The sequence below is a fragment of the Psychrobacter sp. UBA6291 genome (genome assembly GCF_002439405.1).
GTDB classification, from domain to species: Bacteria; Pseudomonadota; Gammaproteobacteria; order Pseudomonadales; family Moraxellaceae; genus Psychrobacter; species Psychrobacter faecalis.
Map to the genome: position 1 here is coordinate 57,672 of NZ_DJUD01000057.1, position 57,671 is coordinate 115,342.

The 57,671-nt window shown below is 43.3% G+C and carries 54 protein-coding genes (1 of these 54 only partly in view); 18 read left to right on the forward strand and 36 right to left on the reverse strand.

Annotated features, from left to right (window positions below):
* A protein-coding gene (ftsH, locus tag B3R91_RS09805) for an ATP-dependent zinc metalloprotease FtsH (protein ID WP_068403805.1) crosses the window boundary here: on the reverse strand, nt 1–138 show its 5' portion. Its footprint begins 1,758 nt before the window's first position; the window shows 138 of its 1,896 coding nt (coding positions 1–138); the start codon lies at nt 136–138; the stop codon falls past the left edge of the window.
* 450 nt (nt 139–588) lie between these two features.
* The gene (locus tag B3R91_RS09810) at nt 589–1,221 is read right to left on the reverse strand and encodes an RlmE family RNA methyltransferase (RefSeq protein WP_144296661.1); all 633 of its coding nucleotides are present in this window, start codon (nt 1,219–1,221) and stop codon (nt 589–591) included.
* A gap of 400 nt (nt 1,222–1,621) precedes the next feature.
* Between B3R91_RS09810 and B3R91_RS09815 the strand changes: the two genes are divergently transcribed.
* Complete coding sequence (locus tag B3R91_RS09815; RefSeq protein ID WP_144296662.1) at nt 1,622–1,933, forward strand: YhbY family RNA-binding protein; 312 nt, start codon at nt 1,622–1,624, stop codon at nt 1,931–1,933.
* A gap of 159 nt (nt 1,934–2,092) precedes the next feature.
* Nucleotides 2,093–2,890 carry a hypothetical protein gene (locus B3R91_RS09820; protein ID WP_286797444.1) on the forward strand — a complete coding sequence of 266 codons (798 nt, stop codon included), beginning with the start codon at nt 2,093–2,095 and terminating at the stop codon, nt 2,888–2,890.
* Nucleotides 2,891–3,069: 179 nt separating this feature from the next.
* On the opposite strand, the gene B3R91_RS09825 is transcribed toward B3R91_RS09820, so the two are convergent.
* Nucleotides 3,070–3,795, reverse strand: coding sequence for a CHAP domain-containing protein (locus tag B3R91_RS09825; protein WP_286797445.1), 726 nt, complete (start codon nt 3,793–3,795; stop codon nt 3,070–3,072).
* A 164-nt stretch (nt 3,796–3,959) separates the two neighbouring features.
* Between B3R91_RS09825 and B3R91_RS09830 the strand changes: the two genes are divergently transcribed.
* Nucleotides 3,960–4,475 carry a hypothetical protein gene (locus B3R91_RS09830; protein WP_286797446.1) on the forward strand — a complete coding sequence of 172 codons (516 nt, stop codon included), beginning with the start codon at nt 3,960–3,962 and terminating at the stop codon, nt 4,473–4,475.
* Between the two features lie 298 nt (nt 4,476–4,773).
* Here the strand turns inward: B3R91_RS09830 and lpxC are convergent, their stop codons facing one another.
* The 12 genes from lpxC to B3R91_RS09890 form a co-directional block, all read right to left on the reverse strand.
* Nucleotides 4,774–5,691 (reverse strand): UDP-3-O-acyl-N-acetylglucosamine deacetylase, encoded by a 918-nt coding sequence (gene lpxC / locus B3R91_RS09835; RefSeq protein WP_068403793.1) that lies wholly within the window; start codon nt 5,689–5,691, stop codon nt 4,774–4,776.
* 294 nt (nt 5,692–5,985) lie between these two features.
* Nucleotides 5,986–7,182, reverse strand: a complete 1,197-nt coding sequence (gene ftsZ, locus B3R91_RS09840) for a cell division protein FtsZ (RefSeq protein ID WP_068403791.1) — start codon at nt 7,180–7,182, stop codon at nt 5,986–5,988.
* Nucleotides 7,183–7,424: 242 nt separating this feature from the next.
* On the reverse strand, nt 7,425–8,717 hold the full coding sequence (gene ftsA, locus B3R91_RS09845) for a cell division protein FtsA (RefSeq protein ID WP_197488851.1): 1,293 nt from the start codon (nt 8,715–8,717) through the stop codon (nt 7,425–7,427).
* 195 nt (nt 8,718–8,912) lie between these two features.
* Nucleotides 8,913–9,710: a cell division protein FtsQ/DivIB gene (locus B3R91_RS09850; protein WP_068403787.1), complete on the reverse strand. Its 798-nt coding sequence runs from the start codon at nt 9,708–9,710 to the stop codon at nt 8,913–8,915.
* A 454-nt stretch (nt 9,711–10,164) separates the two neighbouring features.
* Nucleotides 10,165–11,085: a D-alanine--D-alanine ligase gene (locus B3R91_RS09855; RefSeq protein ID WP_286797495.1), complete on the reverse strand. Its 921-nt coding sequence runs from the start codon at nt 11,083–11,085 to the stop codon at nt 10,165–10,167.
* 218 nt (nt 11,086–11,303) lie between these two features.
* Complete coding sequence (gene murC, locus B3R91_RS09860) at nt 11,304–12,761, reverse strand: UDP-N-acetylmuramate--L-alanine ligase (protein ID WP_286797448.1); 1,458 nt, start codon at nt 12,759–12,761, stop codon at nt 11,304–11,306.
* Between the two features lie 77 nt (nt 12,762–12,838).
* Complete coding sequence (gene murG, locus B3R91_RS09865; protein WP_286797449.1) at nt 12,839–13,924, reverse strand: undecaprenyldiphospho-muramoylpentapeptide beta-N-acetylglucosaminyltransferase; 1,086 nt, start codon at nt 13,922–13,924, stop codon at nt 12,839–12,841.
* Nucleotides 13,925–14,324: 400 nt separating this feature from the next.
* The gene (gshB, locus tag B3R91_RS09870; protein WP_286797450.1) at nt 14,325–15,296 is read right to left on the reverse strand and encodes a glutathione synthase; all 972 of its coding nucleotides are present in this window, start codon (nt 15,294–15,296) and stop codon (nt 14,325–14,327) included.
* 134 nt (nt 15,297–15,430) lie between these two features.
* Nucleotides 15,431–16,162 carry an orotate phosphoribosyltransferase gene (pyrE, locus tag B3R91_RS09875; protein ID WP_068403780.1) on the reverse strand — a complete coding sequence of 244 codons (732 nt, stop codon included), beginning with the start codon at nt 16,160–16,162 and terminating at the stop codon, nt 15,431–15,433.
* A gap of 76 nt (nt 16,163–16,238) precedes the next feature.
* On the reverse strand, nt 16,239–17,228 hold the full coding sequence (locus B3R91_RS09880) for a hypothetical protein (protein ID WP_286797451.1): 990 nt from the start codon (nt 17,226–17,228) through the stop codon (nt 16,239–16,241).
* Between the two features lie 61 nt (nt 17,229–17,289).
* Complete coding sequence (locus tag B3R91_RS09885; RefSeq protein WP_286797452.1) at nt 17,290–18,147, reverse strand: SDR family oxidoreductase; 858 nt, start codon at nt 18,145–18,147, stop codon at nt 17,290–17,292.
* An 81-nt stretch (nt 18,148–18,228) separates the two neighbouring features.
* Complete coding sequence (locus tag B3R91_RS09890) at nt 18,229–20,499, reverse strand: DUF4105 domain-containing protein (protein ID WP_286797453.1); 2,271 nt, start codon at nt 20,497–20,499, stop codon at nt 18,229–18,231.
* Between the two features lie 337 nt (nt 20,500–20,836).
* Between B3R91_RS09890 and ampD the strand changes: the two genes are divergently transcribed.
* The 3 genes from ampD (at nt 20,837) to B3R91_RS09905 (ending at nt 23,947) form a co-directional block, all read left to right on the forward strand.
* Nucleotides 20,837–21,451, forward strand: coding sequence for a 1,6-anhydro-N-acetylmuramyl-L-alanine amidase AmpD (gene ampD, locus B3R91_RS09895; RefSeq protein ID WP_286797454.1), 615 nt, complete (start codon nt 20,837–20,839; stop codon nt 21,449–21,451).
* A gap of 154 nt (nt 21,452–21,605) precedes the next feature.
* Nucleotides 21,606–23,156, forward strand: a complete 1,551-nt coding sequence (gene murJ, locus B3R91_RS09900; RefSeq protein ID WP_068403772.1) for a murein biosynthesis integral membrane protein MurJ — start codon at nt 21,606–21,608, stop codon at nt 23,154–23,156.
* Nucleotides 23,157–23,299: 143 nt separating this feature from the next.
* Nucleotides 23,300–23,947, forward strand: coding sequence for a hypothetical protein (locus tag B3R91_RS09905; RefSeq protein ID WP_286797455.1), 648 nt, complete (start codon nt 23,300–23,302; stop codon nt 23,945–23,947).
* A gap of 81 nt (nt 23,948–24,028) precedes the next feature.
* Here B3R91_RS09905 and B3R91_RS09910 read toward each other — a convergent pair whose 3' ends face one another.
* Entirely contained in the window at nt 24,029–24,664 is a 636-nt protein-coding gene (locus tag B3R91_RS09910; RefSeq protein WP_286797456.1) for a GNAT family N-acetyltransferase, read from the reverse strand.
* A gap of 226 nt (nt 24,665–24,890) precedes the next feature.
* On the opposite strand from B3R91_RS09910, the gene ribF reads away from it, so the two are divergent.
* A complete protein-coding gene (ribF, locus tag B3R91_RS09915) occupies nt 24,891–25,931 on the forward strand; it encodes a riboflavin biosynthesis protein RibF (protein WP_414707549.1) in 1,041 nt (346 codons plus the stop codon).
* Between the two features lie 98 nt (nt 25,932–26,029).
* Here ribF and B3R91_RS09920 read toward each other — a convergent pair whose 3' ends face one another.
* The 4 genes from B3R91_RS09920 to B3R91_RS09935 all read right to left on the reverse strand — a co-directional run bounded on the left by B3R91_RS09920 (nt 26,030) and on the right by B3R91_RS09935 (nt 31,245).
* A complete protein-coding gene (locus B3R91_RS09920; RefSeq protein WP_191690988.1) occupies nt 26,030–26,269 on the reverse strand; it encodes a DUF2789 family protein in 240 nt (79 codons plus the stop codon).
* 209 nt (nt 26,270–26,478) lie between these two features.
* A complete protein-coding gene (locus tag B3R91_RS09925) occupies nt 26,479–27,462 on the reverse strand; it encodes a malate dehydrogenase (RefSeq protein WP_286797498.1) in 984 nt (327 codons plus the stop codon).
* 464 nt (nt 27,463–27,926) lie between these two features.
* Nucleotides 27,927–28,625 (reverse strand): hypothetical protein, encoded by a 699-nt coding sequence (locus B3R91_RS09930; RefSeq protein WP_286797457.1) that lies wholly within the window; start codon nt 28,623–28,625, stop codon nt 27,927–27,929.
* Nucleotides 28,626–29,013: 388 nt separating this feature from the next.
* Nucleotides 29,014–31,245, reverse strand: coding sequence for a lytic transglycosylase domain-containing protein (locus tag B3R91_RS09935; RefSeq protein ID WP_286797458.1), 2,232 nt, complete (start codon nt 31,243–31,245; stop codon nt 29,014–29,016).
* Between the two features lie 418 nt (nt 31,246–31,663).
* Between B3R91_RS09935 and miaB the strand changes: the two genes are divergently transcribed.
* Nucleotides 31,664–33,172, forward strand: a complete 1,509-nt coding sequence (gene miaB, locus B3R91_RS09940; protein ID WP_286797459.1) for a tRNA (N6-isopentenyl adenosine(37)-C2)-methylthiotransferase MiaB — start codon at nt 31,664–31,666, stop codon at nt 33,170–33,172.
* Nucleotides 33,173–33,263: 91 nt separating this feature from the next.
* On the opposite strand, the gene B3R91_RS09945 is transcribed toward miaB, so the two are convergent.
* The 6 genes from B3R91_RS09945 to B3R91_RS09970 all read right to left on the reverse strand — a co-directional run bounded on the left by B3R91_RS09945 (nt 33,264) and on the right by B3R91_RS09970 (nt 39,036).
* The gene (locus B3R91_RS09945; RefSeq protein ID WP_286797503.1) at nt 33,264–33,500 is read right to left on the reverse strand and encodes a hypothetical protein; all 237 of its coding nucleotides are present in this window, start codon (nt 33,498–33,500) and stop codon (nt 33,264–33,266) included.
* A gap of 48 nt (nt 33,501–33,548) precedes the next feature.
* On the reverse strand, nt 33,549–34,763 hold the full coding sequence (locus B3R91_RS09950; RefSeq protein ID WP_286797460.1) for an RtcB family protein: 1,215 nt from the start codon (nt 34,761–34,763) through the stop codon (nt 33,549–33,551).
* Between the two features lie 796 nt (nt 34,764–35,559).
* Entirely contained in the window at nt 35,560–36,288 is a 729-nt protein-coding gene (locus tag B3R91_RS09955; protein WP_068408308.1) for a LysE family translocator, read from the reverse strand.
* A gap of 149 nt (nt 36,289–36,437) precedes the next feature.
* Entirely contained in the window at nt 36,438–37,688 is a 1,251-nt protein-coding gene (argE, locus tag B3R91_RS09960; RefSeq protein WP_286797462.1) for an acetylornithine deacetylase, read from the reverse strand.
* Nucleotides 37,689–37,792: 104 nt separating this feature from the next.
* Nucleotides 37,793–38,278, reverse strand: coding sequence for a nucleoside deaminase (locus B3R91_RS09965; RefSeq protein WP_286797464.1), 486 nt, complete (start codon nt 38,276–38,278; stop codon nt 37,793–37,795).
* A 104-nt stretch (nt 38,279–38,382) separates the two neighbouring features.
* Complete coding sequence (locus B3R91_RS09970; RefSeq protein WP_286797465.1) at nt 38,383–39,036, reverse strand: UPF0149 family protein; 654 nt, start codon at nt 39,034–39,036, stop codon at nt 38,383–38,385.
* 207 nt (nt 39,037–39,243) lie between these two features.
* Here B3R91_RS09970 and B3R91_RS09975 point away from each other — a divergent pair, with 207 nt between their 5' ends.
* A complete protein-coding gene (locus B3R91_RS09975) occupies nt 39,244–39,684 on the forward strand; it encodes a hypothetical protein (RefSeq protein ID WP_102077499.1) in 441 nt (146 codons plus the stop codon).
* Between the two features lie 151 nt (nt 39,685–39,835).
* Nucleotides 39,836–40,405 (forward strand): cell division protein ZapA, encoded by a 570-nt coding sequence (locus B3R91_RS09980; protein ID WP_286797467.1) that lies wholly within the window; start codon nt 39,836–39,838, stop codon nt 40,403–40,405.
* Between the two features lie 122 nt (nt 40,406–40,527).
* Here the strand turns inward: B3R91_RS09980 and B3R91_RS09985 are convergent, their stop codons facing one another.
* The 4 genes from B3R91_RS09985 to B3R91_RS10000 form a co-directional block, all read right to left on the reverse strand.
* Nucleotides 40,528–40,818: a hypothetical protein gene (locus B3R91_RS09985; RefSeq protein ID WP_414707550.1), complete on the reverse strand. Its 291-nt coding sequence runs from the start codon at nt 40,816–40,818 to the stop codon at nt 40,528–40,530.
* 166 nt (nt 40,819–40,984) lie between these two features.
* Nucleotides 40,985–43,078, reverse strand: coding sequence for a glycine--tRNA ligase subunit beta (gene glyS / locus B3R91_RS09990; protein ID WP_286797469.1), 2,094 nt, complete (start codon nt 43,076–43,078; stop codon nt 40,985–40,987).
* A gap of 9 nt (nt 43,079–43,087) precedes the next feature.
* A complete protein-coding gene (gene glyQ, locus B3R91_RS09995) occupies nt 43,088–44,113 on the reverse strand; it encodes a glycine--tRNA ligase subunit alpha (protein WP_414707551.1) in 1,026 nt (341 codons plus the stop codon).
* Between the two features lie 470 nt (nt 44,114–44,583).
* Nucleotides 44,584–44,796 (reverse strand): PspC domain-containing protein, encoded by a 213-nt coding sequence (locus tag B3R91_RS10000; RefSeq protein ID WP_144296688.1) that lies wholly within the window; start codon nt 44,794–44,796, stop codon nt 44,584–44,586.
* 517 nt (nt 44,797–45,313) lie between these two features.
* On the opposite strand from B3R91_RS10000, the gene nadR reads away from it, so the two are divergent.
* From nadR to B3R91_RS10015, 3 genes are all read left to right on the forward strand, one after another.
* The gene (gene nadR, locus B3R91_RS10005) at nt 45,314–46,354 is read left to right on the forward strand and encodes a multifunctional transcriptional regulator/nicotinamide-nucleotide adenylyltransferase/ribosylnicotinamide kinase NadR (protein WP_144296689.1); all 1,041 of its coding nucleotides are present in this window, start codon (nt 45,314–45,316) and stop codon (nt 46,352–46,354) included.
* Between the two features lie 98 nt (nt 46,355–46,452).
* Nucleotides 46,453–47,211: a nicotinamide riboside transporter PnuC gene (gene pnuC, locus B3R91_RS10010; protein ID WP_144296690.1), complete on the forward strand. Its 759-nt coding sequence runs from the start codon at nt 46,453–46,455 to the stop codon at nt 47,209–47,211.
* 159 nt (nt 47,212–47,370) lie between these two features.
* Nucleotides 47,371–47,820, forward strand: a complete 450-nt coding sequence (locus tag B3R91_RS10015; RefSeq protein ID WP_286797470.1) for a DUF962 domain-containing protein — start codon at nt 47,371–47,373, stop codon at nt 47,818–47,820.
* Between the two features lie 116 nt (nt 47,821–47,936).
* Here the strand turns inward: B3R91_RS10015 and B3R91_RS10020 are convergent, their stop codons facing one another.
* From B3R91_RS10020 to B3R91_RS10030, 3 genes are all read right to left on the reverse strand, one after another.
* Complete coding sequence (locus B3R91_RS10020) at nt 47,937–48,548, reverse strand: nitroreductase family protein (RefSeq protein ID WP_068407496.1); 612 nt, start codon at nt 48,546–48,548, stop codon at nt 47,937–47,939.
* 196 nt (nt 48,549–48,744) lie between these two features.
* A complete protein-coding gene (locus B3R91_RS10025) occupies nt 48,745–49,683 on the reverse strand; it encodes a pirin family protein (protein WP_286797471.1) in 939 nt (312 codons plus the stop codon).
* Nucleotides 49,684–49,773: 90 nt separating this feature from the next.
* Complete coding sequence (locus B3R91_RS10030; protein WP_286797472.1) at nt 49,774–50,487, reverse strand: pirin family protein; 714 nt, start codon at nt 50,485–50,487, stop codon at nt 49,774–49,776.
* Nucleotides 50,488–50,811: 324 nt separating this feature from the next.
* Between B3R91_RS10030 and B3R91_RS10035 the strand changes: the two genes are divergently transcribed.
* Complete coding sequence (locus B3R91_RS10035; protein WP_286797473.1) at nt 50,812–51,162, forward strand: GNAT family N-acetyltransferase; 351 nt, start codon at nt 50,812–50,814, stop codon at nt 51,160–51,162.
* A gap of 111 nt (nt 51,163–51,273) precedes the next feature.
* Here B3R91_RS10035 and B3R91_RS10040 read toward each other — a convergent pair whose 3' ends face one another.
* Both B3R91_RS10040 and B3R91_RS10045 read right to left on the reverse strand, forming a co-directional pair.
* Complete coding sequence (locus tag B3R91_RS10040) at nt 51,274–51,993, reverse strand: YoaK family protein (protein ID WP_414707553.1); 720 nt, start codon at nt 51,991–51,993, stop codon at nt 51,274–51,276.
* A 138-nt stretch (nt 51,994–52,131) separates the two neighbouring features.
* Entirely contained in the window at nt 52,132–52,524 is a 393-nt protein-coding gene (locus B3R91_RS10045; protein WP_286797474.1) for a DoxX family protein, read from the reverse strand.
* A 393-nt stretch (nt 52,525–52,917) separates the two neighbouring features.
* Between B3R91_RS10045 and B3R91_RS10050 the strand changes: the two genes are divergently transcribed.
* The 4 genes from B3R91_RS10050 (at nt 52,918) to B3R91_RS10065 (ending at nt 56,629) form a co-directional block, all read left to right on the forward strand.
* Nucleotides 52,918–53,529, forward strand: a complete 612-nt coding sequence (locus B3R91_RS10050; protein WP_286797475.1) for a YceI family protein — start codon at nt 52,918–52,920, stop codon at nt 53,527–53,529.
* Nucleotides 53,530–53,686: 157 nt separating this feature from the next.
* Nucleotides 53,687–54,592: a LysR family transcriptional regulator gene (locus B3R91_RS10055; protein WP_144296697.1), complete on the forward strand. Its 906-nt coding sequence runs from the start codon at nt 53,687–53,689 to the stop codon at nt 54,590–54,592.
* A gap of 106 nt (nt 54,593–54,698) precedes the next feature.
* Complete coding sequence (locus B3R91_RS10060; protein ID WP_286797477.1) at nt 54,699–55,826, forward strand: hypothetical protein; 1,128 nt, start codon at nt 54,699–54,701, stop codon at nt 55,824–55,826.
* Nucleotides 55,826–56,629 carry an SDR family NAD(P)-dependent oxidoreductase gene (locus B3R91_RS10065; RefSeq protein WP_286797478.1) on the forward strand — a complete coding sequence of 268 codons (804 nt, stop codon included), beginning with the start codon at nt 55,826–55,828 and terminating at the stop codon, nt 56,627–56,629. Before B3R91_RS10060 ends, B3R91_RS10065 begins: the two co-directional genes overlap by 1 nt.
* A gap of 153 nt (nt 56,630–56,782) precedes the next feature.
* Here the strand turns inward: B3R91_RS10065 and B3R91_RS10070 are convergent, their stop codons facing one another.
* Nucleotides 56,783–57,574: a glucose 1-dehydrogenase gene (locus B3R91_RS10070; protein ID WP_286797479.1), complete on the reverse strand. Its 792-nt coding sequence runs from the start codon at nt 57,572–57,574 to the stop codon at nt 56,783–56,785.
* Nucleotides 57,575–57,671 lie beyond the last annotated feature (97 nt).

A 57,671-nucleotide genomic window follows, 5' to 3' on the forward strand; every position in this document is an offset into this window, starting at 1 on the left:
GTTTTCTGACACGGCGGTCACGAACTCCGAGTAGTTAAGATTATCCGGCTCAGATGATTTGTCAAAGCCGCTAAACACCAGCACTAAAACACCGATCACCACCAGCCACAATAAGGTATTTTTTACCATGTCGCTCACTAGTTATTCCCATCCCTTACTTATTGGTGTGTTTACTAAACACGTGACGTCTATATATAAACGTATGGCTCACTATTCAATGCCTAGCTGCAAATTATTATTTTTACTTAGGTTTAATGACTCTAAAAACCTGAGCAAAATGATAAATAGGCGAACTAAAATGAATAACTGAGCGGTTAAAGCGTTTACTCTCAGACGACTTTGCTTAAAACATAGGCTTGATACGTAGATGTAAAAATATAGATTTAAAACAAAGTTAATATATCATGATATGTGGTGCTAACCTGTATAATTCAAGCAGCAATCACATTTATTCAGTTAACGGATTGTAGCGTTTTTACGCTTATTAATCATAGCCTTTATGGTGACCTTTTATCACACTTTATAGGATGGATGATTCGCGCAACTGCTTGACGTTAAAACCTTTTTATTAAATAGTTAAACGACCTACTACTTAATGGCAATCCAAAACATCTCTTTTGAGCGTGGTCGTGAAGCACCCGGTTTGATACTACGAATTTTACTAAAATCTGCCTGCATCTGCTTGCGTAATTCTTGTGTACCCTCGCCTTGAAACACTTTCATAATAAGCGCGCCACCTTCGGGTAAGGTTGCCAGCGCGAAATCGACCGCCAGCTCGCATAAATACATCATGCGCGGCTGATCAATGGCGCTGTTACCAGCGGTATTGGGTGCCATATCTGATAGCACCACATCGACCTGCCGGTTGCCGACTTCTGCCATGATACGCTCGAACACATCTGCCTCACGAAAATCACCCTGAATAAAGGTCACGTCGGGCAAGGTATCCATCGGCAGTATATCCGAGGCAATCAGGACGCCTTTTTCACCGACCAATTTGCCAGCGACTTGCGACCAACTGCCGGGCGCACTGCCCAAGTCAACGACGGTCATGCCTTTTTTAATCAGGTTGGTTTTCTCATTTATCTCCAGCAATTTATAAGCAGCGCGGGCACGGTAGCCATCTTTTTGGGCTTTTTTCACATAAGGATCGTCAATATGCTCTTGCATCCAAGCACTGCTGCTTTTTGACAATTTTTTATTTTCAATACGCGTGACCAAAATGACTGCTCCTATTGTCTGGTAATATACCTGCTTGCAAATACATCGTTTGTAAAACACGACTGGCGGTTTATAAAGGGATTGTTTATGACATTTTTAATAAGTGTCTATTAATTATCTATAAAAGCGCTTTTATCAGCATATCATTACGCTATTGCTGAACAACGAAATCTTGTATCTGTCTCATTACTCTTTAACCGCTAAATTCTCTTGGCAAAAACACTGCTTTATAAACCTGTAGCGTTTATAATGTACTTATACTTTCAGTTTAACATTTTCATCACGTAAAATCGTGCAAAATCCTGCTGATCTCATGCAAGGTGACCATAGATTATCTATAATGGTCATTATCTGCTCGCAATAGCACCTGCTTTTATTTTTACCAACATCTAGGAATAGTATGCAACTCGATAACGCTACCGTTAAACGCCTAAAAGGCATTGGTCATGACCTAAAACCGATTGTTATGATTGGCAATAAAGGCATTACCCCAAGCATCGCTGAAGAGATTGATCGCGCTTTGACCGATCATGAACTTATCAAAGTAAAATTGCCAGCTGGCAGCAAAGAAGAGCGCGATGTCATCGGCGCTGAGCTTGCCGCAGCGGCTAATGCGTCTTTGATACACTCAATTGGCCGTATGGCGCTGTTACTGCGTCAAAACCCAAACGCCAATCCAAAGCTGTCAAACCTTGCGCGTCACGCCCAATAAATAAGCTACCTATTTAATTTTAGCTTATGTTCTATCTTATTGAATAAAAGCCGCGCTGCATTTGCTCGCGGCTTTTATGCTATTCATAGTCAGTTCTAAATAAAATACTACAAATATTATAATGCGCTACTGATATTAAACTCTGGATATTATCGACCTATGAGCCAAATTTTTAATTTATGCTTAGCAACTGATACGCTAGCCGCTGATGCCGAGCAGCTAGGTGTCACCATAGCAGACTTACAAGGCATCGAAGTAGAAGTAGTCGCAACTTTGGTCAATAGAGCTGTAATTGCCCAGCCTACAGAATGGCAATTACAGCTTGATTACTGCATAACGCTACCGCTTAAATCGTTATCAGCGCAATTATACTGGCCAAACTGGCAAGCTGAACAAGTAGGTTTTGCAGATTATTTATGGGAACAGACTTGTCTTGAGTGCTTTTTAGCGGGCGAGTTGATAAACAGCACCGTTACGATAGATAAAGATAATATTCAAACAAACCCTTATATGGAAATAAACGCTAGTCCTGACGGCCGTTATGCGCTTTATCAATTTGCCGACTATCGTAAGCCTGCGACATTACCGCCGACGCCGCTTTTACAAGGAAATGGGCAAACACGGGCTTCTATTGATTGGACAGCTACTCCCTTCTCAGTGAGTAACGCCGCTGACAACGCAGCGCTGCAAGCGGGTTCAATCCCAACCCCCTCTTTTAATGATCCATTAGCAGCTGGCGCTAAAACTTATCATTTCGAGCGTAGCTTTTATTTATCATTAAACCAATTATCCCAAGTACAGACTACCAACGATGAGATTGGCATTGAATACCTCCATCCTTGTGTAATTTTAAGCTTTGATACTAAACTTGGTAAGACGGCATTATATTTCGCGCCCAATCACGCCGCCCCGCCAGATTTTCACGACATGCAGTATTGGCCAGTATTTGATAAATAGGCCGCAATGGTGCAATCCTCTTAAAACGTTAATGCACTCTACATTTTCCTCTCACGCTTTCTAATTTTATGTTTCTGAATTTAATACATAAAAAAACCAGTAATGCCATCAAGAGCATTACTGGGTTCGGAGAAAACACTGAATTCTAAAATCTATAATCGTTAATTCACACTTGCTGATTAGTCAACCATAGCAAGATAGATACCGCGGTTCGATGCATCGTCAACGTATTTAGAATCGCGCCAAGTGGTATAACTGTATACACCGCTATATGGGCTGATGCTACTCTGGCGGAAGTCAGATATCCAATCATTGCCATCAAAGATTTGAATATGACCATGCGGATGCTTTGAGCTGCGATCATAAACCACAACATCGCCTACTTGTGGCGGCATGTTATTACTGATTTTAGCAAAGCCAGCTTGGGCTAGCGTACCACGAGAGGCATACTGATAGGCTGACGGATTTGGCGTAAACTCGTAACCTGCTGATTGTAATGCTTTACGGACGTAACGGGCACAGTAACCTGTGCTGCTTGAGCGCGCAACGCGTGAGGCATTGGCAGCGGCGATAGCAGGAGCAGAATAACGATCAGGTACTGATTTTGCTTGCTGCTGACGCTGCTCATAAGATAAGCGGCTGGTTAGCGAAGCAAGCTGGTATTCTTTCTGTTTTGCATGCGCACTAAGATTGTCAATCGCTTGACTGATTTCGTCATTGCTAGAAACATAAGCACCGCTATTGGTGCTATAGATATTGCGACTTGAACCGTAGTTCGCAGAAGTAGAGATATTTGTAATGGTATGACTCAAGGTATTATTTGGTTGAAAGGTTGTTTCGACAGCACCACTCGTCTGTGCTATACCCATTCCCAATACTGACAAAATTAATAAAGCTTGTTTCATAAATTTACTACCTATTGTAAATACAGGATTGCTCGCCGTCCGTGACAAAGCATGAATTAATTTAGGGAAGATGACCATGAAATAAACATGATAAAATCCGTAGTACAAAAGCTCGCTGTTTATGATGAATATCGCTGCTGTCACCTAGAAGATGAGTGTTTACGATGTCAAAGAAACAACCTAACCGACTTGCTAAACTGATTGATCATCAAGCTTTTGCCGGTAGCGCACTACCACAAACTCTTGCTGACAATATGCGTTTATATCTACAAGCAACGACCGAGGTAAAAGAGCTTTTGGTAGATTGTCTACCTGAGGAAATCCTCAATAACTGCTGGGTCGTGGGCTTAACCGCTGAGCAACTTATACTCAGTGTGGACTCGATGACCGCTGCCAATCATATTCGCTATTTACAGAACGCCTATTTGCAGGTATTAACAGAGCAGTCGATTACATTTAAACAACTCAAGCAAATTCGCGTCGTCGTAGCCAATATTCCCGCTCATAATAATTATTCTAAATCATCAAAAGCGTTATCAGCGACCTCATCAAAGCCTCGTAAAGCCCATGAAAATCAGGCCCTTAGCCAAAACACAAAGCGGACTATATCACAGGCTGCAGAGCATGTCACCACCGATAAAAATCTTAAAAATGCACTTTTGCGCTTAATTAATTCCTGAAAAAGTACGGTTTACTATGTAAAGTTATGTAAACTAGACCCATATTCGACCCAGATAAAGCTGCGTTTTTGTAATCTTACAAACAAAAAAAATCATCTGTCAGTGTGATTCATAATGTGAACCGTACTGACAGATGATTTTTTTATCTCCTACAGCTTTTATTCTATCGAAGTTGTAGCTCATTTTTTCAAAAATAGATGAGAAAATATCTATTTAAATGAATATTATTTAGTACTGCTTATAACCAAGTTATGTAATATTGCGTAAATGTTTCGATACTTCGTGTATATTCCTGTATTTATCCTTCGACTGTTATACGATTCAAAGGTAAATATTCGATAGGACAACTTACATTGTCATCAAAAGTTACAATTTCAAAGTTACTAGGATCGGATAATATCTCGCGTACCAACATGTTGTTTAATGCATGACCAGATTTATAAGCATTAAAACGACCTAAAATAGGATAGCCAATGAGGTATAAATCGCCTAAAGCATCGAGAATTTTATGACGCACGAATTCATCATTAAAACGCAGCCCTTCTTCATTAAGAATATTGGCATCATCAATAACAATAGCATTGTCCATACTGCCACCTAACGCCAAGTTATTTTGGCGTAGAGCCTCGATATCTCGTAAAAAACCAAAAGTACGCGCTGAGCTTAATTGTTCAATAAAATTTTGCGTCGAGAACTGCAATTGTGCATGCTGAAAATCTTTATTAATAGCAGGATGGTCAAAATCAATCTCAAAATTTAACTCAAAGCCGTCATAAGGACGCAGCTCTGCCCATTTGTCATCAACTTTGACGCGGACAGGACGCACAATTTTAATAAAACGCTTTGCCGCTTCTTGTTCACAGAAACCTGCTTGCAGCAGCAAACCTACAAATGGCGCGGCGCTACCGTCCATAATCGGTATCTCCGACGCTGATACGCGAATTAATAGATTATCAACCCCAAGCCCTGCTATCGCACTGAGCAAATGCTCAACGGTACCCACACGCGTGCCACCAAATACTAGATTCGATGACATCATGGTATCTTGTACCAAAAAGGCACTGGCAGGAATCGGTTCGCTACCTGCTATATCAGAACGCTCAAAAATAATGCCAGTATTAATAGGCTGCGGATGAAACTCTAAGTCAACAGGTTGACCACTATGAAGACCAGTACCTGTAACGGCTATTGCTGTTTTTATGGTTCGTTGGTTCATGGCTGTCTTCTCACATATTTTGTTACAATTGCCATAGTGTAGCATTACCCGACCCTATTTCGCTAGCGCTAAAAAGCGTTAATTTGCTTATCTCTTTGATTGATAACACTTATCGTCATTATTTTAACGTTTATTTTTATAACGTAACAAATGCTCAATCTTAGCTAAATTATGACTAAAGCCTATTTATTAACCATCAACCTTATATTTTTTTATTTTTTTAAAAAACAAAAAAGCCAGTATCGAAATACTGGCTTTTTTATCCAAACTATCTAACGATTGCTTTGTTAAAGACTATTTATTCTGTTGACGCTTAAGGTAGTCTTGAATGCTGTTGGTTTTAGTTTTAGGCTGTTCTTGCGTCACATTTGCGCGTACGGGGCTTTCTTGATACTGCGCTTGGGCTTGCTTTTGGCTGTTTAGCGCACTGGTATGCAAGTTCGGATCAACAGGCTGGGTACTATTAACAGAAGGTACTGGCTGCTCAACGACTTCAGGCTCTTGACCCGCATTTTCATCTAAGGTCAGACCCGTTGCGATAACCGTCACATGCAAATCATCACCCATTTTTTCATCAATAACAGAGCCGTAGAAAATATGGGCATCGTCGATATCGGTGATTTCTTCAACGATAACACTGATTTTGCTCATCTCATCGAGTGATAATGACTCAGATGAAATAACGTTAACGAGTAAGCCTTTGGCATTCTCTAAACGTAAATCATCAAGTAACGGCGATCTAATGGCTTTTTCGGTTGCTTGACGCGCACGATCATCGCCACTAGCACGTCCAATCCCCATCATAGCATGACCTTTAGCAGTCATTGCGGTGCGAATGTCATTAAAGTCAATGTTAATCATACCTTCGCTAGCGATGGTTTCTGCAATACCTTGTACCGCATGCAATAAAACGTCATCGGCCTTTTTGAAAGCATCCTGCATAGAGATGTTGCCGTAGACGCTCATAAGCTTATCATTAGGAATCGTAATGATTGAGTCAACGAAATTGGTCAACTGCTCAATACCTGCTTTGGCAGCCTTAATACGCTTACCACCTTCAAACTTAAACGGCGTCGTCACAACCGCTACAGTCAAGACTTCCATTTCTTTGGCAATACGCGCAACCACTGGCGCCGCACCCGTACCTGTACCACCGCCCATACCTGCGGTAATGAACACCATATCTGAATGCTCGAGTAACGCACGGATGGCTTCTTCATCTGCTTCTGCCGCTTCACGGCCGACTTCTGGGTTTGCCCCTGCGCCAAGACCGCGGTTGGTTTTGGCACCAAGCTGCAATTTATGCGGCGCTGTAAGACGATCGAGCGCTTGTTTATCGGTATTGGCACAGACAAATGTTACACCTCTAATCCCTTGTTGTACCATATGCTCAACCGCATTACCGCCGCCGCCGCCCACACCGAATACAGTGAAGCTTGCCTGGCCGTTACTTTGAAGCTGATTATCATCTGGCATGGTGTATTTTGACATAAAAAGATTTCTCCAGTTGCAGATAGCGTGATGGTCGATACGTAGTAACACACTCATAGGGCGCGCTATCGACTTACTATATATAAACGTATTTAATTAAAACAGGGCAATGGCTTAAATAGTCATGCGTTGCCAATGTATGCCGTTATGGTACAGGGTGCTGCTATTAATCTGTTTGCTTATTATGCTGTGACTTACTCTTCTCTGCTTAACGCTTAACAGAAGCAAATTTGCCAGCAGAATTATAATATCTTTTTGAGTACACTGGCAAAACGTTGTCCGGCACTTTGAAAAACACCCTTCACGCGACTTTTTTGAATCGCTTCTGGCTCACTTTTTTCACTACGACGAAATTGCTCGCTCTGACTATATAGTAAGGTACCAAATGCGGTTTGATAAGCGCGATCATTGACCTGCATATTCAGCTGTTTGAACGATTCATCATTGTCAAAGTGATTATAAGCGCTAATCGCAGGATGGGTATTGGTCAATACTACTGGCATTTTTAGCAATTTTTTGGCAAAAGGTATCATGCCTTTAATAGAACTGCCGCCGCCTGAGAGTACCAACCCTTTATCAATATAGCCTAACAAGTCGGCGTCGTGTAATTGGCGTACCACTTCGGTAAATATTTGCTCATAGCGCGCTTCGATAATGCGCGCTAGATTATAAGTACCGATATTAATCTCGTCACCTGAGCCTTGCGGCTTAAAAAGAAAGAACGAGCTGGGATCGACGCTATTGACATCGACCGTGCCGTGCGTTTTTTTAAGGCGCTCAGCTTCTATCATTGAGATACCAACATCGGCTGAAATGTCCATCGTCACTTCATGGCTACCCGTGGCAATACAATGGGTAAAAATCAGCTTATTTTCTTTATAGACGCAAATACTGGTGGTACTGGCACCAATATCGACCAAACAAACCCCTTGCTGGCGCTCATCGGGCATCAAGCTATATTCTGCGCTGGTCACCGCATCAAAAACAATGTGGTCGATACCGACGTCACAGCTTTGCAAAAGTTTTTGAATATTCTGACGGCTAGAGACAGGCATCATCATCATATGATACATGACGGTGATATTGTGGGCGACCATGTCAATGGCATCGTCAACCATAAACTCTTGATTGTCGATATAAATACCTTGTTGGCAACAATGCATCAAATAATAATCAGGCGACAAATCTTGTGACTTAGCATTGGATAACGCTTGCACCATATCTTGGGCACGGACAACTTCGTCTTCTACCCTAACATCTCCGGCACTGTTTTTACTTAACAGCTCAGGAGTCGCTAAGGTCAGCCAAACGCTATGCACGCGGCAATTGGCAGTGTCTTCAGCTTCTTGAATCGCTTGTCTGATAGCGCCTTGTAAGCGTTCGCGATGCTTTATCTGACCTTGATAGAAGTCGTTATTTTTAACTTGCCCCACACCCATAATACGTATGTCTTTTGCAGACACAACATTACCAATAACGACATAGACTGCCGTGGCACTTAAATGGACAACAACCAGATTTTCAGTATTTTTCATGGTACCAGACAAATTATCGCTAAACAGGAGAGCAAATGATGTCTCCATTAAATCATTGAAAAATGCGTTATGATCACGCGGTCATATTATCAGTAAACTCTCTTTATCAAGAAGCAAACGGGTATTGGAAATCGATTGCTTTCTTAATTTATGGTGCTTTATTTTTATTGCTTAGTATGATTTTACGATGCTATTTTATGGCGGTGTTTCACCATCTTTTGGGGGCGCCAAATTCCATGCGATAGTAAATCCATTTTTATAACGAAGATCGACGGACTGCATTTCATCGCGGCGATTACTTAATTGATTACCAAGCAGTTGACTTAAATTCAACAGTTTTTGCGCAGTGTTTTCATTGTCAACGATAACACGTAAGCCATTATCAAAGCGAATCAGCCACGTCATTCTTGGCGATAAAATGATATCCTCAACTTGCATATCGAGCGGTGCATACCAGTCGTTAACTTGTTGCATCTGTTGCATAATAACTGGCGCTTGCGCTATATCGCCTTGCAGCGTCGCAAATTGCTCTTGCGTCAGCTCTCTACTATCAGCCGGCACAAAAACCGCGCCTTTCGCATCAACTAAACGCTCGGTACCAAAATTTGCCACGGCCTGTTTTGGTAGCGCTTTCACGACAATACCTTGTTGCCAGTCACGGCTGATACTGACTTGGTCAACCCAAGCAAGACCGGTAGAGATATCTCTGAGCGCCTGCAAATCAGAGGTAAAAAAACTGCTCACGCTCTGTTGGTTCATCACTTGTTGTAACGCACGATATTGCGCTACGGTCAGCCCTCTATCGTCGACATGAATAGCGGCAGGCGGTGCATCACGCAATGCTTTACCGCCCATGACCAATATCAGCACCAGCAAACCTAACACCAACACTGTGAAAAAATATCTGAGCATAGAGGGTATTTGCAAATTAGATTTAGGGCGCGAGGTGTTATCACTCATCAAGTCAGCGATGTCATTGACAGTTTGAGTCATAATACACGTCGTCCCTATTTTTGCTTAAACTATTTGCATAACGCCAATAGTGCTTATTATTAATGGTAAATCTGCTAATCGGTACAGCAATCGATGAAACTGCCATATTATCAATTTATTTGTCTAAAACGAGCGATAAAGCTCAGTTAGGCGCATTAAAACGTAACATTTTTCTTATTTAATGAATAACTTAAAGAAATTGCGTAAATAACTATAAATATCACTAATATAGACCAATAATTACAATATTAACGTATTTTACGTTTAAACAATAGCTCAACCCTTACTACTAACAACGAATTTACACAAGTTTACACGAAGCTGTGTTATAGCAGGGCTAGCGATACATTTGTCTGCATTAAGTAGTGCTCTTCATGGTTAAATGCATGGTTAATTAAAGAACGTTAAACAGCCCATTTAAAGGATATTTAAGCAAATGTATATTTGGCCAAATCTATACTTCTAAAGTTTGCGCTAGAATATGCCAGCATAAAGCCTCAAAATCCATACCGCGAGCTTTGGCAGCCATTGGCACCAAGCTATGACTGGTCATACCCGGTACGGTATTAATCTCGAGTAGCCAAAAGTTGCCTGCTTCGTCTTGCATCGCATCAATACGTCCCCAGCCTTTAGCATCGACAGCACGGAATGCCGCCAAGCTCAAATCTTGCAAGTGCTTTTCATCAGCAGCGCTTAGCCCACAAGGTATGTAGTAGCTGGTATCATTACGATTGTATTTGGCTTCAAAATCATAGAAGTTGGTGATATCAGCAGGCTCAAGGCGTATCACTGGATAAGCTTCGTCATCGATAATAACAATGGTAAATTCGCGCCCAGTAATCCAGCGCTCAGCCATCACCGCGTCACCGCACTGCACCGCCGTTGCATAAGCGGCAGGCAATTCATCGAGGTTATTGACCTTGGTCATACCAATGCTTGAGCCTTCATGGACTGGTTTGATAATCAGCGGTAGTCCAAGCATATTTACTACTTGCTGCCAGTCGGTATCCGCGGTTAACAATGAAAATGGCGCGGTTGATAAGCCGCAGCCTTGCCAAAGCTGCTTGGTGCGGACTTTATCCATTCCAAGCGCCGATGCCAAAATACCAGAACCGGTTTGCGGAATATTAAACCATTGCAGCACGCCTTGTAGCAGACCGTCTTCGCCGCCGCGACCATGCAAGACATTAAAAACGCGATCAAACTTACGCAGCTCGGTAATATCTTGATCTTTTGGGTCAAAATGCGTGGCATCAACACCTTTATTTTGTAGCGCTTTTAACACGGCTGCGCCACTGTCTAATGACACGCTGCGCTCGTTGCTACTGCCGCCACAAATGACGGCAACTTTACCAAACTGACTGGCGTCTTTGATTTTGCTGTTTGCGATGCTAGGAACGGCGTTATCGTTTTGCTCATGACTTGCAGCATTATCTTGCTGTGCTTGTGCCGCCGCTGCTAACGCCAGATCTGGATTGACAATCGTAGCTTTAGCGTCTGCATTGATACTTTTATCAATGTTGCTTTCATTTTTTTGCTTATTGTTTTCTTGTTTAATATTTTCTTGGTTATTAATAGTCATGAGTCTTATTCCTAAAATTCTTTTGCGGCTTGTTTGATATATAGATTATTAGCGGCCAATTCGACTGCTATTTGTCCGACATTTCCTGCACCTTGAGTAATTAGCATGTCATTGGCTTTGAGCAAACGCTGCATGACCGGGGCAATATTAGCTTTATCGATAATCGTTGGCTCAACGGCGCCGCGCAAACGGATACTACGCGCCAAGGCTTTGGTATCAGCGCCGGCAATCGGAGTTTCACCAGCGGGATAAACGTCCAATAACAACAACTCATCGACGCTTGAAAGCACTTCAACAAAATCATCAAAGCAGTCACGCGTACGGCTATAGCGGTGCGGCTGGAACATCATGACTAAGCGGCGCTCAGGGAAGCTTTGACGCGCCGCTTTTATAGTGGCATCGACTTCTCTTGGATGGTGACCATAATCATCAATCAGCAAGACGTTACCATCGTCTATCTCTACAGACGCTTGCTGCTCAAAGCGGCGACCGACACCGGCAAATTTTTGTAGGGCGCGCGTAATCGCTTCATCGTCGACGCCTTCATCGGTTGCCATGGTAATAGCAGCCAGTGCATTATAAACGTTATGTACACCGGGAATATTTAAAGTCAGACGTAATGGCGCGCGGTCACGGCGTAGCACGGTAAAGTGAGTTTTTGTACCTTCGCTGACCAAATCAACCGCCTGTACATCGTTAAACGGCTCAAGCCCAAAGGTTAATACCGGACGCCCGATGTCATCAATCATAGCGTACAATTCAGGGTCGTCACCGCAGACCACCGCCAACCCATAAAACGGCATATTTTGTAAAAACTGGATATAAGCAGCTTTTAATTTATCAAAACTGTTGCCATAGGTTTCCATATGGTCTTGATCAATATTGGTGACAATCGCCGCCATCGGATGCAAAGTTAAAAACGACGCATCAGATTCATCGGCTTCGGCAATTAAATAACGGCTGCTACCAAGCGCGGCATTTTTACCAGAAGCATTTAATTTACCGCCAATGACATAAGTCGGATCGAGCTTACCTTCCGCCATCATGGTGGTCAGCAGACTGGTAGTGGTGGTTTTACCGTGCGCGCCCGCTACAGCGATACCATGACGATAGCGCATCAACTCGCCGAGCATATCTGCACGGCGTACCACAGGCAGACGCGCTTCAAGCGCTGCCTTTACTTCAGGGTTGCTACGGTCGATGGCAGACGAGACGACGATGACATCGGCATTGGCGATATTTTTGGAATCATGCCCAATCGCGATATCAATACCAATTTCTGCTAAGCGCTTCGTCACCAAGCTCTCAGCAATATCCGAACCACTGACTGTATAACCTTGATTGTTCATCACTTCAGCGATACCACACATCCCCGAGCCACCAATGCCAACAAAATGCAAATGCTGGATACGGCGCATTTCTGGTATTTCAATCAAACGTTTGGTTAAAGATTTAGCAGAGGTCGGCATAGGGTTTTCTCTTTATTGAAGGCGAACAAATTTGGTTAATAATAAGTAATAAAAATAATAAACAAAACAATCAGCTTTTATAACGCCTGCCAGATAATATCAGCAACTCGCTGACAAGCTTGACGATTGGCAAGCGCATGGCCTTTTTCTGCCATCTCTAAACAAGCGCGTCTATCTAGCATATTGAGCTCATTACTCAGCTTGTTAGGAGTTAGCTCGCTTTGTGGCAACAAAATCCCTGCTTGGTGCTCGGTCAAGGTGCGCGCATTGGCGGTCTGATGGTCATCAACGGCGCTTGGTAGCGGGACAAATATTGCCGCTATCCCAACATTTTGAATTTCCGTCACTGTCAAAGCCCCCGCTCGACAAACCACAATATCCGCCCAATTATACGCCGCTGCCATATCATCGATGAATGGCTGCACAGTGAACTGATGAGCGCTTAACGCTTCACTATCATACGCCGCTTGCGTAGCGGTTTCATTATCGCGTCCACATTGATGACGCACCTCAAATGGACGGTCAAGCAAAGCCAATGCTTTTGGCAGCGTCTCATTTAACACTTGCGCGCCAAGTGAGCCGCCAACCACCAATAATTTAAGCGGCGAGCTATCATTGACATCGTAACGCACACTAGGCTCAGCAACTCCGCTAATGGCATTGCGCACGGGATTCCCCACCGTTTCTATCTTGCTATCATTTTCGCTATTAGCAAAGGTATTCTCAAACGCTTGCATGACCTTGGTCGCCATCTTGGCCAAATAGCGATTGCTCATGCCAGCAATGGCATTTTGTTCATGGATAATCAGCGGCGTTTTGGTCAAACGCGCCGCAATACCGCCGGGCGCGGTGACATAACCACCAAAGCCAACAACCACATCAATCTGATTGCCACGGATGACTTTGATCGCCGCCATCGTCGCTGACAACAAATTAACCGGTAGCTTAAGCAAACGCCCTACGCCTTTACCGCGCAGCCCTTGCATATCAATCGCATGAAAAGGATAGCCAGTTGGGGCAACCAAGCGATTTTCCATGCCATTTGGCGTACCCAGCCAGTGAATAACCGCGCCGCGCTTGGTCAATTCTTCGCTAACTGCTAGCGCTGGAAATACATGCCCGCCTGTCCCCGCAGCCATCATTAATATATGCGGTGTTTTCATGAACGTCTGCCTATCTTTTCTTTATGTATATGAAAGACTTATTATCTTTTGATTGCGCTATCTATCGAACCAAAATGAGCCTATAAAAGCCCGCATAGTATAGTGTAAATCGCTGCCGGATAGACAGCATTTTGTGCCGTATGAATAATAAAAATCCAAGCCGTGATTCATCGCGGCTTGGCTTTTATAAATTCACTTAACAGGTCAAAAAATCATTTTTCATGATTTTTTATCACTTTTTAAAAGTGCTATTAAGAGATACGGTCTATCGTTATAGCTTAGCACACTGTTTTTTAAGTATTGTGCACATAGCTTAGTGATAAATTACTCTATCCTTACGGCGTTGCCTAAACTTATCGTTTAAAGGCTTTATTTAGACCAATACTTTAGAATAAATAGCTTAAACAGCCAGTTTTTTCTCGATAGCGATTATAAAGTCAGTTGCAATGTCAGTACCGCATTGGTCATCAATCTCACGCACACAGGTTGGACTGGTAACGTTAATTTCAGTGATACGGCCACCGATTAAGTCTAAACCAACGAACATTAGCCCTTTTTCTTTGACAATCGGCGCCACTACCTCTGCCACTTGGCGCTCGATATCGGTGAGCGGCATCGCAACCCCACTACCACCGGCGGCAAGATTTCCGCGCGTTTCACCTTTTACCGGGATACGCGCCAAGCTATAATCGACCACTTCGCCATCGACGATTAACACACGCTTATCGCCTTGCTTAATCTCTGGCAAATAACGCTGCGCCATAATAGGTAGCGTCTCAAGCTCGGTTAAAATCTCCAGCGTCACGCCGATATTTGGACTATCAGCGGTCAAACGAAAAATGCCCGTACCGCCCATACCATCTAAAGGCTTGACGATAACGTCTTGCTGCTCAGTAATAAATTTGCGAATATGCGCCTGTTTACTGGTCACAATCGTTGGACTCATATAATCGCTAAACCAAGTCGCAAAGAGCTTTTCATTACAATCACGAATCGCTTGTGGGTCATTAACTACTAGCGCGCCTGCTGCTTTAGCATGATCAAGCATATAAGTGGCATAAATAAAACGCATATCAAACGGCGGATCTTTACGCATCAAAATCACATCATAGTCGCTGACTGGCGCTGTCGCTTTATCCCCTAACGCATAAAAGTCATCGGGGTCACGCTTAACTGTCACCGGCTGGCTATCGACCATCAATTGCCCACGATCTAGCCATAAATCATGAATCTGACAGTAGCCAAGGCTGTGCCCGCGGTCTTGCGCTGACCACATCATCGCCAGCGTGGTGTCTTTTTTATAATTGACCAGCTCAATTGGATCCATAATGACCAGTATTTTTAACGATTTTTTTTGTTGTTCTTGGCTCATGATAAGGCTCACTTTCGTTATAGTATTAATTATTTAAGCAAACATCTCAAAGACATTGAGGACATAGCGTATGGCTCAAATGTCACTTAAACTTTATTTAAACATGACCTGAGTGCAGCCACATTTGCGATAAATCATACGCCGTACTGGGCGCGGTAATGCTGCATTTTTGCAAGCTGGGCAGCATCTTTATCGGTGCTACTTCCTGCTAAGTAGCTGATTAAATCGTCAATATCGACCAAGGCGCGTACCGGCACGTCTAGGGTTTCAGCCAACTCTTGAATAGCAGAGCGCTCCGCCAAACCTTTTTCTTTACGGTCAAGCGCAACGATAATACCAGCCACCCTGGCGCCCGCTTGCTCCAAAATCTCAACCACTTCGCGCATTGCCGTACCAGCGGTAATCACATCATCAAGCACCCAGACGGCCTTGCCACTGACATCAGCGCCGACTAAATTACCACCTTCGCCATGAGTTTTGGCTTCTTTACGGTTATAGCCCCATTTGGCATTGATGCCATGGTGTAGCCATAACGCTTGTGCGGTTGCGGCGACAAAGGGAATGCCTTTATAAGCCGCTCCAAAAATGACCAGCTCTTGCTCATTTGTACCATTATCACTAGCTGCCATTTGTTCAGCCATCTTTTCCGCTAAGGCATCGGCATAACCACGGGCTAATAACGATAACATCTCACCTGACGCCAGCAAACCTGCATTAAAAAAGTATGGACTAATACGTCCAGACTTAAGCACAAACTCGCCAAATTTTAAGACCTGATTGTCTAAAGCCAATTGGATAAATTGATGCGATGAAAATGAGGCGTTTTGTGCATGTTGAGCGTTATTAAGCGTGGCGGCATTCAGCATAGGGTCTTCCTATCAGCAAAGAAAAATGAAAATTGAACAATCAAAAAGTTGTGCAAGGCATTATAGTCGCGTCGGCTTAACTTGACCAACCGTTGATATCATAATCTTGCATATTCGCATAACGCGTCAATAATCCGCAGCGCGATGAGATAGTAAAGTAGCATTGCCCATCGTGACTGACTTGTATGTCCCAGCCTAAATGATAGGCAGCAACGATAATATGCCCCGTAAATAAGCGCACTTGACGATAAGCATCGCGCTGTGCGGGCTCAAACACTATTTGACTAAGCAAATAACTACGCAGATGCTGACAAATTTGCGCCGCGCTGTAGCTGTGATTGATGGTTTTGCGCGTACCGCATTGCTTTAAAGCATGGACGGCGACGCTACAAGCCATAATATCGGTCGCCAAACTGCCCGCGCCGCTGTCAAATTGCTGCGGCTGCAATACCACTTGCCAATCGTCAGCATAGACGCTATTAAACAGCTCATCAGGATTATAACGTCTGGTCAACGCTCGTAGGGATTCTGTCTTTAAAGGCTTATTAATATTATTATCAGTATTTATGCTATCGACTCTTGCAAACCCATAACGTGTCAGCTTTGGGTATGCCTGTAGCGCGCGCTGAATATCTGCCATATCAAGCAACGTCATATCAGTCAATGGCGATAATAACGGCTGATCGCTATGATTGTGATAAAAACTCTCGGGCAGCTCAATCAGCTTTGCCGCACTGAGCAGTGATAAATGCTCGGCCAATGCTTCTGAAGCCACTAGCGCCCATTTCGATAAGCTGTCCGTCTTGGGCTGATAAAAACGGGTCGAACGGCCATATAAGCGGCGCAGCTGACCATTTAAGCGCCGCGCAGGCTCTGGAATATCAGTCAATGGCCGAGCAGGATCAATTGGCAAACGCTTAGGATCAAAATTAGGATGGACAATCGCCGGCTGCTGACTATTTGCTAAATGAGCGGACTGCTCAGCATGACCTTCTGCAAACTGCTCCTCTGCTGCCATAAAATCAGCACTGGATAAACCATCGTCAGAAGTAGAATGCTGGGTCATAGATGTTCCCTAGGCTTACCAATTTAAAAGATGTAAAAATAAAAACAATCGAACAGTCATTTTACTTTTGATGTTGTTTTTGCTCTTGATGCTGCAAAATATCTCGATAACCTGCTTGCCAATCAGGATAGTCCAGCCAAGCTAAGGGAATGTTGCTATGCAAGCGCTTCCCCGTAACCGCTGTTTTATTGTCATCAATAGCAGGTGGCTCTGTATCTATTTGCTCACTTAACCAAGTGCTCAGCTCAAAAGTGGTGACTGGTGCATAATCAGTGGCGATATAAAGTGGTTTTGGCGTGCCTATGGTCATGACATTGGCAATAATAGTAACCAAATCACGATCCATAATGCGATTGCTCCAGTGCTCGGCGGCGACTGGCTCTTTTTGTTTTTCCTGGGCTTTACGCAGCCGCATCAGGCGCTCGCGACCATAAATACCACTTGGGCGAATGATAATCGCCCTATTACCAAAACCTTGTTGCAATACTTGTTCCGCTTGTAATATCACTTGCGAAGCTTCACGCTCTGGCGTTACAGGGGCTATGTTTTCATCAATCCATACGCCATTATCCTGCCCATAGACACCCGTTGATGAGATAAAAACAACGCGCGTAAGGTTGGTTAGTTTATCCGCCAATGTTGCCAGATCCTGAGTGATGGCCAAATAACTGTCATGATAACCGCTGGTCGAATACTCATCAGGGGTGACGATAATTGCTATCGAAGTAAAGTCTTGCAGCTGCTCAGCGCTGAGCGTTAACGCATCGGCTTGCAAAAACTTAGCGTTAGCATCTAAAGCATAATGATGACGCTCACGACGTGCCAGCCCCGTGACGTTAAAACCGTCTTGAGCGAGCTTATTGGTGACTGGTAAGCCGATATCACCTTGACCAATAATCAGTAAATTTTGCGTACTCATCATTTATCCTTTGTTCGATAACTACTTGTGACGACTGTCTATTAAAACCTTTATTAATAAAAGGGTTTTTCATAAAAGATACTAAAAATAGCGTCTATACGACAGCTGTATGTCTTCTTTGGCATCGATACGATCTTGCCATTCGTAGTTGGCATTGATACGTAACGCTTGTTTTTTATCAATATCGTACTGTAGCCCTAATGTCGATATCGGCTGCCAATAATGACCACGGGCATTAGACTCATCGCTGCTGCCATGATACCAATATGGCAGTTGCAATTCAGCCTGCGCACGTAACTGATTGTTAATCTGATAACGGCAACCAACATTGACGCCTGCGCCGACACGATAGCCTTTATTAATACCGCGGCCTGCTTGCGCCGTACCTCCTAAGAACGTATAGCATAGCTGCGGCGGCATCTCGCCTGTGCCCGCGCTAGGGGTGCCAAAGGCCCACGACCAACCCGTTTCATAGCCTAAACTGCCGACTAAATGATCATTACCATCCTGCTGTGAGCCGTCATTTACGCGTGTCGCTTCGATACTTGCGCCCCAGGTTTTACCTTTTTTGGCAGAATTGACTGGATTGAACGAGCGCCCGCGCACCAAAGTCACATTTTGCAAGACCACACTACTTGGCTGATTGGCTTTATCATTATCGCTGTCATATAGTCGCAAGGTTGCAGCCGCGCCTTCTAAATCAAAGAACTGCGGGAAACCTGACGGTCGATCGAGGGTATCGTGATAGCCCGCACGCAGACCCAAATCTATATAGTTATTCTCTCCGCGCTGCCCTAGCCCGATAAATCCCAGTTGCAAGGGATGTCTGTCTATCGGATTGTTATCAGCTACTGCAATACGGCGTGGTAATAACGTTTGTCCGTCAGCGGCTATACTAGAAATAGGATTTAACTGAGCAGATTTAATCTCATTCAGCGTCTGCTTAGCGCTATTATGATAGCCCAATTGCGCACGCTGCTCTTTAACCTTATTTAACTGCGCTTGGCGTAAGGTGCTATCGGCGGGCGTATAGTTGGTGCTGGCAAGTAGATTTTCGCTATCGAGCAATTGCACCACATCTGAGGGAATCACCGCATAAGGCAGGCGGCTTAATAAATGCTGCTGCGGGCGTACCACGTCAATCAAGCGTAAAATCTCAGACGCACAGTTATCGGTAGTAAAGTAATACGGTAACTTCAAATCCTTGGTCTCCCAAACATGTAGCATAATCTGCTGCACTTCCACTGGGGTCAAAGCCAATTGATAGGTCCACGCATCGCGCTCATCTTCTTGCAGATATTTCGCCAGCTTCTTCGGATATGGGTCAATTTCAATCAGATTATCGTAGCCACCGCTCATCGATTTGATGGCATAGACCAAAAAGTTATCGCTTGAGTCGCCACCTACCGTATAATTTAGCGCCACTGCATGATGAATCTGACTTGGATCGGCAACGCTGGCTTTAGAGTCAATACGCAATAATGTATGAGCAAAAGCTGAAATAGGATTGTCTAAATACTCTTGCGCAAACATAATAGACAGCTGCTCGGGCGCCAGCTTTTGCATCCAGTCATTCAGCTCTGGACAGTCGGTTTGCAAGCCGCTTTTGTCGATATTGAGTGTATCAGTCAGCCATTGGACGCGCGCTGGGAAACGGCACATTACTGAATTTTGTCCTAAATTTTCAGTCGCACGATTGGATGTATTATTATTAGCAGTGCCGTTATCCGAAGTCGTAGCCATTTCGTCAGCAAGCACAACCAGCAAGGCATCAAGCTCGGCCGCTGAATCATGCTGTCCATTTTTGCTTAAGTAAAATGCAGCATCATCAACGATACTGCTGTCTTTTTTCTTGCCGATTAAATTCTTTTGATCATCAAAGAAATATAACAATCGTCGCCATGTCGTATGCTGAGCGAGATTTTTTGCTTTTGCTTGCGTGCGCCATGAGGCTAGTAGCTGCTGTGTATCGGCGTCATTAATATTTTTAGTATTGGATGCAGAAGAAGCTAATTCTATATTTGGGGCGTTACTTGCCTTGATGGTATTATTTGATTCGGCATTTACTTTCACAACAACATTTGTGCCAGCAACAACAGGCTTAGCGCTGGTTGTTAATATTGGCTCAGCATTTTGTGATTTAGTGACCAAGTTGCCATCAATAGCTTCATTGGCATCCAGCGCCAACTCCCCTGTCATCACAAGTGCTGCAGGCGTTGGCAAAAACGCCTGTGCTTGCGCGGACAGTAGCAGTCCAGCTATGGTAAGCGGCAAACGTGCTCGTCTGCCAATGTTTGTTAGCGTGTTCGTTGGCGTACAATCTAGCGCCAAAAGGTTTGAATATATGGACATGAGTAACATCTCGCACTGTGGGGTCAGACGCGTAACGCGTTAGAATTCTATCGAATTATTAGAGTGATATGATGTATCACTGTCTTAAAACAATTTAAACAACTTTTTTTAAAGGTTATTTTTAGTTAAATGCGCCATTTATTGATAATAAAATATAACTAATAACGCCAATCTCAACTTATCGTAGGCTTTTGATTTTTATAGAATTTAAAATTCTAATTGTTTTAACTGAAATTTTAAAAACTAAGTAAACCAATACCTTAGAAAAACAAGTTGAGAGTGGGGTAACTAATAGTATTTACTGCGCACTTATTATCACATTATAAAAGAGAGTATTATGTCCACAGCATCGCCAATGACTATCCATGCCGGTCGGTTATCCGCTGCGACTTGGCTTGCCTCGCCCAACTTTAATAAACGTCCTGAAAATATCGCGATTGATGCTATTGTCATTCACAATATCAGCTTGCCGCCCAATGAGTTTGGCGCTTGCGATACTGACGGTCTGCATTACGTCAAAGCCTTGTTTACCAATCAATTAGACTGGGAGGCGCATCCATACTTTCAGACTATTAAAGGTGCAGAAGTCTCAGCACATTTATTTATAGAGCGTGATGGCGCGATTACCCAGTTTGTCGATTTTAACGAACGCGCGTGGCACGCTGGGCGCTCCAGCTACTTGGGTCGCCCTGAATGTAATGATTATAGCATTGGCATTGAGCTTGAAGGTTCAGATTTTGTGTCCTTTAGCGCGGCTCAATACGAAACGCTTGCCAAAGTTATCGTCGCTATCTATGACGCTTATCCAAAAACTCGTAGGCATCTTACTGGTCATAGTGATATCGCGCCCGGTCGCAAAACTGACCCCGGTGATTATTTTGAATGGACAAAGTTGCGAGAGATGGTTACCCGCCATATTGCAAGTCAGTCATCACTTTACAACCAAGATTGAGTAAACACTCTTATTAAAATTTCTGTAAATGACAGGTTTTATTCTTTATTGGATCCATTTATCAGGACAATGAAAGTGCTATAATCCGTCAGTTTTTCAACAATGCTGCATTAGCAAACAACCATCAGCAAACAAATTAGCAAAATAGGTTCTCATGGCAAAAAGTCGGTTATTTCGTTCAACCATGGTGGTCAGTAGTATGACCATGCTGTCGCGTATCTTAGGTTTGGTGCGTGATGTCGTTTTGTTAGGCGTCTTTGGCGCCGGTGGTCTAATGGACGCCTTTTTGGTCGCCTTTAAGATACCCAACTTTTTACGCCGCCTATTTGCCGAAGGCGCCTTTAGCCAAGCGTTTGTTCCTGTGCTGTCTGAATATAAAGAAAAATACAGCCTAGAGCAGGTTCAGATTTTAGTCAGTCGCACGTCAGGCGCACTGCTGCTGGTTTTATCCATGCTAACGGTCGTGGTGATTTTAATCGCCCCTTGGGTGGTGACCTTATTTGCCCCAGGCTTTGCTGATCAACCCGATAAATTTGCTATCACTGCTGAACTGCTACGCTTAACTTTCCCTTATTTATTGTTTATTTCTATGACCGCTTTTGCCAGCGGTATTTTACAAAGTTACGGACGTTTTGCCGCGCCCGCCTTTGCGCCTGTTTTGCTAAATCTATGTATGATTGGTGGTGCTCTAGTGTTTGCGCCGATGTTTGATGTGCCTATCATGGCGCTGGGTTATTCTGTCGCTATTGCAGGTTTACTGCAGTTATTAATACAGCTGCCACAGCTCTCGCAACAAAAACTACTGGTCGCCCCAAAAATAGACTTTCAACACGAAGGCGTGCGCCGTATTTTGAAATTGATGCTGCCGGCTATTTTTGGCGTTTCTGTCACCCAGATTAATTTGCTGCTCAACACCGTATTTGCCTCGTTAATGATTGGCGGTTCGGTTTCTTGGCTTTATGCTGCTGAGCGTATGAGCGAGTTGCCACTTGGCTTAATTGGGGTGGCAATCGGTACGGTTATTTTACCAAGTCTATCGAAAAGTGAAGCGCAAAAAGACGACGTCAGCTTCAAAAAGACCATCGACTGGGCAGCGCGCTTAATTATTTTGGTCGGCGTACCGGCATCGGCAGCACTGTTTATACTCTCTGACGTACTCATGCAAGCGCTGTTTTTACGTGGCGAATTTACCCTACGCGATGCACAAATGAGCTCACTGGCGCTAAAAAGCATGGCAGGCGGCATCTTAGGTTTTATGTTAATTAAAATCTTCGCGCCCGCCTTTTTTGCCCGTCAAGACACCAGAACGCCAGTCAGAATCGGTATTATCTCCGTCTTTGCCAATATGATTTTTAGTGTGATTTTTATCGGTATCTTTTATTTCTTAGATATGCCGCTACATGGTGGTTTGGCATTGGCAACGACGGGTGCGGCATTTGTGAACGCAGGCTTGTTATATTACTTCTTGCATAAGCGCGAGATTTTCCGCTTTGGCAGTCATTGGAAAAAGCTGTTTGGCCAGTTTGGGCTTTCTACCGCCTCTATGGTTGCGGTGCTTTATGTCATGCTGCCCTATTTCCCAACCAATGATGCGCAGTGGAAACGTATCGTTGCGCTGCTGATTATGTGCGTCGTTGGTGCGGTGGTTTATGGCGTCGTGCTACTAGCAACAGGTTTCCGTCCGCGCCAGCTAAAGCATGGTTAAGCACTTATTATTAAGCACTCATTGTTAAGCACTGAACAACGCTTTAACTTACCAAACCAAAACAAGCTAGGTATGAGAATTGACAGTGAATGCGGCTGATAGTTGCCATAATTACTACTAAATACATAATTTTGGGGACTAACATGACGAACAAATCATCAGCTTCACAGACAGCTTTATCAACAACCTTGTCACGTTTACCAAGCATATTGACTGTTGGCATCCTGTCTACTGGACTACTTTTAAGTGGTTGTAGCAATAATGATAAGGGTGACACTGAGACTGCTGTCAATAATAATGAAGACACTACAGCAATCGCTGAAACATCTGATGACACTGTGACTGATGAAGCAAAATCAGTGGGTACAGATAATATGAGTGAAGATGCGCAAGTAACAGATAGCACTCAAGATAAAACCATCATCACGAGTGATAATATCAATCCAGTGACTGCTGATAGTAAGCAAAAAAGCTTGGTGACCAATCCAACTCAAAATGGCACGCCAGAAGATACGGTTAAAAAAGCATTAGACAGTTTGTATTATGGCGACGCCAAACAAGCTGCAACGTATTATAAAGTCGACATGGCAAACTTTGAGGAAGAGCTTGCCAAAACGCAATCCGCGTTTCAGCAAACGGTTGATGGGGTGACTTTTACTGATACTAAATACAACGATGATAAAACCCGTGCCACCATCATAGGTGAGATTATGTTAAGAGGTCAAAGCGAGCCTGCGCCATTGACTTATGAGCTACAAAAAATCGACGGCAAATGGAAGATTTTAGGATAAGGTATCTGACTGCTATTCTCTAAATTTTCTTCATTTGGCGTTATTACTGGTCATTACTATTTTTATTAATCATCGCTATCTTCATTGATCATTACTATCGGCAATGACCGCTTTACCAAGCATCACGACATCGGCAATAAAACCCTCCATATCACAAACCTTTGGCATATAGCCCCATTGCTCAAAGCCAAGTTTACGGAACAATCCTAAGCTTGGCTGATTATGGGCAAAGATAAGCGCAACCACGTTATGGATACCTAAGCTCGGCGCTTGCATCAGCATCCAGCGTGTCAACAAGCTGCCCAATTTTTGACCATGATACTCTTGATGTAAGTAGATACTAATCTCCGTACTGATATGATAAGCGGGCCGTGTATACAAATCGCTAAAGCTACCCCAAGCGACGATTGGCAAAACCATTTTTTCGACACTCATATCTGCATCTTCAAGCACAGCTCTAACAATATAAATCGGCCGCGTGGCACTATTTAGATGTTCATCAAACCAATCTTGACGCTCTGCGCAAGTCACGGGTGTGAGATTTGCGGTTGCTTGCTTGCCGGCGATACTTTGGTTATAAATGGTTAAAATTGCGGGTAAGTCGTCTTGACTGGCGAGCTGTACTATAAAGCGCTCGTTAAGTTTATAGACGGCTGATGTAGGCTGTATAGAGTCATAGCCATTATCATAATCAGTCGTAGAGACAGCAGCAGGCATAGCGTTTCCATCATGAATATTCATAGATAATAATAAAAATAGGGATAAGTGATAAGTAGACGTTTAGCTGTTAGCATGGTTGTTTGATTAACAACAGACTATAGGATGTTAGTAGGGCTATTTTACTTTATAATGGCTGCTTTTAAACACATCTGTTTTAAAAGTTTGTTTTAATCGCGGTGTGTTTTTCATTTTTTATTGGTCTTATCTATCATAGCTGACATTTATGAACACCTATTTTCTTGAGCAACTGATGGCGTTGCCAAACGCTTTACCGGCCAATAGCAGCCCAGTAGCGTTACCGCCCTGCGTGCTGACTATCGGTAACTTTGATGGCGTACATTTAGGTCATCAAGCGATGCTGTCGCAAGTGCGTGAGCTTGCCAAAGCGCAAAATCTTGGCTCGGCTGTCATGATATTTGAGCCGCAACCGCGTGAGTTCTTTGCGCCAGCGACCGCGCCTGCTCGCCTCACCAATCTTACCGAAAAGCAAGCTTTGCTGGCAGAATACGGCGTCGAGACGCTAATTGTCGCCAGCTTCGATAGCGATTTTCGCTCGCTATCAGCGCAGGCATTCGCCGATATTTTGGCACTGCGCTTAAACGTCCAAGCTTTGGTATTGGGTGATGACTTTAAATTTGGTCATGACCGTACTGGTGACAGTCAGTTTCTACGCGATTATGGCTTAGAGGTGACCAATCTGCACACCGTTATCGACGATAAAGGTAAAGGCGCGCGCATTAGCTCGACGCGTATCCGAGACTTATTGATGGCTGGCGATATTGACGCAGCCAATGCCCTCTTGGGACGCGACTATGCAATGACAGGCGTTGTCGTTGGTGGTGATAAAATCGGTCGTACCATGGACTTCCCTACTGCAAACGTTGATTTAAAACGCATTAAACCTGCCTTACATGGTATTTTTGCTGTCGATGTTGTTAGTCTCGATGACAATGGCAATGTCATACCAGATGGTCTAACCGCACTCACTGATAATGAAAATTCAGGAGTGAAAGGTCTACGTCCGCATAGCTTATTTGGTACTGCCAATCTTGGTATCAGACCGTCGGTAGATAAAGAACATGATTGGCGCTTAGAAGTACACTTTCCTAAGCTACAAGCAGACTTATACGGTTTAACATTGCAGGTACGATTTTTGCACTATTTGCATGGTGAGCGCCATTATGAAAGTTTAGAGGCGTTAAAGGCAGGTATTCATAATGACGTGATTGACTTACTTGAATGGCGTGCTCAGCAGTCGAATTAAAATGGTAGTTATGAGCCTATAAAAGCGTAATGTATAAAAAAACCCACAGCGTGAATAACGTTTGTGGGTTTTTATTTAGTCTAATATTTTATTATCTTTTAGGCATCAGGATGCATACGCACGTTTAAATCATCGATAACTTCTACCCATGCGGCGTCTTTATTCCACTCTTCTTGCAAAAAGGCACGCTGATTGTCATTCCATACCGCCGCTTCGATTAACTTCTCTTCTTTTGCCAGTTTATTATTTTCGACAAAACTGTCAATCGCTTCATCCGAGCTATCAAGCCCTAACTGCGCAAAAAGTTCATTCATACTATATTCCGGTTCACCCAACATACCTTTTCTCCTTAAATGATACAGATTTAATTGTGTTTATTGTTTGGATTTACCACTCTATTGTAGCAAGCTTTATTTGAATAGCTGTTAATCAACGTTTAGCTAACGTTAGCAATTGTATTGATGGTTACGCAAGGCACAAAAAAGCCCTCTATCACAGAGGGCTTTTCAGATTAAATTCTATATAACAGCTTGAGTAGATTGCCTACTTATGGAAGCAAGTGTGCTACTGCATCACGCTCTTCGCTAAGCTCTTGCTCAGTTGCGGCCATTTTCTCTTTTGAGAAATCTGATGACACATCAACGCCTTCTACGATAGACCAGTCGCCATTCTTGCAAGTCACTGGGAATGAGTAGATTAAGCCTTCAGCAATACCGTATTCGCCGTTTGAGTAAACGCCCATAGAAACCCAATCGTTCTCATCGCTACCAAGAGCCCACGTACGCATATGCGCGATGGCAGCGTTGGCAGCAGAAGCGGCAGATGACGCACCGCGAGCTTTGATGATAGCAGCGCCGCGTTGTTGTACTTCTGGGATATAGGTGTTTTCGTACCAATCACGGTCAACCAAATCTAACGCTGGTTTACCGTTAACAGTCGCAGCCGTTAGGTCTGGGTACTGAGTTGATGAATGGTTGCCCCAGATAATCATTTTTTTCACGTCATTGACAGTGCTGTCTGTTTTACCAGCCAACTGGGCGATGGCACGGTTGTGGTCTAGGCGCGTCATAGCAGTGAAGTTGCGTGGATCTAGGTCTGGTGCATTGCGCTGAGCAATAAGAGCGTTGGTGTTGGCAGGGTTACCGACCACCAATACTTTTACGTCACGGCTAGCAACATCGTTCAATGCTTTACCTTGCGCTGAGAAAATCGCCGCGTTGGCTTCTAGCAAATCTTTACGTTCCATGCCTGGGCCACGAGGACGCGCGCCAACCAATAGTGCATAGTCGACGTCTTTAAAGGCAACAGTCGCATCATCAGTTTGCACGATGTCTGCCAATAATGGGAATGCACAGTCTTCTAATTCCATGACCACACCCTTTAGGGCGTCAAGAGCTGGCGTGATTTCAAGCAATTGCAAGATAACTGGCTGATCTTTACCTAGCATTTCACCAGATGCAATACGAAATAACATAGCATAGCTGATATTACCAGCGGCACCAGTGACGGCAACACGTAAAGGCTGTTTCATTGACATTGAATACTCCCTAATTATAGATTAGATAATTCACAATTCTAATGGATGGTTGTAATAGATGGTTTTGATTGATGAATATCGTTTGAGATAGCGACCTGCTCGCTGAATATAGCAGTCATAAACCGTTCACTAGTGTAGCACCTCAGCCTATTAACCGTCTAGAGAAAGCGCGAACGCGTTTGCGGACAATACAAATTATATTGTTACATTTTATACAGATAGATAATGAAATTTTTGGCACAACATTAGAGGAGTAAGGCGTTAGAGGAACTTCAAGAAAGGTGCAAAAGAAGTATTAAAAGACGGCGAAAAAGCGTTTTAGATAGAATAATGGCTAATATTTTAGGAGAGTTATAAGAAAAATTGCCTATATTTTTGCCATTTGTACTTCACTGTTTTATTCATTAAAGGTAGAAAGAGGCGTTATTAATGCACAATAACTCAATGTCAAAATAGAATTATTTGCCGCCTGAAATAATAAACTTACTACCGCAGTTGTCGACGATATTGCTACAAGTGCCGAATGAGCTGCCCTCATAACACACGTGCACATCAGTCAATACCATTTGCCGTCGCGTGCCTACCTGACAAATCAAATCAACGCTATTCGCTGACATACCATTATTCAAGCGGGTCATCTGACCGACAAAACGCGATTTTAACACCGTATAGCTGTTGCCTGTATTTAACTCATTCGGTAGTTTTAAGTCGCCGGCATAATTGGTAATTTGGCGAAAATAGCTGCTAGCGCTGAGAGGGCTACAAACGCCATAGCGTTGCCATGCTTGGGTGCGCACCGTGGTATCAGGCATGATACGGTTGACAACTTTTAATTGTAAGGGCGTCAAGCGTGGCTCACTGCCGCGGCCGCAGCGCTCGCCATAGCCCATATCGAGACCTGAAACGGTAAGCGAATAGCCTTCCAAACACTGACGCATACGCGCGCGCGTTGGCTGTAAGCTACATAACGCTGGCGTCATTTCAATCATCAACACCCGCTGACCCGGTTTGCTGGCATTCGCTGCTTGGGCTGGCAGCGTTATTGCACCCTGCAACAATAGTAAAGCGCTTATACCAAGTGCAGCATTACCTTTATTGTCATACTTTGTACGTAACCAATATTTATGAAAATGCTCTGATAGCGCTGTCTTTGACATCGAGCCCACCTTTGTCTGAAGAGTTAATTGACGCTTAGCTTGCGACGATATGGGCAACTTGAAATATTTTTTAATCATAAGAAGTTAGAGCATCTAGCAATGACGAATAGGAGCTTTTAGGATTCATTAATTTCCACAATCCAAACTAAGACACTGATCACATTAGGTCGCTCGAAAGTATTTAGCCTTCTGGGAGTGAGTCCGCAGGCTGGGAGTGAGCCAACAGAAAATTCAGACGGAAACTCAAACAATGGTAGCAAATTGCTTTTTTTAATCTATAGCAGAAACGTAAACATGGATTTGTGAAGCGATTACTGCTGTTAAACTAGCGCCATAAAAAAGCCATTAACAGCGAGCGATTAATGGCTTTTTTAGAAAACAAAGAGAATTAGAAGGCGGCGGGAATGGTTCCCATGCGCTGACTAATAGGCTGACCGCGACCCAGCAAACTGCTATAGATGGTGGCGTTTTCCATTACATGCTTGACGTAATTGCGCGTTTCAGGAAAGGCAATCGACTCGACATATTGGTCGGCCGCAAGTGAGCCATAAACTGGCTGCCAACGTTTGGCATTGTTGGGTCCAGCATTGTAACCCGCTGTGGCCAAAACTGGCTGGCTATTCAATTTACCAAAGATATCGCCCATATACCAGGTGCCATAACGAATATTGGTATCACCACTATTGGCACGGCTGGCGCTATAAGTTTCGCCCAAATTACGTGCGATATATTTAGCGGTATCAGGCATGACTTGCATCAGCCCGCTCGCGCCAACGTTTGAGCGCGCCGACGAGACAAAACGGCTCTCTTGACGCATGATGCCATACGCCCATGCCGGATCGATACCAGCCGATTGACTATGGCGCATGACCGCCGATTGGTGCGGCATCGGATGTGATAGAGCCAAGTTATTTACCGTATCAGTATTATCAATGGCATAAATTGCTCGATCGAGCCAACCGATATCATAGGCTTGACGCGCCGCCGCAATAATCAAATTATTATCGCGATTGTCACGCGCTTTTTTCACTGCCCAGTTCCACTCGCGATTGGCATAAGCGCGGCTAGCATCGGCGTTATATAGAGCAAAGGCCCGTGCAAAGTGCGGGTTTTGCATGACGCGAGCACGGTCGGCGCTACTAACGTTAGGCAAATTACTGCCACCTAAGCGGCTGGCATCAAAACGTTGACCGACTTTATCCTTGGCCATCAAACCATAGTATTCATTGCTTTTCGCAAGATTTTGATACATTTTTTTAGCAGTGTTGCGTTTGTTGGCATCACTTGATTGCTCATAAGCACGCGCCAACCAATATTGCCATTGATTGGTTTTTTGCGTTTCAGCGTCCATTTTTGAGATGGCTTCGACCACATCATCCCAACGACTAAAACGAATCGCCGCCATGGCATAATATTCGGCTTCTTCAAAGCTAAAATCATTATCTAAGCTATTACGGAACCAATCGACCGCTTCCACATTAAAACCATCGTCAGTATTGTGGTTCATACGCTGAACGCCAAGAATGCGATAAGCATAGCGACGGGTGTCATCGTTTAATAACTTCGCTGCGCGCTGATTGTCTTGTTTCACATCAAAATCTAATTGTAGCGCTGCCTCACGGTAGGACTTTTCTGCCAAGCGCCCCATGGCATACAAATACAGATATTGATTCATCTGGCTGTTTGGCTCGCGAGCAAAACGGCTAAAAAATGCTGAGGGATTGAGCTGAATTTCACTTAACGACGAGTAAGGAATCGGTGTACCCAACTTTGATGACAAAGCCATAATATCGCCAGTCTTACCTTTACGCAGCATACGTTTGAGACGCGATACCCTATCTTGATTGCTAATCAGCGCATTATTATTCATCTCTAACGCCAATTGATCACACAGCGCTGGCTGTTTTTTGGTGGTCAGCCAGACATCGGACTTGGCCGCCATCGCGCGCATGCTATCGCCGCCGTTATTAAACCCAAGGGCAACGGCGCACTTTTCACTGTCATCGGCATTGGTAATGAGATTTGCCACTTGGCGTACGGCGGCATAATCATTGGAACCCGCTTTGGTTTCTGCAAAATCGGCAACCAGCTTTTCTGCCATTACCGTCTCTGGATACTGGCGGACAAACTGTGTAACCGTCGCTGGGCTTTGTGAGTTTAGGTCCAAATTCATACGCCAATAAGGCGGATACATGGCAAACAAACCGCCATTCATCTCCTGCTCATAATTATAGAGGGCGTTGACATCACCGCGTTCTGCCGCAATCGCCGCTGCTGTAAATGAGCTTGCGCCACTATCCGCTTGGTAACCGCTGTTTGCTTGATAATTGCTGTTTGGCTGCGAGCTTGGCGCTTTATAGTTATCAGGTTGATAGCTTTGCGGTTGATAGTTGTCCGGTTGGTAGCTACCTTGTTGCGGATAACTATTGACATTACTACTGGTAGTATTACCCCAAGTAAGCTCAGCATAAGCCCCTTGCGACAATACCAGCGCGCCCATCGCCGTTGCCACACTCAGCACACTGGTTTTTAGCATCGTTGTTTTATGGTTTTTAGGCATATGATGTTGATAATGGGTATCTTTATCCTTGATACTTTGAGCAACTTGCGGCTTTGACATACGGATTCTCTTTATAATGGGTCTAAATAATTTGGCTAAATAAACAGTTTAAATCTAAACTTGAAATAGTATTTTTCACCCCACTTAAAACGCTCATTTAAACAATAGTGCGGATATGGTTGTCTGCATCATACTATACTCGTTGCACATTCAACCATCAGCTTTACTTTTCGTTAATAAATTGGATAGCCATGCGTAACACAAAGGTGTTACAGCGCTTTTACTAGGCCTAATTGTGCTAAAAGCCATTATCTGAGTGATGGTAATAGATAAGCAATTGATACTATTATAAATAATCAAATGCCGTCAACAGCGTAAGACCACGCTAACTTTTCACATTGATGCCAGATTATGATAAAATACGCCACCGGTTAATCGCCTACCTCGCTATATTTTTAGTCAATCATGGACTTCGCTTATGAGTGTTACTGTATTTAATCCCCGCATCGATGACGCTGCTGTTGAGAACAGGGTTACTGCGCCTGCCGTTATGGCACTCGAAGCGTCAAACTCTGTTCAAGCGTCTACTGCCCAAACCCCTGTCAATGAAAGTGGTACGCCGAAAAAAGTCTTTGTTACCACTCAAGGCTGTCAGATGAATGTCTATGACTCTGGCAAAATGCTTGATGTATTGGGCGATTCACACGGGATGGAAGTTACACATAATATTGACGAAGCCGATGTTCTATTAATGAATACTTGCTCAATTCGCGAAAAAGCGCAAGAAAAGGTGTTTTCAGAATTGGGTCGCTGGCGCAAATTGAAAGAAAAACGCCCCGATTTGGTCATCGGCGTTGGCGGCTGCGTGGCCTCGCAAGAAGGCGATAATATCCAAAAACGCGCACCTTATGTTGATATGGTTTTTGGGCCACAAACCTTACACCGTCTGCCAGAGCTTTATGACCAGTCGCATGAGCAGCGTTCTATCTCGCCTAAAAACCGTATCGGTACGGTAGATGTGTCATTCCCAAGTATTGAAAAGTTTGATTTTTTACCAGAACCAAGAGTAGAAGGGTTTAAAGCCTTTGTATCTATCATGGAAGGCTGCTCTAAATATTGCTCATTTTGCGTGGTGCCTTATACTCGCGGCGAAGAATTGTCGCGTCCGCTTGATGATGTTTTGGCAGAAATTGATAGCCTTGCCACTCAAGGCGTGCGCGAGATTAACCTACTTGGTCAAAACGTCAACGGCTATCGCGGCGAAAAAGACGACGGCAGTATTTGCCGTTTCGCTGAGCTCTTGCATTATGTCTCGTATGTCGATGGCATCGAGCGCATTCGCTATACCACCAGCCATCCGCTAGAGTTTACCGATGATATTATCGATGCTTATGCCAAGTTGCCAGAGCTGGTATCACACCTGCATCTACCGGTTCAAAGTGGCTCAAATGCTATTTTGGCGGCGATGAAACGTAATCATACTATTGATGTTTATATCAATCAGATTAATAAGCTTAAAGCCATACGCCCTGACATTCACCTATCGAGTGACTTTATCATTGGCTTCCCTGGCGAGACTGATGAGGACTTCCAAGATACCTTAAACTTGGCAAAAGAATTAAACTTCGATCACTCTTATAGCTTCATCTATTCTAAGCGTCCGGGTACGCCGGCGGCAGAATTGCCTGATGATGTGAGCTTCGCAACTAAAAAGGCACGCTTAGCAGAATTTCAACAGGTTATTATTGATTCAACCCTTACAAAAACGCATGAAATGGTCGGCACTACGACTCGCGTCTTGGTCGAGCAAGTGGCCAATCGTCATCCTGATTGCTTAATCGGCACAGCAGACAATACCCGTACCGTGATGTTCCCTTTTGACGTTGATAAAGTAGATGAACTACTGGGTAAAATCGTCAGTGTACGCGTGACCGATTTTGTCAGCCCGCATATGGTAAAAGGCGAGCTGGTTGAGGTATTGGCTTAACCCTTTATAAAAAACTGTATAAATGAAAAAGCCGCTCTCTATTTAAGTAGGGATCGGCTTTTTTGTGCGTGGATGTTAAAATTGATTGTCTTTACTGCGATAACCAATCGGTCTTCCGCAATTGCTGCTTGGTTTCGCGGCGACGTTTTTTGCGCACGATATCAATATCTTCTTTTTCATGAATACCGCCTTTTTTGAGCAGTGGATTTAGCGCCAGATAATTTCGCGTTTTTATAGCACCAAGTAAGTTTTGTTTGGCTGTGGCATCTTGCTGTTCCAGCTGCCGTTCAATCTGCTTGGCCTTTTTTAAAGTTTGTTTTAAGCTCATATTGTTACCTATATTTTTAATATCTCTAAATCTGTTTTGCAAAACCAACTAACCCTTAATGCACATGACCTGTTTAAGCGTATGCACCACTTCGACTAAGTCGGCTTGGTTGGCCATCACTTCTTCAATGTCTTTATAAGCACCGGGTATCTCGTCGATGACCCCTTTGTCCTTACGGCACTCAACGCCTTCGGTTTGCGCTTTGAGCTCATCAATGGTAAATGCCCGTATGGCTTTGCCTCGGCTCATTTGTCGCCCTGCGCCATGCGAGCACGAGCAAAACGATTCATCATTGCCAAGACCTCGGACGATAAAGGATTTTGCGCCCATAGAACCGGGAATAATCCCCAGCTCACCTTGGTAGGCACTGATAGCGCCTTTACGCGTGACATAGACTTGCTCACCAAAATGCATCTCTTCGTTGACGTAGTTATGATGGCAATTGATGGCTTCTTTGGTCAGCTGAAAACGTGGCAACCCCGCTTGTGGTGACTGCATGGCTTTAATGACCAAACGCATCATCTCACGGCGGTTTTCTAGCGCATAATCCTGCGCCCAGCCTACCGCCTCAACATAATCAGCAAAACTATCAGAGCCTTCAGCAAAGTAAGACAAATCCCGATCTGGCACATGACCAAAGCGCGATTGACGCTCTTTTTTGGCAAGATTAATAAAGTACTGACCAATACAATTACCAATGCCGCGACTACCAGAATGCAGCATGACCCAGACATCATTGTTTTCATCTAAGCACAGCTCAATGAAATGATTGCCACTACCCAATGTGCCAAGTTGCTTTGCCCACGTACGCTCAAAGCCTTTGAGCATCTTGAGCAAACCTGGATGCTTATCAGTAATCGGTCTTAGGCGTTTACCTAACGGATCAAGCGTTGAGTTTTTGGCTTGGATTTGTTTGTGCATATTAAAGCCAACTGGCACTTGCTGCTCCACTACTGAGCGTAATGCCCTTAAACTATCAGGCAAATCACTTGCCGTCAGAGACAAACGCACCGCGTTCATACCGCAGCCAATATCAACACCGACTGCAGCAGGAATGATGGCGGATTTGGTTGGAATCACACTTCCAACGGTAGCGCCTTTGCCAACGTGTACATCAGGCATCACCGCGATATGCGAATGTACAAACTCCAGCTGAGCCAAATTACGTAACTGCTGCATCGCCTCTTGCTCAATATCCGTGGTGTAAATCTTGACTGGTACGCCATATTTACGATTTTCATTTAATACTAATTGAATGCTCATAATATATTATTTCCATTTTATTATTTTAATCACCATACAAAATATATTTTATATTTACCTATTCTGTTGACTTTATAAGTTACTTATTGATTACCATTAAGTAAAACACTCAATAAGTTATTTTTCATAAGAAATAGACAATAAAATACCGCTTCTTTATTAATTAAAAAATCAATAAAAATGTATGATTAATTTATGATGGACGTTTTAAAAAGAATTTTTACGCTACCAAAATATTCAGCTTAAAAATGAAAGCTTAGATAGCACACACATAAATAGTTATTTACTAAATAATAGCGTGAGCTGAGCGAGAATATTAGTGATAATAGTAAGGTAGAATTTCGAATAAACAGCTAATAGCAAACGCGAAAATGCCGTGCACGATTACGAGCTATGTTGACATAGCGCACTTAGAAGAGGGATAGAGTGAGTAGATATAGAAGGCTATGCGTTGATATCAATAAACAAGATATCACTCAATAGCTTATATATAGATTCAGCCAAACCTTTTCGAAGTCGTCATTGCTGTCATGCAGTTTATACGTTCAATCTTTGAAAACGTCTTGATGTTTAAATAGGACACGATGATTCCTCCGTAGGTTGTGGCCAATGTCAGAGCGACAATAGCAGATTAATTGGGATAATGTAGCACCTATGAAAGATAAGCGCTATAAATCAATGAGATAATAATAATGATTTAAAAAATAAAGTCAATAATTAATTTAATTATATAAAAATTTTCTAGAAAACGTATCACTTTTTAAAAAATCACGTTAAACATAAACCTGATTAATTCCTAAGCCAAGAAACTATTTAACACCTCAGCCAATAACGCCGCGGCAATTAAAATAAATATCACCCCGCAACCGCGATTGAGCCATGCCAAACGCTCACCAACATCAAGCCAACCAGCCAGCTTTTTACCGCCAATGGTATAAATCAGCTGCCAAATCGTCTCGCTCAAAAACAGCCCACAAGTCAGCATAATATACTGCGGCCACAGCGGCGCGCTAAAATTGATAAATTTGGGAAAAAAGGCGGCAAAAAACAATATCGCTTTTGGATTAGACAGTGACACCCACATGCCCGTTCGAAACAATAACCAATCGCTAGGCGGCGCTTTAACAGCCGCGCTCGAAAGTGAGCGCGGCATAGGCTTATCTGCCATTTCCGCAGTCGTAGTCAGCTCTTTATGAACTTCTGTACTCAGCTCGCTGGCATCACTCATTAAGCTGCTACTACCACTATCGCGCCACGATGCGACACCCAAATAAATAAGGTAAATCGCACCAACGGTCTTAATCACTGTCAATAACCATGGCGATTGACGACTAATAACATCAAGTCCAAGGAGCGTTGACAGCAGTAAAATAAACAGCCCAAGGCTTAAACCTGCTAGCGTCCATAAGGTACGCTTGACGCCATAATTAAGGCCATACTGAAAGGCCAGTAGCATGTTTGGACCGGGGGTCGCTGAGATAAAAAACGTACTTGCAAAAAATACCGCAAACAGATGCCAAGACATCAACCAACCCCTACTTTTTTATAAAAATTTAAATAATACATGCGCCATGTTGAAAAGCATGCGTCATGTTGAAAAAATAAACACCGCCATAAAGACGGTGTATGTCATGCGCATCTATATTGCCATAAAATTGCTTATTGACTATTTTATCAGCTGATAGCGCAACTGTTTAGCAGCTTTTGTAAAAACTCATCACAACGTACCATTTCACTTAGCGCGACATATTCATCAGCTTTATGCGCCTGCTCAATGCTACCAGGACCGCAAATAATCGTTGGGATGCCGCTATTAGTAAACTGACCACCTTCAGTTGCATAAGCGACTTTATGACGTGTATCGTCGCCGGTCAGAGCGATAATTAACGCTTGTAGCTCAGCGCTGTCGTTATCGGTCATCGCTGGTACACTTTCTTCTTGTAGCAGCTCAATGCCAGTATCGGCAGCGCGTGCTTGCATTTGGGTGCTGAGCTCTGCAACTTTTGCCGCAATCGGTGCGAGGATATCGTCTTGTGTCATATGCGGCAGATTACGATAATCAAAGGTAAATTCACACAGATTGGGGACGATATTGGTCGCGGTGCCGCCTTGTATGGTGCCAACAGATAATGTCGAATAAGGCACATCGAACAGCCCATCGTTATCGCTTCGATGACTAATCTCTTGGGCCAATTCATCGACATAACCAATCAAACGACTGGCATAGCTAATAGCGTTGACACCTTGGGCAGTCAATGATGAATGCGCTGACTTGCCATGGACGCGGCAACGGTAAACCGCGATGCCTTTATGCGCCACCACCATCGCCATATTGGTCGGCTCGCCAACGATACAGTAATCAGGCGTAATACCGCGTGCTTTCAAATCCGCTAATAGCAGCGGTGCGCCCAAACAGCCGACCTCTTCATCAAACGACAATGCCAAATGCAATGGGCGACGCAATTGACCTGCGTTAGATAGCTTTACTGCTTGCGGCAATAGTGTCAGCGCACAAGCAATAAAACCTTTCATATCGCAAGCACCGCGACCATATAGCTTGTCGCCACGAATGGTTGCGGTAAACGGCTCAGACGTCCAGTCTTGCCCGTCAATCGGTACGACATCGGTATGACCCGATAGTACCAGACCATGATTGATTTCATCGGCATCTTTTCCCGCTGGCACCGTAACGAATAAATTGGCTTTATTTTTAGCATCATTAAAGGTTAAACCTACCGTCAGGCCTAATTGCTCGCAATACGCTTTCACATCGTCAATCAACGCTAAGTTTGAATGGCGACTGACCGTATCAAACGCAATTAATCTTGTCAGCCAGTCAATACTGTCATTTGGATAATTGCCAGTAGAATAATGAGTATTGGACGTTTCTCGTTCTGCAACGTTATCGTAATTTTTTAGCGTCATAAGACTTCCTTATCGTACTAAGATAAAAAGGCACAGCTTTTTTAATAAGCGTAATAATGAAGACACGCCCTAGCCTTTTTAAGCAGATTTTTTATTTAAGTTTTTTACTTATTTTTTTGAAATGAACGCTGCTGTAGGGCTCTGATTTCTTCATCTAAACCGGCAATCGGACCTTCGATGGGCACATTCGGCGCGACTTCTTGGATACTTAATGAATGGATGGGCGATGTTGAGCTCACACCCATCTCGTCCATCCATTTACCGAGCTGTTTTGATGAGCTGATATAGACAATACGACCAAGCCCCGCCCACGCATGTGCCGCGGAGCACATGGCGCAATGCTCACCCGAGGTATATACCACGGCTTTTGCCCGCGCCTCAGGGGTCATATTTTGCGCGGCCCATTTAGCGACGGCAATTTCAGGATGGTAAGTCGCATCAACCGTATTGGCACGATTACGATCTTCTTGTAATACTTTGCCATTGCCATCGACCAACACGCTACCAAACGGCGCATCGCCCGCCTCTAATGCTTCAGCAGCGAGCTCAATGCAGCGGCGTAAATAAACCATCTCATTATCAGTAGTCATCATCATATCCCTTTTATTATTTTGGACAGCTATCCAATAGCCAAGTACCATTTCTCTGGCATCAATCTCAGCTATTTCTCATGCCCTTCATCCTATCATGTTAATTATGATGGGCGGTTTTGATTCATCACATCAACGACCGGCGGCATCGGTTTAGGCAACCTACCTTCTGCTTGTAGCTCTTTGGTGGTTTTGGCATCGATAGCCAGTCCAGCAATCAGAGCGATATCTTTCACAGGCTTGCGTTGACGCGTAGCAAAACTGACCGGTACCATGCGTGCAAATTCAAAAATATGCAGATAAGACTCTTCGCCACCTTCGAAGTCTTCATCATCTTCTAAACGTATCGCACCAATTTTTGCCAAATCCGATAGCATCTCGTTTTCATCGCCACTCAGACCACAATCGGTAATACCAAAACCGGTCATAAAGCCATTTGCCCACTGTTTCAGCGCCATCACGCGCTCGTACAGGTCATGTTCATCATCTGGCACCAGTGGCATATACGCATAAGCATCGTCTTTGTCTTTTAACTGAAAAACGATGTCTTCTGCCTCTTCGGTGAGTAAAGTTAATGCGGCATCAGGCAGCGGCGCAAAACTCAACTCCTCAAACACCTTTGCCCAAACTGGCTCATCAGGAGCATTACAGGCGGTCATCAGCCCCGTCATCAAGCCGTGTACCTCGCTGATAGACACGTCCGTCCAGTCATCAAACGCAGCCAGCCAAGTATTCCAGCCAGAGATATTGTCATTCATAATAGATGTCCTAGTGATTGATTAATAGTGGTAAATACCAACAGACGCCGCCCGATATGATTCATAAAGCGGCAAGTGATAAAAGTCACAAAACAAAGCGCCATACAATTACTTTGTTGATATAGATATTATGCGGTCACCTATGGCATTATTAAACGCAGAGAACAAAATTCATTTACGCTTACTTGTTAAGGATAAAAACTGACTATGTATGACCAACTTAGAATATTAGAAAAAATGGTACTCGATATTAAAAAACAGTATCAGCTTGTCAGTGCTGAACTTAGCAGCCTCAAACAACAACCAGTGACTGACCCAAAAGAGCTTACCGCTCTTAAAACCAAGCTCGATAGCAGCTATAGCGAGCGTGACGGTGCCAAAAAACAATTAAACGATCTTGATAAGCGCTACCAAAGCCTTGCCGAAGCCCATCATATGATTGGTGAAGAACAAGACAAATTGCACAAGCAAATCGAGCAATTACAGCATCAAAACCATGCACTGCAGCAGCGTAATAATGAATTAAAACAGCAGTATAGCGATATTAAGCAGCAAAATAGTGACTTGAAGAAGAAAAATGAATTGGCCGCTGAGCGTACCCAAGTGGTCTTACAGCGTTTGACACGCATTGACCAAGCCGAAAGTTAAGCAGACGTTGATATTCATCATGCTTAATTTGAGCAATTTTGCTGATTAACTTTATCTATTCAGCACTTAAGTTTATTAGGTTTATCAGCACCCTATTTATAGCAATGACAGTTAATCATTCACTTTAATGACACATATTGTAGGATTTATCATGACCGATGACCGCGCAAACCCTGTAGAGCGTCAGCTGCCAAGCAGTCAGACCCATAACATTCAACCCACAAATATTCAACCCACAACCACTCAATCAACAGCCATTCCAGCAAAAGACAATCAAACACAAACCACGCAACCACAAAAAGCCATGCCCAATAATTCGAACCCGCAAAATAACAATGCAAATAGCAATGTAAACAATAACGCAAATAACAATAAGACAAATAGTAATACGGTAAATAGCGCTGCTAAACCTGCAAGCGCTCCTGAACCACAAATTAAAAAGGTCGATGTGGCGATTGCTGGCGTAACCTACCCTATTTTTTGTCCTGTACACGAGCAAGAAGAATTGCGTGCAGCAGTTTCCTATATCAACGACTTTGCTCTAAAGTTAAGAAGAGATGCACCAAGTCTTAGCCAAGAAAACCTACTGGTATTAACCTGCTTAAATTTATATGAAAAAATCCAAACTCATGAAAGAAACGAAGAAGATCGTCTCCAACAAAGCAAACAGTCTGAAGCACTGCTCAACAAAATTATGAAAGATGCGCATTCCATTTTATAAATTTGCCTCAATATTAAATAGGTATTCTAAAAAGATAAGCGCTTAACTCATCAGAGCTAAGCGCTTTTTTAAATGGTGATAAAAGCTTATCGACTTGTGATTAACAACTTATGGCTTACAAGTTAGGCATCTGCTTGATAAGTCTTACCAGCATGAAAGTCTGCTTGATGCTCATAATTGCAAAAGAACAATGCTTTATTAGCGGCCATATCCTTATTACTATTTAAAGTAGGTGTAGGTTCAAGCACACCGCGATACTCAGCCAAACTATTGCCACAAAAATCACACTGGCGCGGCGTGGTCACATCACCCTTTTTTGGCATCATGCTTTTTGGCGCACGCGGGTACATAAATTTATAAAAGCCCCACATCACAGCCCAGATAATAAGAATTACAATGATAACGGCCAACACGGCAATGCTCCTTCGAATAGGGTCTAAAATATTATAAACCTAACGCTGTAGAATAAGCGCATAAAAAACTGGCCATACACAGCCAGTTTTTTAAGTCGTTAATAAATCAAAAGTATCGATGCTTAAACTAACGGAGGTCTATCACTGTCGAACTATAATGAACAAACTACAGCTGCAGCTCACTGATGTCAGCCACGGTTAAGAATAAGGCACGCACTTGCTTGAGCAAGGCCAAGCGATTGTTCTTTAACGCTGCATCTTCACTATTTACCATGACATCAGCGAAAAACTGGGTCAATGGCGCATCTAAACTGACCAGCGTTTGCAATACTTGCGTATAGTCGGCCGTTTCAAGTAGCGGTTTCACCGCCGTTTGCGCTTGCTGAACAGCCTGATATAACGCTTGCTCAGCAGGTTCAGATAATAGCGCTTCATCGACAGTGTCAGCGACATTTACCTCTGACTTGGCTAAAATATTGGCAACACGTTTGTTTGAATCGGCAAGCTTTTCGGCTTGTGGCAATTCACTAAAGGTTTGTACCGCCCGAATACGCTGATCAAAGTCAAGCGGCATATGCGGATTAATCGCTTGTACTGCTTGAATGGTATCGACGCTGACGCCCTGCTCAGTATACATCGCTCGATAGCGTGAGTTTAAGAACGCCATGACTTGGGTAAAGGTATCACCCATTTTGGCAATTTTGCTGCCTTCACTGGTACTATAACCTTTAATCGCTTGCTCAACGAGCGCCACCAAATTAATCGGTAGTTGTTTTTCAATCAAAATACGCAAAATACCAATCGCTGAACGACGTAAGCTAAATGGGTCTTTTGAGCCCGTCGGTGCTTGGTCAATAGCAAAAATACCAACCAGCGTATCTAAACGATCAGCCAACGCTAAGCAAATACCAATCGGTGTCTGCGGCAATACATCACCGCTGAACTTAGGCAAATATTGCTCTTGCAGACTGGCCGCGACGGCTTCAGGTTCATCATTTAAGCGCGCATAATACGTACCGGCGATACCTTGTAGCTCAGGATATTCACCGACCAATGAGCTGGCCAAATCCGCTTTGGATAATATTGCAGCTCGTACCGTTTCATCAACATTAATATCGCGACCTTGCTGCTGCATCAGTGTCGCAATAAAGGCAGCAAGCTTGGCAATACGCTCAGACTTTTCCCAAATCGTACCGAGCTTATCTTGGAAGACACGCGTTTTTAGGCTTTCAGTCAAAGCAAATAAAGGCTGCTTTTGGTCTTGCAAGAAGAAAAACTCCGCGTCCGCCAAACGCGGACGCACGACTTTCTCGTTGCCTTCGATGATTTGATTGGGATCTTTTGACTCAATATTGGTGATAAAAATAAAATAAGGCTGCAATTTGCCTGCTTTATCGGTCAAGCAAAAATACTTTTGATCCGCTTGCATGGTTGAGATAAGCGCCTCTTGCGGCACTTGTAAAAAGCGCGCCTCAAAGTTTGCACGCAGCGCAATCGGGAAATCAACCAACGCCGTCACTTCATCTAGTAAATCTTGCGGGACGATAGGATCGGCATTGACTTCATCGGCTAGCGTTTTGACTTGGTTTTTAATCAACGTTTGACGCTTATCAAAATCCGCCACGACTTTTAAATCATCGAGCAATTGCTCATAATCATTGGCGTGCGTAATCTCGTGATAGTCAGGACTGTGGAAGCGATGACCGCGCGTTTGCTTGCCAGTTTGATGTCCTTGGATAGTGGCATCAATAACCGCACTATCTTGCATCAATACCGCCCACTGTACCGGACGGACAAACTCATTGCGGCTCGCGCCAGAACGCATACGCTTAGCAATCGGCAAATTATCAAGCGCGGTTTGGAAAATAGTAGGTAGTAACTCAGTCGTCGCTTGACCCTGAATAATCTGCTCATAGCCGACATAATCACCTTTATCGGTGTTAATAGTGATCAGCTCGCTGGCGTCGATACCTAAACCCTTAGCAAAACCCATCGCTGCGCGCGTTGGATTACCATCGCTATCAAACGCCGCTTTAATAGCCGGACCACGTTTTTGCTCGCTACGATCAGGCTGCTTATCGCTGATACCCTCAATTCGAATCGCCAAACGACGCGGCGCGGCAAAGGCTTTAATACTATCGAAGCCAATTTCAGCTTCATTTAACTGCTCGGTGACACTGGCTTGTAGCGCATCACGTAGCGGTTTTAGGCTTTTTGGAGGTAGCTCTTCACACCCCAGTTCAAATAAAATAGTACTCATGGGATGCTCCTATTTATTATTGTTAGTAGTTTGATTATCATCTGTATTTTCAGTTAGTACATCTTCTTTTGGCAAATACTTATCGAGCGCCGCTTGACGATGCGCTTCATCTGCCAATGGGAAGCCTAATTTCGCGCGTGCTTCGACGTAACCAACAGCAACCTTACGCGCCAGCGTTCGTACCCGCAGAATAAAACGCTGACGCTCTGTCACTGAAATCGCACCGCGCGCATCAAGCAAGTTAAAGGCATGCGAGGCTTTTAGTACCATCTCATAGGCAGGTAATGGCAAACCTTCAGCAACCAACTTATCCGCCTGCTGCTCATAAAAATCAAACATCTGACCCATCATTGGCACATCAGCGTGCTCAAAGTTATAGGTTGATTGCTCAACTTCGTTTTGATGGAAAACATCGCCATAAGTCACGCGACCAAATTCGCCATCTGCCCAGACCAAATCATAGACGCTATCGACGCCTTGTACATACATCGCCAAGCGCTCAAGACCATAAGTAATCTCGCCTGTAACAGGGAAACACTCGATACCGCCCACTTGCTGGAAATACGTAAACTGCGTCACTTCCATACCGTTAAGCCAAATCTCCCAACCAAGCCCCCACGCTCCAAGCGTTGGCGACTCCCAGTTGTCTTCGACAAAACGCACATCATGTACCAGTGGATCAATACCGATAGCGCGTAGTGAATCCAAATACAGCTCTTGGATATTGGGTGGATTGGGCTTTAAAACCACCTGAAATTGATAATAATGCTGCAAACGGTTCGGGTTATCACCGTAGCGGCCATCGGTTGGACGGCGCGATGGCTGCACGTAAGCCGCATTCCAACGCTCAGGACCTAGCGAGCGCAAAAATGTCGCGGTATGAAAGGTACCAGCGCCGACTTCCATATCATAAGGCTGCAAGACCACACAGCCCTTATCAGCCCAGTAGTTCTGTAAGGTGAGAATTAAATCTTGAAAAGTCATCGGCTGAGCATGTTTTTCTTGTGTCATCGAAGTTGTCGCTTGAGATGTCATAGTTTGGATTGTCATAGTTTGGGGCATGTCATAACGCCGCGGTGGAATGGGTATTATAAAATAAGATATTGATAGCGCGCGTATGGCCTATTTGGCAACGACGCTATTTGCCTGCTCACCTTACTAAAAATTGACCATTTTATCTATATTTAGCACAATTAAATTTGTCTAAACCGCTTAAATAGTCAGTTATTTGCTTGGTTCATCATCAAAATCTACCTATCAGCGTCGTTAATCCAATAGATATAAAAACAAGATAAAAAAATACCCAAATGCGTGAGCATTCGGGCAGGAGGAAAAGTGTGTCGCAGGCATCCTGATGAGTCAGGCTTTTTGTTTTTTCATGGGCTATTATTTTTATTTTAGCCTTGTATTTTATGTTCTTAACGTTGTCTTTATTTAGATGACTTTAGATTTAGATAACGCTAATATCGACAAACAATATTCATCTTAACTTTATAACTTTGCTTTTAGTGATAAGACTGATTATTTGCTTTAGGCATGATTATCCATAAGATAATATAAATTAAGATGCCTGGAACAGCGGCGCTCATGGTGGAGACAATCACAAATAACAATCTAACCCATGTTGGCGACCAGCCAACATATTCTGCAATACCGCCCATCACACCTGCGATCATACGATTATTTCTTGAGCGATGTAATTTTGCTAACTTAGCCAAATCAAATACCTCTCTTATTATTTATGCTTATTTTGAATGTATTATTTAACGTTATTTTCTATAATTTATTTTGAAACGTTATAAAAATTCATAACCCTTTTGAACTTACGAATAAGTATAGCAACTATTGACTTTTTATCTGTTGATGATATAGACGTGCTTTGTGAGTTTATGCTACTTAAGCTTACTCTAAGCTCTCATAATTACGCCTAAACTCCTGATTTTAAATAACTATTTCAAAATGTTTCATCATTCACTTTGTTTCGCTTATATTACATATTCTGTTACAACTTTAAAAAGTTCAAGCAATCACTTTAAATCTGTTTAGGTGGAAAAACTTTATTATCTATTGATAATTTAATATTAAAAGTCCTTTATAAAATAATGCCTATTTACAATAACCTACCTGTAAATCTATCCAAACCTTTATACCATGCTATTAAATCATCAAGGCTTAGGAAATATGAATTGCCACGATGAATCATAACTAAAATAAAAACAGCACATAAGGAAAGCTATGTACGAGTCAGGATTAATGATTGGACATTTTGAACCGCTACATTTAGGACAAATGCGCAGTATATTGGATGCCGCAGGACAAGCAAAGACGCTACATATTGTGATTATGATGCACCCTGCTCCACATCCAGACTTCAATATTACCTTGCAAGATAAGGCACGTTGGCTACAGATGGCGTGTGCAGATTTGCCATTTATCCATATTCATACCACTGATGAGATTGAGCTGCCGCTACATGAAAGCTTTGCCGATGTAAGCATCGATATTGTGGCGAGCAATGCCAAGCTGCAACGTTTAAAAGATGCATTAGGCCTGCCAACAGAAACGGTATTATTCGTTGCAGAGAACCATCCTTTGGCGCAGTCGGACGTTTCTGGACAGTTAGTCATGCCAGTAGTCACGACGCCATTGCAATCTGAATTTGATTCTTACGCTATTGCACGTAATCCGGTCGCCCACTGGTCGGCGCTGCACCCACAAGTGCGCGGCGACTATACCAAAACGGTGGCGATTGTTGGCGGTGAAAGCTCGGGCAAGACGACTTTGGTACATAAGCTTGCCAACTATTATGGATCCAGCTTTGCGCTTGAGATGGGACGGCTGTATGTCGGTACAGATTTGGGCGGTAGCGAGATTGGATTGCAGTATAGCGATTATGGTCCCATTGCCCTCAATCATGCCCAAGCGATCCGTGCTGCCGCTGCTAGGGCAACAGCGCCCGTAACCATTATCGATACAGATTTTGTCACCACGCAGGCTTTTTGTGAAGAGTACGAAGGTCGTACCCATCCCTTTGTGAGCGCATGTATCGATGAGTTTCGCTTAGACCATACCATCATGCTTGATAACAATACTCCATGGGTTGACGATGGCATGCGCTCATTGGGTACGCCTGAGGCTCGCGGTCGCTTTGAGCAGCGCTTATTAGATATTTTTGCTCGTCACGATATTGAGCTGCATATGATTGATCAGCCCGATTATGATGCCCGCTATCAGCAAGCTTTATTAATTATTGATAAGCTTATCTATGGTAAATAACAAACTTAAAAAACCATAGAAAAAATGCTGTTAAAAAAATAACTCTAAAATAAGAAAAAAAACGATAATAGCTTCCATACTTTGAGGAAAAAGACGTTATGCGTATTCAGCTTCTAGACAACATCACCGGGAAATGGGCGATACAATGGATTGTCCTATGGTTTATCTGCGGTGTCATTGCTTTATCAGCAGGCTTTTGGCTGACCACCGAACACAATACCCTTGATTGGTTTTATTTAGCCGTGTCATTTATCGGTTTGATTTGCGTGGTGTCATTATCGTTCCGCAAAAATATTCTAGGTAATGGTTTTGGAATGGCGGCGACCGCAGGTGAATTTGTGGTTCAAGCGACTTCTGGCGCCGTTGGTTTGATGCTCGCGCCGTTATTTAACTTTTTTAGTCATCTTTATGGGATTTTTTATTGGTCCAAGCATACCGACGACGATGGCGATATGGTGCCCAAATCTGCCAGTCGCTGGATTTGGCTATTAACCATCGCTTTTATGGTCATCGGTTTGGCGCTGTTTCCTACAGTAAATAACTTACTTGCCAGCTATGGTTACGCCGTTGTTGAAGATGATAATAGTAAGTTTTTGGGCTTTATCTCTTTCTTTTGGATTAATGTTATCGCTTTTGTGCTGTCTATCACTGCGCAGGCAGCGATGATTCTGCGTTATTCATTTAACTGGTGGTTATGGATTTTATCCAATTTCGTTTGGCTAACCGTTAACCTAATGTCGGGCAATTATATCTTTGCCATTCAAACCATGGTTTACCAAGTTAATTCATTTGTCGGACTGTATGAATGGTATCGCAGCGAGCAAGACTCTAGAGAGTCAACCCAACCAGTACGTTAAGGGATAATTTTGGTAAAACATAAAAAGTTGAAAAACAGACAAATGAGGTTAATAAGATAGTATGTTTTGACTGTGCGGTTTACCAGATAAAATGGCAGGTTGTGCCAATTAGTGCTACAACTGGTAAGAATAAATTTATTTGCTAACAAGGAGGTTAGTATGTCTCGTACCCGTCAAGGCCGTATGGCAAAACGCACACTTGAGCAATGGCTCAGTGAATATTCTGTCAGCCATCAAAACCTAGTCAATAAAAAAATCCATTGGCTCTGTGTTCCAACCATTTTTGTCAGTATCTTAGGCATGGGCATGTCGCTATCGGTCTGGTTCACCTTGGTGATGAGCGCCTTAGTTTTAATATTTTATATGCGTTTATCGACGCCGCTGTTTTTGGCAATGGGCATATTTATTCTTATTTGCTTATCAGTGATGACGCTACTGCCGTGGGGCTTTAAGGTTTGGGCAGCTATCTTTGTGGTTGCTTGGATTGGACAATTTGTTGGCCATAAAATTGAAGGCAAAAAACCGTCTTTCTTTGAAGATTTGCAGTTCTTGCTGATTGGTCCAGCATGGGTAGCTAATAGCTTGATGCGCCGTAAAAAAGCTCAATAAACGGTATTTAATGCTGCTACTAGCTTAACTTTTCCGTTTAATACAGTTGAAAAATCGCCACTCAATAATCCATTGAGTGGCGCTCTTTCTAATTGCTAGCTATTTTAAAAAATAGCTTATTTACCAAATACTTTCATACGCTCTTCGAGAGGCTTAAATTCCTTGTCGCCTGCGGGTTGTTCGATAGCGCCAAATACCAATTGCGCGTTCATCTCCCAATGCTCATCGATATTCCACTCTTCAGCGACTTTTTTGTCGATAATAGGATTGTAATGCTGTAAGTTGGCGCCGACATCAATACTGGCTAACGCCGTCCAAATAATGTACTGGTGCATCGCATTGGTTTGGTGCGCCCAAATTGGAAATTTGTCTGCATACAAAGGCGCAGCAGCTTGCATGTCTCTGACAACGCTATGGTCTTCAAAGAACAAAATAGTACCAGCGCCGGCTTTGAAGCCATCCATTTTTTGCTTGGTCGCCGCAAATTGCTCTTCGTTATCGACGATATCGTGTAGGGTATCTTCGGTTAATTGCCAAAGCTTGTTATGGTCGTCACCAAACAAAACAGCGATACGCGTTGATTGCGAGTTAAATGACGATGGCGTATGTAAAACCGCATGTTCAACCAACTTGACGATTTCATCATTTGAAACGGGTAATTGATCGCTCAAAGCATAAACTGAACGACGTTTTTCTGCCAATTTCTCTAATGTTTTTAGGTCTGACATAGTTTTCTCCATATTATTTATTAGGAATATTAGTGATTAGAAGCTAATGAATACGAGTACGATTAATGGGTAATACCAAGCCACCGTACTATCAACAAATCTGCTGTATTATAAGAAAGATTGACCTTAATCAATACTTCCTTTTTGTAATTATATCTTATTAATAGTTTATGAAAACCAAAATAAACTAAACAAACTAACCTTTAAAGCCTTGCGGTAATTTTGGTGCTGGCAAGCGTTTCATGTCTGAGTCGATATTACCAAAACGCTCATGACCGTTGTTCCAGTCGATGATAGATTGCTCAATCTCTTCTTTGTTGTCGGCGACAAAGTTCCACCACAGCAGCACTTGATTGTTTAATGGCTCACCGCCGATAAACATCACACGGGTGCCTTTTTTGGCGACTAGCTTGATGCTTTTATTATTGGCGACGTCGCTATCGTGGAAGCGGAACAATTGATCTTGCTCACAAATTTTGCCTTCAGACTCAATCTGTCCTTCTGTCACCAAGATACCATATTCAAAACCCGGTTCTAGGTTAAGCGTAACTTCACCATCCTCTAAAAAGTAAACGTCGATACCGACCATTTTTGAGTACTGAATGGTTGGCGCTTCATAGCGCTTACCTGTGACGCTGTCATAGCTGCCCGTCGTTAATACCATCTCGACGTTATCTTCACGCCATGTCGGTAGCTCTGGATAATGGTGGAAACTGCGTTCGATTTGTTGATCGGTCGGTAGCGCAATCCACAGTTGTACCATACTTAGACCACGAGCGGCATCTGCCGAACCACCGGTATCAGGAAAAACGCTCTGCTCTGTATGACTGATACCTTGGGTAAGGCCAGTACCTGCTGTCATGACGTTGACTTGGTTTTTGGTAATCACTTGCTTATTACCCAAGCTGTCTTTGTGCAGTACTTCACCATTTAGCATCCAGCTAAAGGTTTGCAGGTTGGTGTGCGGATGACGACCGACTTGCATACCGCTTTCATCTTCGCTAAATTCAGCAGGACCTGCATGGTCTAGAAAGCACCAAGCACCAATTGGCTGCTTACCTTTATTGGGTAACAGACGAGCAATGGGAATGCCGCCCACATCTGCTAAGCGCGGCTCTAGGGTTTCAATACTCATAATTTACCTCTTATGATGTGATATAGAATCTAGTGTGACCAAAAGATAAAAATTAATGTCTATTATTTGGCATTAAAAGCTCATTTAGTCTTAAAAGTTTATAGGTACTTCCATTAGTAATACTTTAGCACCATCGAGGACATCCATCGTAAAGTTCTTGGTATCCCAAACACCTAGACCATCGCGGGTATCCAAAGTGTTACCGTTTATAACGACTTTACCGCTAATGACAAAAATATAGACGCCATTGTTAGGATTTTTAAGCTGATATGTCTCTGTCACGCCTTTATCAAAATCACCCATGCTAAACCAAGCATCTTGATGAATCCACACGCCTGCATCATCGCTATTAGGCGATAAAATTTGGTTAAACGCATTTGGCTTCATCAATTCATCCATACGGATTTGCTGATAACGAGGCTCAGCGTTCATTTTGTTTGGAATGACCCAAATCTGTAAAAAACTCACCGCTTCATGGTCATCGGCGTTCATTTCACTGTGGGTGATACCCGTGCCCGCCGACATGACTTGGATTTCACCGGTTTCAATGATGCCATTATTACCGATGTTATCGCCGTGACCGAGCTTGCCTGATAAAGGAATGCTGATAATTTCCATATCGCGATGTGAATGTTTACCAAAACCCTGACCTGCGATGACAAAATCATCATTAATAACACGTAGCGCCCCAAAGCCCATACGTTCTGGATTGTGATAATTGGCAAAGCTAAAGGTATGTTTGCTCTTTAGCCGACCATGGTTGGCATCGCCACGAGAATCTGCTGCATGATAGATGGTTCTCATAATGTATCCTTAATTATTAATAAGTTAAACTGCTTTAGAATTTGACATTCATTAACTCGTTTAAACAATGAAACTATTATAATTGTTGTCTACTAACAGATAAATAACAATATCCGCAATTGACTATTCTTATTTTTAGAACAATATCATCATAAATTTAAGGTAATATATTTATAACAGAACTCTGTATACTCATAACAGTACAACTAGCATGAGCTGTTACTATGACCAAAGTTACGATAAAAGTGTGATGAAAAAAGTAACGCGAGCAGGTGTAAATTAAGTCTAGAAGATGTTAATCATACGATATAAGGAAATTTAACCATGTCAGATATGGCAAAGACAGATGTAGGGAATAAACAACCATTACATTATGAAGTTATTAATAATTCCGAAAAGAAGCGTTTTGAGATTCATATCGATGACAAAATCGCTTTAGAGGATTATGAATTTTTCACCACGAGCGCCGGCGAAAAAGGTATTGAATACAAACATACCGAAGTGCCAGCAGAGTTAGGTGGTCAAGGCATTGCAAGCTATCTGGTCAAATATATTTTGGATGATGCAGCGGCGAAAAACCTGCGAGTGAAACCAACTTGTTCTTATGTAAAGTCTTATATTGACAAGCATCCAGAGTACCAAGACAATTCAGTATTTCATAACGCTACGCCTTGAATAGCGATACATAAGTGCTTAACCAGCAAGCAAGAAAAACGCCCTATCAATAAAGCTAGGGCGTTTTTTATTGGCAATGGTTTAGGTGAGATTTATTATTGGTAGTATTCCTTAAGCGATATGCGCTAAGAATTCTTTATCGCGTGCCAACACTGATAAATACAGCACGGGCAATACAAACAAACCTACAGCCCAAAAACTCAGCTGCGTATATAGCAGCGCACCGACTAACGCGCCAACTAAAAAGCTAAACACCAATACTGAGCTGTGTGCCAGTTTTTTGCCATTATCGGCGTTTCGGTTAAGGAGATAATCAGTCAAATTGATACCCAGTTGCGTGGTATTTCCAGTCATCAATACCGTCGGGCTCATGTGCTTAATTATTGTCTTGCTAGCGGTATTACGAATCGCCAGCGCAATGAGACCCAAGCCACCTGTGATTGCCACGGTGATATCGCCGGCATCGACAAACGGCTGGTAATAAAGACCAGCCACCATAAACGCGGTCAAAAAAGCCGCTTCTGCTAAAAATAAATGGCTCAAGGTCAGTTGTTTATTTTTACTGCGGTCAATAAATATCTTGGTGAGCATAACCGTTAAAATAAACAGCGGCAAAGCAGCAAGTTTAATCCATAGACCCGCTTCACCTTTTACCAAGCCACTACCCGCCATCACCAAGTTACCCGTGACATGGGCGGTAAAGAACCCAAACAAGGTGATAAAACCAATGGTATCAATCGCGCCGCCGACCACTGTTAAAAGTACAGGCGTTTGATGACGTTGCCAAAAGCTGGGCAGCTTGGCAGTCTCTGTAGAGATAGGATTAGGCACGCGACGACTGCCCTGCAAATTTACGATTGATGGATTCTTTTCGCAAACTACCGATAATTAATGCGATATTTATGGATGCGCTCATAGGGGCTCCTTGATTATAATTATAAGATGATATTGTCTAAACCATTTACTCTACTAGATTCTGCGCGTATGACTGTTATCAATTGAATATGCACCTGGACCATGAACAAAAATCATCAAGAAACCACCTGCCATGGCAATGTTTTTCATAAATGGGTTCATTTGTGATTCATCAATCCAAAATTGATGGAAAAGTAGCGCCGACGTAATGCTAAAACCAGCCATTAGAATCGCCACCAAGCGCGCTTTGAAGCCTAATAAAATTGCGATACCGCCAAGCAGCTCAACAGCAATGACCAAAGGCAATAGCATACCCGGTACGCCCATCGATTCCATATAACCTTGGGTGGCCGCGTAGCCAGTAATTTTGGTAAAGCCAGAAAAGATAAAGATCATCGATAACAATAAGCGACCAATTGGGGCGCTCAGCTCTTGCAGCTTATCCATAAGTATTCTCCAATAACATAAAAGTCATGATTATAAAGATTTTATTTAAAAGACTTTTGTTTGATTAGGTAATGGCATTATTGTAGTCGTTGCTTAATAGCAGATAAACCAAGATAATCGCAAATATAAGTTCTCTTTTAGAGAACAGTCAAATAGCAATTCTACTGGTACAATATTAAAAACGACAATAGCGTTACGTGCTATTTATGCTCACTATTAAGACAGTTAGCATTTTAGCCATACTATTAGACGCTAGAGATAAGCGCCACAGAAAGAAACATTTTTCGATGCCATTTAGCGTTTAATATCCTAATTTTTTGCTACACTCATTATGTTGTTATGTAAGACATACTTAACGCTAGCTTCTACTTACTCACTTAAAAAGGATGATTTATGATCACTATAAATTCTATTAAAAAAACAAACCGCGCAATTACTTTTGCTGCTATCGGTACGCTTGGTTTGCTTAGCACACTAGGTCACGCTGCAACTTATGAGCTTGATTCCAAACATACCGCCGTACGTTTTTTCGTCGATCACTTTGGTACCACGACCAACGCTGGCGGCTTTTATAATCTATCGGGTACGCTTGAGTACGCGCCTAAAGAGAAAAAAGGCTTTGTCGGTATTACCATCCCGATGGGCAGCTTGAGCACAGGTATTAAAGCGTTTGATGGTCACCTTAAATCTGCCGATTTCTTCAATGTAAAAGAACACCCAACCGCTTATTTTAAATCGACTAAGTGGGAATTTGAAGGCGATAAAGTCAAAGCGGTCAAAGGCGATTTAACGCTGCTAGGTCAGACGCATCCAATCACTTTAACGGCCACTAAATTTAACTGTTATGACAGTCCTTTATTAAAAGCTGAAGCGTGCGGTGGTGATTTTGAAACCACGATTGATAGAACCAAATGGGGTATGAATACCTTTACCGATGGCGGTATGATGAAAGACATTAAACTGGTCGTTCAAGTAGAAGGCAGTAAAAAAGCCGATCTTAAATAAGACGGCTTGACGACTTTGAACCGTATTTTATACGGAAAACAGTCTAAACTATTTGGCGTTATTGATAAAAAGACTGGGTTTTTAACTCGGTCTTTTATTTTTTATATGATTAACCGCTAAATAATAACAGCCAAATAACAGTAAGGAGGTAGCTAAGATGGGACAACTAGAAGATATGGCGATGTTTGTGCGTATTGTCGAGGCGGGTAGCATTACTAAGGCTGCCGAGCAACTTAATATTGCTAAATCAGCAGTAAGCCGCCGACTCAAGGATTTAGAGACGCGTTTGGGCAGTCAACTGATTAGCCGTACCACGCGCCAATCAAACTTAACCCAAGCTGGCGAGCAATATTACCAAAAGGTAAGTAATATCCTCAGCGAAGTGGACGCGCTAAACGAGGAAACCAGTGGCGCGCCGACACGTATCGAGGGCACCTTAAAAATGACTGCACCTTTGTCATTTGGCTTGATGCACTTAAACGATGTCATCGATGAATATGCCAATCAGCACCCCAATCTGAACTTTGAATTAAACTTTTCTGACCGCCATACCGATTTGGTCGAAGAAGGCTTTGAATTAGCGATTCGGATTAGAGAGCTGCAAGATTCAAGTTATCAAGCCAAACGTCTGGCGCTGATTCGTTATACCTTATGTGCAAGTCCTGAATATCTGACTAGAATAGGCACGCCAAAAACCATAGAAGATTTGGCCAAGCATGCGTTTTTACAATACGGTCTGAGTAAATCTAGCACGATAGAGCTGATAGACGAGCAAGGCAAAAAACATCAAGTCGCTATCAATTCAAAAATAAAAGTCAATAACGGCGATTTTTTGCGCGATATGGCGGTAAAGGGACACGGTATTGCTTTTTTGCCCAATTTCATCACTTATAAAACCCTAGCCAGTGGTAAGCTGGTGCCCATTATGCAGCAGTATCAACTGCCCACTTTAAACGCTTATGCGGTCTACCCGAAAAATCGCTTTTTGTCGCAGCGCTGTCGCTATCTCATTGATTTTATCGCCGAGCGTTTCGGTGATGACCCTTATTGGGATAAATTCTAATAAAACCAATTTGGCACACTGAGCAGTTTTTTTAAGTCGCTATAAATTCTAAAACTATACTGCTAGTATGATTTTAAGTTATCCATCAGTCATAAGGAGATGCAACATGGATTTAACGTCACTTGGCATGAAAGCCATTCACGACTTTGATGAGGTGCGCCAAAGTCCATTACCAAAAGAGCGCCTAAAAGCGGCGCGCAAGCAAGCCAGCGCTTTTAGAGAACGCTTTATGGATGAAGCGCCAGTACGGTTTTATCAAAGCGCCGACATGGTGCGCGTGCCCTATCCGACATGGTACGCCTACAGTGGCGTCTATACCCAAAGCACCTATAAATTTCCCTACATTCATATCTTAAATCGCATTTTTATCGTGCAATATCATAACTTTTCGGGCGAATTAAAAACCTTGCTGTTTTCTCCTTCTGATATTGAAGCGGATCGTGAGACGCCATTCTTTAAACGCTTAACCGATAAAATGCCCAGTTGGTCGCCGCTTGAAGGCGTGGTTGCGCCTATCATTCGTGATGTCACTGGTGCCTTAGCGGAAGTTGGCTTGTCTCCAGAAGACGTTGATTATATTAGCTACGACCACCTTCACACCCAAGATGTACGTCGTTGGCTCGGTACAAAAGATAAGCCTGCCTATTTCCCCAACGCCAAGTTATTGGTTCATGAGCAAGAATGGTTAAGTACTACCTCATTATTACCCGTGCAAGCAGATTGGTATTGCCCAAATGGTATTGAAGGTGTCGATCCTGACAAAGTGATTAAGTTCACCGGTAGCATTCAATTGGGCGAAGGCGTCGCACTCGTGCATACCCCCGGTCATACCGAAGGTAATCACTCGTTAGTCGCCCGCGTACCTGACGGCATCAGAGTGACTTCAGAAAATGGCGTCGGCGCTGATGCTTATGCACCCATGAATTCGAAAGTAAATGCTATCCGTCGTTATGCCAAAGATACAGGGATAGAAGTGATTTTAAATGGCAATACCCTAGAAGGCAGTAATGAGCAATATATCTCAATGGTTATAGAGAAAACCATCGCGGGGCCTTCTAAAAATCCTGACTTCCCTAACTGCGCCTCTAGTAGCGAAGCAACGCCCTACTGGCTCATTCCTGGGCATAAAGTCAGTCATTTAATCGGCGAGGCAAAGTTTGGTAGCTTGCAGAAAAAATCAGCAAAACAGTCAAGCTCGATAAAAGACAGCTCATTGCAAAAGGAAAGCGCGTGATGGGTTATTTTACGGGTAAAACTATCTATATCACTGGGGCGGCCTCTGGTATCGGACTTGAAACAGCTAAGCAGCTGATTGGGCAAGATGCCAATTTGGTCTTGTTTGATAGACAAGCGCTTGATGAGGCCGTTGCTATTCTGCAAGGTTTGAACAAAAAAAAAGCTTCGATTATCAGCTATAAATTGGACGTCACTGACGGCGATACCACAACCAAGCAAATCGCTGAGGCTGCAAGCAAGCTATCGCCTGATATCTTAATGCATTTTGTCGGGATTACAGGGCCTTGGACGTTTGATGAGATGAGCCAAGAACAGTTTGAGCGCGTACTGACTGTTAATCTATTCGGCACTCGTAACGTATTGGCTGCCGTGCGTCCGTTTTTATCACGCGGCGATCAAGTCATGGTAACCGCTTCGATGGCATCATTTACCGGCAGTTATGGCTATAGCTCTTATAGCGCCTCAAAATTTGCTATTTGGGGCATGATGCAATCTATCGGTTTTGAATGGAAGCCTGACGGTATTGATATCACTGTCTTTGCGCCGCCACCGATAGATACGCCGCTCACCCAAGCAGAAGTCGGCGTAATGGCACAAGCCGGTGTCGGCATGAAAAAACTGGCTGGTGAATTAAAAATTGACGATGCCGTTAAATCAATGCTCAAAGGCGTAGAAAAGCGGCAGTTCTTGGTCGTCCCAGGCGTGATGGCAAACTTGATTAGATTACAGCTGCGCTTCTTTCCTGTGAGCTGGGTTAATTGGATAGGCAATAAGACCGTCGCTTTTTCGCTTAGAAAATAGCATTTCTAACAATGACTTATTTGCATTAAAATTTCGCCGCCATCGAGTTTTAATCAGTCAGTTAAAAACAATTCCCATAAAAAAGCGTCACCCAACATTGAGTTAGGTGACGCTTTTTTATGACAAGTTTTCTACACTAGCGACTATCGAATCTTAATCTAATGTTTGTACACCGCCGCCATTAACAAATAACGTCTGACCACTCACCCATTCGGAGATAGGCGCCGCAAAATACAGCATCGCTCCCGCGATATCATTGGCTTCGCCTAAACGTTTGATAGGCGTATGCGATAGCATTTTCTCTTCAATCTCAGGCGTCAATACGCTCTCCAACGCCGCAGTGCGCGTGGCACCTGGACCCACAGCATTAATACGCACCTCAGGACCGAAGTCATGAGTCAGGTTAGCGACCATATGATTGACCGCCGCTTTTGATGCAGCATAGCCGCTCATATCTGGGCTCTTATTGACACTCGACATCGATGTGGTGATTACGATTGAGCCATAGCCTGATTTTTTCATATGTGGCACGCATAACTGGCATAAGCGCCACGCGCTAAAAACATTTAATTCAAAGTCGCGACGAAAATCATCAACAGTGATTTTAAACGGATTTTCTTGCCCGCCACCGCCGCCGCCGGCGTTACTAATCAGGATATTGATACGACCAAACACCTCTAGTGTTTTATCGACCATGGCGACCAAATCCTCATCTTTTAAAATATTGCATTCAACAGCCAACACTTTTACACCGTAGCTTTCAATTTCTTTGGCAGCTTTATTGGCATCTTCAATCTTTAAATCTGCAATGACGATATTTGCGCCTGCTTGCGCCAAACGCAAAGCCGTCGCCTTACCAATCCCATTGGCGCCGCCCGTCACAATCGCCGTTCTACCGCTTAAATCAAACAATTCATTAAATGCTTTATGTTGAAAATCTTGCATACCCAATCCTTATCATCATTATTATTATTATTTTTAAAAGCTACAGACCATTATAGTGAACGTATATTCGTGTTTAACGTACTTTATCATCTGTAGC

Excerpts from the sequence above, each read along its gene's own strand:
- B3R91_RS09885 (WP_286797452.1), bottom strand. The coding sequence starts at position 18,147 with ATGAGTACGCAAAATTTACTGATTATTGGTCAAGGTGATATCGGCTTA.
- B3R91_RS09830 (WP_286797446.1), top strand. The coding sequence starts at position 3,960 with ATGTCAAAGAAACAACCTAACCGACTTGCTAAACTGATTGATCATCAA.
- B3R91_RS10025 (WP_286797471.1), bottom strand. The coding sequence starts at position 49,683 with ATGAGTATTGAAACCCTAGAGCCGCGCTTAGCAGATGTGGGCGGCATT.
- B3R91_RS09905 (WP_286797455.1), top strand. The coding sequence starts at position 23,300 with ATGACGAACAAATCATCAGCTTCACAGACAGCTTTATCAACAACCTTG.
- B3R91_RS09910 (WP_286797456.1), bottom strand. The coding sequence starts at position 24,664 with ATGCCTGCTGCTGTCTCTACGACTGATTATGATAATGGCTATGACTCT.
- ftsZ (WP_068403791.1), bottom strand. The coding sequence starts at position 7,182 with ATGTCAAAATACACCATGCCAGATGATAATCAGCTTCAAAGTAACGGC.
- B3R91_RS09975 (WP_102077499.1), top strand. The coding sequence starts at position 39,244 with ATGTATGACCAACTTAGAATATTAGAAAAAATGGTACTCGATATTAAA.
- lpxC (WP_068403793.1), bottom strand. The coding sequence starts at position 5,691 with ATGAACCAACGAACCATAAAAACAGCAATAGCCGTTACAGGTACTGGT.
- B3R91_RS09880 (WP_286797451.1), bottom strand. The coding sequence starts at position 17,228 with ATGACCCAGCATTCTACTTCTGACGATGGTTTATCCAGTGCTGATTTT.
- gshB (WP_286797450.1), bottom strand. The coding sequence starts at position 15,296 with ATGAGCCAAGAACAACAAAAAAAATCGTTAAAAATACTGGTCATTATG.
- ampD (WP_286797454.1), top strand. The coding sequence starts at position 20,837 with ATGTCCACAGCATCGCCAATGACTATCCATGCCGGTCGGTTATCCGCT.
- B3R91_RS10070 (WP_286797479.1), bottom strand. The coding sequence starts at position 57,574 with ATGCAAGATTTTCAACATAAAGCATTTAATGAATTGTTTGATTTAAGC.
- B3R91_RS10030 (WP_286797472.1), bottom strand. The coding sequence starts at position 50,487 with ATGAGAACCATCTATCATGCAGCAGATTCTCGTGGCGATGCCAACCAT.
- murC (WP_286797448.1), bottom strand. The coding sequence starts at position 12,761 with ATGCCGACCTCTGCTAAATCTTTAACCAAACGTTTGATTGAAATACCA.
- B3R91_RS09890 (WP_286797453.1), bottom strand. The coding sequence starts at position 20,499 with ATGTCCATATATTCAAACCTTTTGGCGCTAGATTGTACGCCAACGAAC.
- B3R91_RS09955 (WP_068408308.1), bottom strand. The coding sequence starts at position 36,288 with ATGTCTTGGCATCTGTTTGCGGTATTTTTTGCAAGTACGTTTTTTATC.
- B3R91_RS09965 (WP_286797464.1), bottom strand. The coding sequence starts at position 38,278 with ATGACTACTGATAATGAGATGGTTTATTTACGCCGCTGCATTGAGCTC.
- B3R91_RS09935 (WP_286797458.1), bottom strand. The coding sequence starts at position 31,245 with ATGTCAAAGCCGCAAGTTGCTCAAAGTATCAAGGATAAAGATACCCAT.
- B3R91_RS10050 (WP_286797475.1), top strand. The coding sequence starts at position 52,918 with ATGATCACTATAAATTCTATTAAAAAAACAAACCGCGCAATTACTTTT.
- B3R91_RS09945 (WP_286797503.1), bottom strand. The coding sequence starts at position 33,500 with ATGAGCTTAAAACAAACTTTAAAAAAGGCCAAGCAGATTGAACGGCAG.
- B3R91_RS09825 (WP_286797445.1), bottom strand. The coding sequence starts at position 3,795 with ATGAAACAAGCTTTATTAATTTTGTCAGTATTGGGAATGGGTATAGCA.
- B3R91_RS09930 (WP_286797457.1), bottom strand. The coding sequence starts at position 28,625 with ATGTCAAAGACAGCGCTATCAGAGCATTTTCATAAATATTGGTTACGT.
- glyQ (WP_414707551.1), bottom strand. The coding sequence starts at position 44,113 with ATGACATCTCAAGCGACAACTTCGATGACACAAGAAAAACATGCTCAG.
- glyS (WP_286797469.1), bottom strand. The coding sequence starts at position 43,078 with ATGAGTACTATTTTATTTGAACTGGGGTGTGAAGAGCTACCTCCAAAA.
- ftsA (WP_197488851.1), bottom strand. The coding sequence starts at position 8,717 with ATGAAAAATACTGAAAATCTGGTTGTTGTCCATTTAAGTGCCACGGCA.
- argE (WP_286797462.1), bottom strand. The coding sequence starts at position 37,688 with ATGACGCTAAAAAATTACGATAACGTTGCAGAACGAGAAACGTCCAAT.
- pnuC (WP_144296690.1), top strand. The coding sequence starts at position 46,453 with ATGCGTATTCAGCTTCTAGACAACATCACCGGGAAATGGGCGATACAA.
- B3R91_RS10060 (WP_286797477.1), top strand. The coding sequence starts at position 54,699 with ATGGATTTAACGTCACTTGGCATGAAAGCCATTCACGACTTTGATGAG.
- ribF (WP_414707549.1), top strand. The coding sequence starts at position 24,891 with ATGAACACCTATTTTCTTGAGCAACTGATGGCGTTGCCAAACGCTTTA.
- B3R91_RS09950 (WP_286797460.1), bottom strand. The coding sequence starts at position 34,763 with ATGAGCATTCAATTAGTATTAAATGAAAATCGTAAATATGGCGTACCA.
- murJ (WP_068403772.1), top strand. The coding sequence starts at position 21,606 with ATGGCAAAAAGTCGGTTATTTCGTTCAACCATGGTGGTCAGTAGTATG.
- B3R91_RS10020 (WP_068407496.1), bottom strand. The coding sequence starts at position 48,548 with ATGTCAGACCTAAAAACATTAGAGAAATTGGCAGAAAAACGTCGTTCA.
- B3R91_RS09920 (WP_191690988.1), bottom strand. The coding sequence starts at position 26,269 with ATGTTGGGTGAACCGGAATATAGTATGAATGAACTTTTTGCGCAGTTA.
- B3R91_RS10065 (WP_286797478.1), top strand. The coding sequence starts at position 55,826 with ATGGGTTATTTTACGGGTAAAACTATCTATATCACTGGGGCGGCCTCT.
- B3R91_RS10045 (WP_286797474.1), bottom strand. The coding sequence starts at position 52,524 with ATGGATAAGCTGCAAGAGCTGAGCGCCCCAATTGGTCGCTTATTGTTA.
- nadR (WP_144296689.1), top strand. The coding sequence starts at position 45,314 with ATGTACGAGTCAGGATTAATGATTGGACATTTTGAACCGCTACATTTA.
- murG (WP_286797449.1), bottom strand. The coding sequence starts at position 13,924 with ATGAAAACACCGCATATATTAATGATGGCTGCGGGGACAGGCGGGCAT.
- B3R91_RS09820 (WP_286797444.1), top strand. The coding sequence starts at position 2,093 with ATGAGCCAAATTTTTAATTTATGCTTAGCAACTGATACGCTAGCCGCT.
- B3R91_RS10035 (WP_286797473.1), top strand. The coding sequence starts at position 50,812 with ATGTCAGATATGGCAAAGACAGATGTAGGGAATAAACAACCATTACAT.
- B3R91_RS09815 (WP_144296662.1), top strand. The coding sequence starts at position 1,622 with ATGCAACTCGATAACGCTACCGTTAAACGCCTAAAAGGCATTGGTCAT.
- B3R91_RS09925 (WP_286797498.1), bottom strand. The coding sequence starts at position 27,462 with ATGAAACAGCCTTTACGTGTTGCCGTCACTGGTGCCGCTGGTAATATC.
- miaB (WP_286797459.1), top strand. The coding sequence starts at position 31,664 with ATGAGTGTTACTGTATTTAATCCCCGCATCGATGACGCTGCTGTTGAG.
- B3R91_RS09970 (WP_286797465.1), bottom strand. The coding sequence starts at position 39,036 with ATGAATGACAATATCTCTGGCTGGAATACTTGGCTGGCTGCGTTTGAT.
- B3R91_RS10015 (WP_286797470.1), top strand. The coding sequence starts at position 47,371 with ATGTCTCGTACCCGTCAAGGCCGTATGGCAAAACGCACACTTGAGCAA.
- pyrE (WP_068403780.1), bottom strand. The coding sequence starts at position 16,162 with ATGCTGAATGCCGCCACGCTTAATAACGCTCAACATGCACAAAACGCC.
- B3R91_RS10055 (WP_144296697.1), top strand. The coding sequence starts at position 53,687 with ATGGGACAACTAGAAGATATGGCGATGTTTGTGCGTATTGTCGAGGCG.
- B3R91_RS09980 (WP_286797467.1), top strand. The coding sequence starts at position 39,836 with ATGACCGATGACCGCGCAAACCCTGTAGAGCGTCAGCTGCCAAGCAGT.
- B3R91_RS09850 (WP_068403787.1), bottom strand. The coding sequence starts at position 9,710 with ATGACTCAAACTGTCAATGACATCGCTGACTTGATGAGTGATAACACC.